Here is a 54,148-nt window from a genome sequence, read left to right as displayed (position 1 = left end):
CCCACTCCTCGGCGAGCTCGATGCCGGGCTCCAGGAGTTCAAGTCCCGTGAAGAAACTGGTGAATTCGCCGCGCGATCTGACCTGGGCCGTCGTTCCTCCCTTGCGGTAGACCTCGACGACCCGTTCCCACGCCTCGGGGTCGAAGTCACCTGTCGCGTGCGAGAGCGCCAAGTAGCTCCCGGGAGCCAGGGAGTTGAGCAGATCCCGCACAATGCCGTACGGGTCGTCCTCGTCCCCCACCAGGTGCAGGAGGGCCACCATGGAGAGGGCGACCGGCTGATCGAAGTCGAGGGTCTCCCGTGCCGCCGCCAGGATCTTCCCCGGTTCCTGCACGTCCGCCTGGATGTAGGCGGTGCGGCCCTGGCGGTCGCTGTGCAGGAGTGCCTCCGCGTGCCGGAGGACGATCGGGTCGTTGTCGGCGTACACCACACGCGCGGTGGGGGTGATGGCCTGGACGATCTGGTGAAGGTTCGGCGCGGTCGGGATTCCGGTGCCGATGTCGAGGAACTGGCGGATGCCGCGGCGTGCCAGCAGACGGGCGGCACGATGCATGAAATCCCGGTTGGTCCGGGCCATTTCCTTGACCGCGGGGAAGAAGGAGATGACCTGCTCGGCAGCCTCCCAGTCGACTGGGTAGTTGTCCTTGCCGTCCAGGAAGTAGTCGTACATGCGCGCCGACTGGGGCTTGCTGGTGTCGATGCCGTCCGCGCCGGTTCCTGCGTCTGTCACTTCGGTCCTCCGCCGCTACGGGCGTGATCGTAGGAGTTGATCCTGGTGTGGCCCGGCACCGCTGCCCGGGGGACGGGTGTCAGGCGATGAGAAAGTCCGCCCGTCCCTCCTTGGCACCGCCGACGAACTCGGCGACGACCGACGAGTCGCAGATGAGGGCGGGACCGTCGGGGTCCATCGACTGTCTGACGGCCACGATGCCGCCGCCGAGCTTCTTGATCTCGACGCAGCCTCCGTCGCCGCCGGCGCTCCGGGGCATGAACCACCCCTGGGTTCCCAGCTCTTCGGCGGCGTTCACGGCGTGCTTCATCGTTCCGGCTCCTTGCGGACGTCCACCAGGGACTCCCTGGCACGTCGTATGGGGGGTGCGGGACCAGGAGACCTCTGGGCAGAGCGGGACGGCGCGGACACAAGCCACAGGCGATAAGCGGTTGTTCGGCCGACCGCCCGCCGCGGCCGAGGCAGCCCTACGGCCGACACCGACCGGCGAACGGTCGGAACAGACCCCGCCGCGCTCATGTCTCACGCCTCATCGACCCCCTGGACGCGGAGCAGTCTGCCATGTCCCTCCCCCTCACGGACAGGTCTGCCGGCCCCCGTGCCACCGCGCGCCCCCGCCCGAACACCCTGTGAGGCAGTGCGAGTTCACTGTGACTGCACGCTTCTCGCAAGCGGCTTCCGCTGCGCCCCCGTCGCTGTCACCACTCGTCGGCACAGGACAGCTCGGCCGGAGATCACTTGTGGCTGCCCGATGTCGTGGCAATGAACCAGCCCGTCGGAGGAAGCGAGACCACGCCCGTCACGGAGTCGACGGGGGCGTCACCCGCGACAGGGGTCCACGCGGCGGCCGGAATGCCGGCGGTGGCCGGAGAAGGGCCGAAGTTGAGGGCGACCCCGAGGGTGGAGCGGCCGTCCGGCGCGGCCAGGGTGTAGCTGAGGGCGGTGCTGTCGAGCGTGTGGATCGCGGTCCGGGCCCGCACCAGCCAGGGGTGACGGCGGCGCACACCCACCAGGGTCTGGTGCAGCCGCTGCACGGCCAGCCCACCCCATCGTGACGCGACGACGCGCTCAGGTCGCGGCTCGGGCGCTCACCGTACGCCGGGCGATCGGGCGGCGCCCGGCCCCTCCCGCCGCCGCGGAAACGGCCCCGCCAGAGCAGTTCAGGACACCCGGAACGGCTGCTCCCAGCCGCCGGTCAGTCCCGGCCGCCCTCGACACAATCGACAGCCAACTCGGCATTCTCAGCGCGTTGTTCGGTCCGCAGCCGGCCCTCGCGACCGACGCGACGGTGACCGCCCCAAGCTGACGGGGCACGTGCAGCGGCGGCCGAAGAGGGCACGACCGGCGCCGTACGGGACGGCCGAGGCCGTGGATCCGGTGATCCGGTGATCCGGTGATCCGGTCTACCTTGGCCCGCATGGACGTGCCGAGACCGAGTTACCGCTATGTCGGGCCCAGTGAACTCAGGGGCCTTGTCCGGACGGGCGGAGAGGGCGCGCGCATTCGTTCGGCGGCGGACTTCACCCGGTGGGTGGCCGCCCGTGGTGTCGACGAACGCGCCGAGCCCTTCACCTTCGTAGTCGACACCGAAGGCGTACTGCGACTGGCGCCGCGCCGCAGCGAGCACGTGGTGTGCGCGGGCGGAGAAGCGGTTCTCAGCGCCGGAGAGGTGAGCTTCCGCGAGGAGAGCGGGCAGTGGGTGGTGGACGAGGTCAGCAACCAGTCGACCGGCTACTGCCCGGACGTCGACTCGTGGCCGGCCGTCGCGGGAGCCCTGGCCCGAGCCGGGTTCGAGCGCCCGCGCGGGTTCACCCACCAGGTGGTGTTCCGGCGCTGCGAAGCGTGCGGGCAGGTCAATGTCGTGCGCGAGGACGACTTCGTCTGCGTGTTCTGCGACGAAGCCCTGCCCTCCGGATGGAACATCGATCAAGAAGGCTGCCAGGTCGTCACCGCGACCGATGACTTTCGTCGCTCCCGGCGGTCTGCTTCGTCAGGGTGAGTCGGAAGGAGGCGAGGGCGAGCATGTTTGTCTTGGTTCCCGGGGCCGGGGGTGCGGCCTGGTACTGGCATCGTGTGGTGTCCGAGCTGCGTGCGAGGGGGCACGAGGCGGTCGCCGTCGATCTGCCCGGCGCCGACAAGTCCGCGGGGCTGCCCGAGTACACCGACGCCGTGGTCGGGGCGATCGGCGATCGCACCGATACGGTGCTGGTCGCGCAGTCGCTGGGCGGTTTCACGGCGCCGATGGTGTGCACCCGGGTTCCGGTCGGACTGCTGGTGCTCGTCAACGCGATGGTGCCGCTTCCGGGTGAGACGCCCGGGCAGTGGTGGGTCAGCACCGGATCGGAGCCGGCTCGCCTCGCCGCCGCCGAAGCCGGCGGATACGGCCCCGAATTCGACCTGGACACCTACTTCCTGCACGATGTCCCGGCCGAGATCGCGGCCGCCGGGGCGGGCCATGAACGGCCGGAGGCCGACATCGCCTTCAACCAGCCCTGCGACATCGAGCGATGGCCCGACACCACCACAAGGGTGCTCGCCGCGACCGGGGACCGGTTCTTCCCCTTTGACTTCCAGCGCCGAGTGGCCCGCGACCGTCTCGGCATCGAGGCCGAACCCATCCCCGGCGGCCACCTGGCCGCGCTGTCCCAACCGTCCGCTCTCGTCGACCAGTTGCTCGGCCGGCTGCCGTGAGTCGCCGCTCAGGTACGAGGCCCGGCGGCGGGGGTCCGCGACAAGGAGCCCCGCTGATGCTTGCCTCCCCGCGGGAGGCGGGCGAAAGAAACGTATCCCTCGGGCGTAAAGCTCGTTGAAGTGGTCAGCGCGCAAACGCCCCCGACGGATGCGCGACACGTGAGGGCCCGAATCCCTGCCCGGTCTCGGGCCCTCACCCCCCTCCCCCGTGGGCTGGGGCGTCCGCCCTGAACCAGAGGCCTGGAGTCCCCCGGCGGGACGTGCCATGATCCAGATCCATGAAGTCGTCGACGCCCTCCATGGTCCTGGCCGCCGCCCGCAACAACGCCGAGTGGTGCGCGGCGATGAGCCGATCACACGGTGTGGAGGGCGAGTTCGGGGAGCAGGCGTGGGCCGCCCCGGCCCGTACGCCTTTGTATTACCCGGACTCCGTGACCTTGGTGCCCGGCGCCGACCCGGCCGCGCTGTCGGCCCGGATCGACACCACCGCACCCGGCGCTTCGGTCAAGGACAGCTTCGCCGACCTCGACCTGACGGACGCCGGTTTCCGGGTTCTGTTCGACGCGCAGTGGATCCACCGTCCGGCGACAGAGCCCGCCGGGACCCCGGATCTTGCCTGGGCCGTGGCAGGCGACCCGGACGCTTTGCGCGATTGGGCGCTGGCCTGGGACGAAGGGAACGGCGCCGCGGATCTGTTCCGCCCCGGACTGCTCGACGATCCGGCCACCTTCGTGCTCGCCGGGCGCTCCGCCGACGGACGGGTGGCCGCGGGAGCGGTGGCGAGCCGCAGCGGCCAAGTGGTCGGAGTCTCCAACGTCTTCGCACACGATGGTGGGCCGGACGCGGCCTGGCCGGATGTGCTGAACGCGGTCCACTCGCTGTTTCCCGCCCTGCCCGTCGTCGGGTACGAGCATGGTGACGACCTGGCCGCCGCCATGCGGCACGGCTTCGAACCGATCGGCCCGCTGAGGATCTGGACCCACGCGGGGCGGAACTGATTCGAGCCGCCCCCCACCGTCAAACCCCTAGGAGGCCTTGCTCTCGAGCCGCTGTGCCGCCCGCTCCCCGCGTCGCTCCACGGGCTCGACTCCCCAGGCCGCGCCGAGGCCGGTCGGCGGCATGTCGACATAGATAGATTCGTACGAACCCGCCGGGACGATGTAGGTCTCGTGCCAGATCCCCACGCCGCCCTTGCTGCCCCGCACCCGGCGGTTGAACGCCGCCCACGCGGGACGATGCTCACCGGCCTGGTCCGAGGCGTAGGCCAGCAGCTTCTCGCGCGACTCCCAGTACTGCGCGATGGTGAACACACGCGGGCCGCCGAGCAGCCCTTGGTAGCCCAGAAACCCGCTGTCACTGTTCTGCGAAAGCTCCTTGAGCATGCGCGGCATCGCCGTCAGGGTCGGCAGCCAATGCCGGACGGCCCGCCAGCGGTTGATCCTCATGCCGATGAGGAAGACGACTACGTCGCCCTCCGCGGCGGCCGTGACCCGGCGTCCGGATGTCGGTGCATTACCCATGAGATTCCCCGTTCCCGTGTTGGATAGTGACACGATCCATGCTTGGATAGTGCCACTGTCCGAGGGAAGGTGCAAGAGCGTGCGACTGGCGGAGCTGAGTGAGCGCAGCGGTGTGTCCACCGCCACGATCAAGTACTACCTGCGCGAAGGACTTCTCCAGCCCGGACGCCGGATCTCCGCCACCCAGGCCGAGTACGGCGAGGACCACGTGCGACGGCTGCGCCTGGTACGGGCGCTGATCCAGATCGGCGGGGTCTCGGTGGCCGACGCACGCGAGGTGATCGCCGCCGCGGAGGACGAGTCGCTCGACCACCATCTGCGCCTGGGCGCGGCCACCCGGGCGCTGCCTTGCGCCGAGAAGCCCGCCGAGGACGATCCGGCGGTGGCGACCGCCCGGCGCTCGGTGGAGGAGCTGCTGAAGCGACTCGGCTGGTCCTGCGACCCCGAGGTGGACATGCTCAACCCCGCCCACCGGCGGCTCATCGACTCGGTCGCCGCGCTGGTCCGACTCGGCTACCCCTGCGACACCGAGCAGTTGCTGCCGTACGGGCGGCTGGCCGCGCAACTGGCGGTCACCGACCTGGACCTGGTCGAGGAGCAGCCGACTCCGACCGAGCAGATCGAGGCGGCCGTCGCACTCACGGTGCTGTACGAACCGGTGCTGCTGAGCCTGCGGCGGATGGCCCACGCGGAGGAATCGGCCCGGCGGTTCTGAGGCGCCCCGCCCGGGCGCGAGCCCCCCGCCGGTCCACACCACGCTCGCCCGTATCGCCGCGCGAGAATCTGTCAGCGGGTGCGGGCCGACCGGCCGGGGCTCGCGCGCTCTCGACGCGAGAACACCGCCGGGACCCGGCCGGCCCCTGCCTGTGGGCTCGGTCCGCCGGGTCCCGGTGGCTGTGGCACAGCTGTACGTCGTTCACGGCGCGTCGCGGCCCGGGCGTCGTCAGCCCTGGTACGCGCACCGCGTCGACGGCGGCCGAACCGCGGTCAGTTCAGCTTGCGGCACAGCAGCGCGGCCGGGCCCTGACTGGCGCCGAAGCGGGTCGTGAAGGCGATTCCGGCGGCGTACTCGTCGTCGGCGCATTGGCCCTTGTAGTCACCGTTCGCGAAGTCGCCTCCGGACGCTCCGGCGGGCCGGTTGTCGGACCGGTCGAACCAGACGGTTCGACCGGCGCCGGCGAGCGAGGTGCCGGCCGGAACGCACAGCGCAGCAGACGTCCGGCCACCACGACGGCTGTAGCCGATGAGGAAGTTCCCCGAGGGACACTGCAACTTGGTGTATCCGGAGGCCCAGTCGCCGCCCGCGGGAACATAGCGGTCGTCGGTGACGACCGTCTGGCCGGCGGCCGCGGAGCGGAGGTCGCCGGTCGAGACGTCGGTGCACAGTGCGCGAACGCCACTGTGACCGAGTCCGATCAGCCGCTCACCGTCGGGACAAGTGGCCTTGGACGCACCCGAGTTCCAGTCGCCGCCCGCGCGCACCCGCAACGACTGCACATAGTCGCCATGATCGGTGGCGAGCATCTGCCAGCCGGGGACGGCGGGGACGGATCCGGTGCGGGTCGAGGCCGTCATGAGGCGGTTCCACGCGGTGCCGCGCCAGTCGGACTGGTCGAGGATTCCGTACCGGTTGCCCGAGGTGTCGTAGCGCAGCAGGGACCAGTCGTCGTGACCCTCCCAGCCGACGAGCGGCCAGTAGGCGAAGTCGACGTCGTGGTCGGCGAAGTAGTCGGTGATGTTGCCGAACCAGGTCCGGGCCGCCGCACCCGTCTCGCCGGCACCGATGCCGAACTCGCTGATCCACACGGGAGCGGTGAAGTGCTGGTTCGCTTCCGAGGAGACGAAGAAAGCCTGGTCGTTGAGGACTTGATAGAGCTGGTCGCGGGTGAGGTCCTGGTAGCGGGCGTCGTGTGTCTCTCCGATTCCGGTCGCTCCGCTGTGGTTGGGGCCCGTGTATCCGTAGAAATGGGCGGAGTACACCAGCTTGTGAGCGGCGACGAGGGTGTGCGACAGGTTGCGCGCGGGGGTCAGGGTGGGGCGCCCGTGCGGCAGTCCGTCGACCGGCAGACCGGTCCAGTTGATCCCCTCGATGACGATGAGGAGGTTGGGATTGGCCTCGGAGAGAATGCGGTCCGCAGCGAGTTGGGCGGCCGCGTACCAGTCGTGGGCGTCGCCCAGGCCCCAGTTGGGGTCGTCCAGTACGTCACGGCGTACCTCGTTGTAGAGGTCGGCGCCGACCACTCGTGGATCACCGGCGTAACGGCGTGCCATGAAGACCCAGTCGTCGGCCCACTGCTGAGTGGACTGACTACTGTTCCAGCGCTCGTTGCCGTCGACACCGCAGCACCAACGCGAGCTGTTCGTATGGTTGTTGAGGATGACGGCGAACCCGCTCCCGGTGAGGGCGGAGACCACGGCGTCGTAGACCTGAAGGGGCGTTCTGCCGCGCAGCCCCGGGTTGGCCGTGACGGCGACATCCGGCACCGGGGCCGTCGAATGGATCATCGCGTTGGAGAAGGGCAGCCGGATGCTGTTGATGCCCAGCCGGTGGAAGTCGTCGAGAAGTTGGGGCAGCGACGCACGGTCGAGGCCGAGTGGGATGCCGTAGGAGTCCTGGCCCGCGTGGTGGTTGGCCGGGTCGTCGATGCTGCCGCTGCCCGTCCAGGAGCCTTGCGCACCGTCCCAGTTGGCCGACTTCAGCCGGAATCGTTTTCCGTCGGCGTCCACGATGTACCGGCCGCGGGTGGACAGCGGCGGTTGCCACGCCTCGGCCGCCGGAGCTGCGGCGGAGGCCTCCCGCGCGCCGTCCGCGGGTTGCGAGGTGGCGGCGACCGCTCCGGGAGCCGTCGCCAGCAGCAGAAGCGCCGCTGCCGCTAATGTCAGGTACTTGCCAAATCTGAGGGTAGGCATCGGACCTCTGTGAGGGGTGTCGGTACGCGGACGTGAGTGTCTGTGCCCACCGGCACCCAAGGAGCGGCGCCGGCCGCCGTGTTCCGGCGTGCGGAAGCGAGTCGGGCCCACGTCCGGGCCGGTTGCCTCCGGTCTGCGGAAGCCCGGGTGCCGCCGCCACGGACGGGTCACGCTGTCGTGCTCTGAACGGAGTGGACTGGCGCTCATGACCGGTACGACGTACGGCGGCCACGCCACGGGCGCCTCACCCTTCCCGCCGACCACAGGTATGGACCTGAGAGTAGCGGGAAGGCCGACCCCGGGCGATGGTTCCGGTCAGTCGTGACGCTCGGCACAACGACACTCCCCGCACACCGTGACACAGCCCGCCGGCCAAGAACGGCGACACCTCTCACCGACGCCTCTCACCGACACGGCCCAACGGCTCGGCCCGGTCCGGTCCGGTCCGGACGACACCCGCCCACGGACCCGACCCACCGGCCCAACCCATCGGCCCGGCCCAGAGGTCCGGCCCAACGATTCGGCGTGTCCGGACCGGCCGCCTGTCAGGCGGTGGCCGGCCACCGCGCCGGTTCGGCGGACAGGAGGACCGGCGTCACCGAAACGGGCACCCTCAACCGTCATGTCCTGGGCGGCGCGCAGCAGATGGCCGAGGAACACGCGATGCGCCGTCGGCTCGGGCTCGGCACCCCGCAGCACCTGACCGAAGCCGTCACCGCCGCCCAAGGCCGGCCATGAACCATCCCGCGAATGAAAGGATGGTTCATGGCTCGGCCGGTTCCGGTCGGGAGGCTCAGCCGGATCGGCGGGTCAGCGGACCCGGATGAACAGCACGTCGTACCCGCTGTTCGTGCTGCGGGACTTGACGTAGACACCGTCCGAACCACCGTTGGGGTTGCCGGTGTTGCCCTCGACGGTGGTGAAGCCGGAGCCGCCGCTCATCGTTCTCACGATGCCTATGTGCTCATGCCCGCCGGTGTAGTCGTTGCCCCCGTTCCAGTCGAAGGCCACGATGTCGCCCGGCTGCGGGTCGGTGGTCACCGAGAGGTGGTAGTTGCCCGCCCTCGCCTGCTTGACCCAGCCCGAGACGTAGGTGTTGCGGTAGGAGCTGGCCCCGGTCTGCTTTGCCACCCAGCTCACGAAGGTCGCGCACCAGGCGTAGTTGCCGGTGGACAGCGACAGGCCCACGGCCGATCCGTAGCTGTTCGCCCGAGCGCTGCCCTCGACCGTGCCGACCTCGGCCGCGGCCACATCGAGGATCTTGCCGTATCCGCCGCCGGGCGTGGGCGAGGACGGCGGGGTGACCGCGCCGTACAGAGCGGCCTTGGTGTTCGGACCCACCTGGCCGTCGACCGACAGGCCCTTCTCGGCCTGGAAGTCCCGTACCGCGCTGTCGGTCAACGGTCCGAAGTCGCCGTCGACGGCGAGATCGGCGCCGTGGTGGTTGAGCAGGCTCTGGAGTTCGGTGACGCAGCCGCTGCGCTGGCCCTTCACGATGTTGCTCGGGCACGAGCCGGAGTTCAGGTTGATCGGTGCCGGTGCGCCGCTGCCGCCGCCCGTGCTGATGTTCGAGTACAGGGCGGCCTTGGTGTTCGGGCCGACTTGACCGTCGGCGGAAAGGCCCGCCGCGGACTGGAACGACTTCACGGCCGTCAGGGTCTGGGGCCCGAACTGGCCGTCGACGTCGAGGTGTTGGCCCTTGCCGTTGAGCAGGGCCTGAAGCGTCGCGACGCAACCGCCGCTCTGCCCCTCCACGATGTTCGACGGGCAGGACGTGGACCGCAGGTCCAGGGCGGTGGACGGGGACTCGTCGGTGTTGTAGAGCTCCCGCTTGGTGTTCGTGCCGACCTGGCCGTCGGCCGAAAGGCCGTGCGTGGACTGGAAGTCACGGACCGCGCTGCCCGTCGCCGGGCCGAAGTCGCCGTCCACGTCGACCGAGTAGCCGAAGTGACGCAGCAGCCGCTGGAGTTCGGTGACGCAACCCCCCTTGTCGCCCTGGACGATGTTCGCCGGGCACGACGAGGAGTTGAGATTGACCGGCGACGGGGCCGAACCGCCGGTCGCGTACAGCTTGGCCTTGGTCTGGGGGCCCACCAGTCCGTCCACGGCGATCGCGGTGGAGGACTGGTACTCGCGCACCGCGTAGCGCGTGTTCGCTCCGAAGTTGCCGTCCACCACCAGACCGGCGCCGTGGGCGTTGAGCAGGTTCTGCAACTCGGTGACACAGCCGCTCACCTGGCCCTGCTGGATCACGCCGGGACAGGACGCGGAGGTCAGCCTGATCGCCGCGGGCGCCGCCGACGCGGGACCCGCGCCGAGCAGGATGCCCGCCGAGAGGAGCGCCGTCGTGGCCGCGAACACGCCGGTTCTGGCTCTCCAGTCGGATCTCGCTCTCATGGTGCCCCGATACCTGCTGGGCGCTTTGTCGTTGTCACCACGAAATGAACTCGGTCTCATGACTGCGGAACGCCTCCTACGCTGGATATGCGATTGCTGTCGGAGATCGTCCGAGCGGAAACCGCACACTGCCGTTATGTGTCGTTCGTGGAAGGTGTCGCCCGCCCCGCAAACGCATATCTCAGGCCCTTAGCCGGTAAATAGCGGTGAAATTGGCATTTTGGCCAGGTGGACACGATCGCAGGTCAACGCCCGTGCATGGCAACGGAGTTGAGGTGTCGTCGAAAGTCATGATCGGGCTGTTCATTCCGCGCCCGACGGTGACAGTTCACGCCTGTACGCACAATGTCAGATGACACAACTGGCTTGATTGAACCGCTGCCCGAGGCCGGAAAAAACGCATGTGTGACAGCCTCTGAATGTTTGGTCTTTTCCGGCGGCCTGTCTCATTGAGGCGATTCCGGCCTCATTCTGCGCGCGCCGACCGAAAGGTCAGGATCGCGGCGTGGGAGACATTCAGGGCATCCGGACAGAGGGCAAGGCCAACGGGCAAGGCCGGCGGACGAAGGGCGATCGCGCCCGGGCACTCGGTGCGGCCCGGTTGTTTCTGGGCGCGAAACAGCAAACCGGCTCCCGCCGTCCACCTCTACGAGAGGGCCGGGATCGCCAGGATCACCCGCGACCGTCTCCCGGTCGCCGACTGTCACGCCCGGGCCGAGAGTCACATGGAACCGAAGTGACGTCCCGGCGCCGAACGCGGAAACCGCCCTGCCGTGGGCGAAGGTGCGAGAAGATCAGCTCGCCCTGTGCGCGACAACCGCGACGTCCTGCGTGCGTTCGTGTTCCACTCGGGCCGTTTCCAGCAGGTGCAGCCAGGAAGTGACCGTCGGCCGACGGCGCAGCAGAGCACGGCGCTCGCGCTCGGTCATGCCTCCCCAGACGCCGTGCTCGATGCGCTGGTCCAGCGCGTAGGCCAGGCACTCCGTGAGCACGGGACACCCGATGCACAGCATTTTGGCCCGGTTCTGTGCCGCGCCCTCGACGAACAGGTCGTCAGGATCGGCCGTGCGGCACAATCCCCGATCGCTCCAGTCGGTGCTCGTCATCTCGTGATGCCGTCCTCTCCCCTGGCCCCCGCCTGCGAGTTGCCCGCCTGCCCTGAGCAACAGGCATATGACACTACGCCTTTCGAGGACCGCAACTCTATCTGCCGTACGGCACCACACCTTCGAGTGACCGCAGCTTGCCTCCCGCGCGCGGCGGCGCTATGGAGGGGTCTCGACGGTTCAGGGTCCGAAGCAGCGCCTCCGGAGCACGGTACGGCCGTCCCTTCCCCATCCTCGCGCTGGAAAGCAGGAGCCATGTCGCGGAACAAGCAGACCGTCGAGACCTATCTGGACGGCTTCCGGAAGAACGATCACGCACAGATCCTCAGCTGCCTCACCGATGACATCGAGTGGACGGTCTTCGGCGCCTTCCACCTCACCGGCAAGGAGGCGTACGACGCCGCCATCGAGGGCCCCGGCTTCGTCGCGCCTCCCCAGCTGGACGTCGTACGCATGGTCGAGGAGGACGACGTGGTCATGGCCGAACTCACGGGGACGGTGACGCGGGACACCGGAGAGCCGATGCGCATGTCGATGGCGGAGGTGTTCCGCATGCGTGACGGGAAGATCTGCGAACGCCGCGCGTGGGTGATCGAGCTCAAGCGGAACGACTGTCTCTGACCTACCGGGACGCTACGGCGTCGGAGGGCCGGTTCAGGGGCGTACGGAGCGGAGTGTCGTGGCCGCCTTGTAGGTGCGCAGCACGGGCGCCGTCTCGATCCGCGTGACGGCGTCCCAGGCCACCCGCCGCGTCAGATAGTGGTGCAGGGCCTCCGCGTCGCGGCACAGGGCGTGGGCGACAAGGTTGGTCGGGCCGGTCGTCGCCGCCACCACCGCGAGTTCGTCATGGCCGGCCAGCGCTGTCGCCACCGTGTCCAGGTGTGCGGGGGCCACCTGCATCCAGAGCAGTGCGGACACCGTCACGCCCAGCAGTACCGGATCGATGTCGATGTCGAAGAACAGCGCCCCGCTCGCCCGCAGTTCGGCCAGCCGGCGGGCCACGGTGGACGCGGTGGTGCCGGTGACACCGGCCAGTTCCGCGTAGCCGAGGCGCGCGTCCTCGCGCAGCGCGGACAGCAGTCGGCGGTCCGCGTCCGTGAGAAGGCGGGCGGTGGCGTCGGCGGGATGCGCGGTGTCCTGCGTGTCCGCGGCGGGGGACCCGGCGCGCAGCCGCGCCTCCTGGTCCGCGTCCAGGGCGTCGATCCGGCCGCGCCACGCCGTCGGACCGCCCAGATACGTGTGCAGCAGGTAGTGCGCGGACACGGCGGTGATCCCGGCGGTGCGGGGGATGTCCCGCAGCAGCAGCGCGTGCGCGTCCGGACCGGCGGGCTCGGTGTGGATGATCGCGACGATCTCCGTTCCCCCGGAGGTCAGCCGCACCCATGAGGTGTCGGGGCGCCGGGCGAGCGCCACCGCGATGTCGTGCGCGCTGCGGGTCGCCGCGGTCAGCCGTACGAACCACTGGTGCGTGCCGGAGCTTCGTGGTGTGGGCAGGGCGACGACGCGCAGCCCCGCCTGCGCGTACAGCCGGCGGTAGCGGCGGGCCACTGTCTGTGTCGAGGAGCCGAGGACATCGGCGACGAGGGTGAACGGCGCCCGCGCGTCCACATGCAGGGCGTGGATCAGGCCTCGGTCCAACTCATCCAGTACGAGCACGCTCGTCAAATTAGCCGACCTTCATGGAAGAAATCATCGAAGTCGGCTGAGGAAATGGAAGTGGTGGGAGCCCCGGCGGCACGGTGGTCATCGGCCGCCTGCCGGCGGCACGGTGGCTCCGGCCGCGTGCCCCGCGGCTGCCCCGCCGTCCGGCGGCACGGCGGCCACCGTCGAACCTGTGCCGTCCCTGGGGGGAGACCCATGTCCCGTACCACCGAGCCCACCGAGCCCACCGCCGGCCGCGGCCGGGCCCTCACCGGAGCCCCGCCGGACTCCCGCCGCCGTGGGCTCGCCCTCGCCGCGGTGCTGACCGCCGAGGCGATGAACCTTCTCGACGCCACGATCGTCCAGGTCGCCGGACCGGTCATCCACACCGACCTCGGGGGTTCGCGGGCGGCGATCCCGTGGTTCAGCGCCGCCTACACCCTCACGTTCGCCCTCGGCCTGCTGACCGGCGCCCGGCTCGGTGACATCGCGGGCCGCAGGCGGGTCTTCCGCGTCGGCGTCGTCGTCTTCGCCGCCGCCTCCCTGGCCTGCGCCCTCGCTCCGGGCGCCGCGACCCTCATCGCGCTCCGCGCAGTTCAGGGTGCGGCTGCGGCCGCGATCATCCCGCAGACGTTCGGGCTGATCCGCGCGATGTACGAGGGCGGCGAACTCACCCGGGCTCTCGGCATGATCGGTCCCGTCATGGGCCTGTCCGCCGTCCTCGGCCCGGTTCTCGGCGGCGTCCTGACCCATGCCGATGTCTTCGGGTCCTCCTGGCGCGCGGTCTTCCTCGTCAATCTTCCGCCGGCCGCCGCGGTCCTGGCCGCGTCCGTGTTCCTGACCGAGGACCGCGCGCCGACACGGCCCCGCCTCGATCCGGCCGGCACCGTCCTCGCTATGCTCGGCACCGCGCTCGTCGTGGGCCCCCTGGCCGCCGGGAACCCCGGACCCGCCCGCTGGGCCGCAGCCGCCTCGGGAGCCGTGGTTCTGGTCGTGTTCGTCGTCCATCAGCGCCGCGCCGGCCGCCGCGGCCGGGCCCCGCTGATCGAGCCCGCTCTGCTGCGCGGCCGGGCGTTCCCCGCCGCCCTCGCCACCTCGACCCTGTTCTTCGCCGTCATGAACGGCGTCATGATCACCGTGGTGCTGCACCTGGAACTCGGCCTCCACGACGGCCCGCTCACCGCGGGACTCACCCTGCTGCCCTGGTCCGTGGGCCTCGCGGCCGGTTCGTGGGCCGCCGGCTCGCATCTGGTCACGCGATACGGGACGCGCGTCATGCACGCCGGCATCGGCGGCCTCGCGGTCGGCCTGGTCGCCGCCGTCCTCGCGTACCGCGGCGCGGACCCGGGCACGTATCCGCACGCGCTGCCCGCCGCTCTCGCCGTCGCCGGGCTGGGCACCGGTCTGTTCACCCCGCCGTTCTTCAGCACGGCACTGAGCGGTGCCGGCCCGCAGGAGACCGGTTCGGCCGCGGGTCTCCTCAACGCCGTGCAGCAGCTCGGCGGCACTCTCGGGGTCGCGGTCGTCGGCGGCATCTATCTGGACGCGGCCGACGACGCGCGCACGGCGGCCCAGCACGCGCTGGGGGCCGCCGCGGTCGCCCTGGCAGCTGCGGCGGTGGCGGCCAGGGTCATGACCAAGCGCCGCGCCACCCCCTGAGGGCCGGCTGCCACCACCCGCTGACGACCGGCTGCCGCCAGCCGCCGGACCGCGAACGGCCGGGCAGCCCCCTCACTCCCAGTCTCCGCCCGTAGCCCCGGCGGGAGGAGCGGCCGGGCAGCCCCTTCACGACCGGAGCTATGGCCAAGCCTCACCCGTGCCCCCGGCGGGAGGGGGCACCGGTCCGCACCGCCCATCACCCGCAACCCGCACAAGCTCCTGGTGACCGGGCTCGCCGGCCCGGACCCGACACGGGTCCCAAGGCCCGCGCGGACACGTGGCTCAGCCCGCGGCCGGCTCGGGCCGCGGGACGCCAGTGCCCGCTCAGGCCTGCGCGCGCCTCGGCAGTCGCCAGTTCGGGCGTACGAAGTGGCAGGTGTAGCCGTCGGGGTAGCGCTGGAGGTAGTCCTGGTGCTCCGGCTCCGCCTCCCAGAACGGACCGGCCGGCGCGACCTCGGTCACGACCTTCCCCGGCCACAGCCCGGAGGCGTCGACATCGGCGATGGTGTCCTCGGCGACCCGCTTCTGCTCGTCGTCGACGTAGAAGATGGCGGAGCGGTAGCTGAGCCCGATGTCGTTGCCCTGCCGGTTCTTCGTCGACGGATCGTGGATCTGGAAGAAGTACTCCAGGATCGTCCGGTAGTCGGTCTTCGCGGGATCGAACGTGATCTCGATCGCCTCGGCGTGTGTTCCATGGTTGCGGTACGTCGCATTGGCCACGTCTCCGCCGCTGTAGCCCACCCGCGTGTCCAGAACACCCGGGAACGTCCTGATCAGATCCTGTACACCCCAGAAGCAGCCACCGGCCAGCAGCGCCTTCTCCTCGTTCCGGCTCATCGCACGCACCCCTTCTTCCTAGTCCTCACCGGACTCGCGCCGGCGCCTTCTCGGGCGCCGCCCGCTGTCCGTTCGCCCCGCCCACACAACGACGTGGCACCTCATTGGACAAGGCCCGAGGGGGCGGTCGAAATTCCCGGTCGGACACCTTGGACGTGACAAAGATCGGGACGCCTCAAAGCCGCCGGACACGGGCTTCCGCGCGAGATCGATAACGATCCTGCAAGTTTCAATCAACATCGCCTTGAGAATTTGCTATCGCTACCAGGAAACGTGCTCAATGTCCTTCGTATGTCAGCAGTGAAGCGTTAGGGAGCGGATGAACGGCACGATCGACGGCTTCAGCTATGGGCTGGTCACACCGGTGGCCGCCTACGTCATGGCCTGTGTGGGCTCGGCGTTGGGGCTGCGCTGTGTGGTGCGCACTGTGCACCATGAGCCCGGGTGGAGGCTGGGCTGGCTCGCGCTGGGTGCCAGCGCCCTGGGCTGCGGAATCTGGACGATGCACTTCATCGCCATGACAGGCTTCTCCGTCGCGGAGACACCCATCACCTACGACGTCCCGCTGACCGTGCTCAGTCTTGTCGTGGCGATCGTGGTGGTCTCTGCGGGCGTCTTCATCGTCGGGCACCGCGGTGCCACGCGAGCCGCGCTCACGGTGGGCGGCGCCATCACCGGTCTCGGTGTCGCGATGATGCACTACCTCGGCATGTTCGCGATGCAGCTCAACGGGGAGCTCCGCTACAACGTGTTCACCGTGGCCCTGTCCTTGATCGTCGCCCTGGTCGCGGCGACCGCCGCGCTGTGGGCCGCCGTCTCCGTGAAGGGCTTCGTCCGCACGCTCGGCGCCAGCCTCGTCATGGGCCTGGCCGTCACCGGCATGCACTACACGGGCATGGCCGCCGTGAGCGTCCACCTCCACAACACCATCGGGTCGGCCGTCGCCGGCCAGGAGGGCAGCTCGCTTCTGCTGCCGATGCTCCTCGGCCCGATCATCTTCCTCATCCTCGCCGCGGCCGTCGTCATGTTCGACCCGGTTCTGATGCTCGGCGACGGCAACTGGGACAAGCCGGCCAAGAGCCGTTCCAGGAGCCGTTCCAAGGTCGTCGCACGCGGAAACGCCATGCCGGTGCAGGTGCCCGGTATCCAGGACGCCCCGGCGCCCATGGCGTACAACGCGCGACAGGCCAACCAGTGGTCGTCGGCATCGCCCCAGTGGCCCGCCGACGAGCACGGCGGCCAGTACAGCGACGCGGGCGCCGGTGACTCCTACGGAACGCGGCACGAGGCGGAGTAGGCCTCGCCCCTGCCCGTAGACGGCCCGGCCGACGCGATCACCCTCGCGCTCGTGCCGGGCCGTCGCCGTACCGGGCGGAAGGCTTCGGCACGGGCCGTCCGAACACGCCGGGCAGGGCCGACGCCGTACCCGATGCACGCGCTCGCACGGGGCGCAGCCGTACCGGATCCGCGCGGTCACACGGGCCGCAGCCGTACCCGATCCCCGCGGTCGCAGGGGCCGGGACGCGCTTCGCACCCCTGAGGACGATCTTGTGACTAGGGTGCCGGGCATGACTTCCATAGCCGTGCGCGGTACGACGCTCCACTACGACGACACCGGCTCCCCGGCCGGGCTGCCGGTCCTGCTCATCCACGGGCACCCCTTCAACCGGACCCTGTGGGCCCCCCAGACCGAGGCGCTCGTCGCGGCCGGACACCGGGTCATCACCCCGGACCTGCGCGGGTACGGCGACAGCGCGGTGGAGGACGGCCCGGTTCTCCTCTCCGACTTCGCCGACGACCTCGTCGCGCTCCTGGACCACCTGGACATCGACCGGGCCGTGGTGGGCGGGGTCTCGATGGGCGGACAGATCGCCATGGAGATGCAACGCGGCCACACCCGCCGGGTCCGCGCGCTCGTCCTGTCGGACACCTCCGCGCCGGCCGAGACGGAGGAGGGCAAGGCCTTCCGCAACCGGCTGGCCGACCGTCTTCTGGCGGAGGGGATGAACGGCTACGCGGACGAGGTCATCGGCAAGATGCTCGCCGGCTACAACGTCACCGCGATGCCGGATGTCGCGGAGCACGTCCTCGGCATGATGCGCGCCACCGATCCCCGTGGTGCGGCGGCGGCCCTGCGCGGCCGGGCCGAGCGCCTCGACTACCGGGACACTCTGGCCGCCGTGCAGTCCCCCGTGCTGATCGTCGTCGGCGCGGATGATGCCTACACCCCGGTCGCCGACGCCGAGGCCATCCACGCGCTCGTCCCGCACGCGGTCCTGACCGTCATCGACGGCGCCGGTCACCTCCCCGGTGCCGAACAGCCCGGACGGTTCAACGCCGCTCTCCTCGGCTTCCTGGCCACCCAGGTGATCACCGGGACCTGAGCGCTCCGCCTGATCGGCCGGACGGGCACGAACCCCGCGCAAGGAGCCCGGTGGGTGCTACGACGGTGTCCGGGTCGGCACTTCGAACCACATGGTCTTGCCGGTGGGCGTGCACGTGCTGCCCCAGCTCTCGGCGAGCAGGTCGAGCAGTTCGGTGCCGCGACCGTCCTCCGCGTCGGCGTCGGCCTCGCGGCGGACGGGGCAGACGGTCTCCGTGTCCTCGACCTCGCACACCAGGCGATCGTCGCGCAGGCACAGGTTGAGCCGAAGGGGGCCGCGGGTATGGCACAGGGCGTTGGTGACCAGTTCACTGACCAGGAGCTCCGCCGTCTCGGCCAGCTCCTCCAGGTCCCACTCGTCCAGTTGCGCGGTCACCAGGCGGCGGGCCCGGCGTGCCGAGGTCAGCTCCCGCGACAGGGGCCAGGAGGCCTCCCAGGGGGTGACACGGGCGCGGGGCGCGTCGAACGGGCGGATGGGTTGCAGTACACGCGACCAGAGAGCCCGGTTCCGGGCGAGCCACGAGGTGGGTGCAGCCTCCACGAATGCCTCGTCCTCCTGATCACATCTCGCGGCGTCCCCGCCCCCCGATTCCACGGGCCGGCGGTAGAACCGGGCGAAGCGCCCCCGGCGAGGTGTCGCCAGGAGGTCTATGGCCCCCGGGGCCATGGGAATCAGTCCCTTCTGCGCTGCCGGCGACCACACCGCCCGAGCGGCACGGACCCGTCGGAGACCGGTCCGGACATGTGTCAGGTCACGCGTTCACGTAACGCCCGTCACGATAACAAATATGCATGTAGCGCTCGCTACGGTAAATATTCTTTCGAAGAGTACCAAGCGGGACATATGGAATGTGTCGGGTGTCACTCGCCCGCGCCTGGACCGCGCCGCGACCACACCCAGCCCCTGGGAGCCTTCATGGCACGACCGTCCGACCAGGCGAAACGACGTGAACTGACCGACCGGGTCCGCGCGTACCTGGTGCGCCACGGCCTAGCGGGACTCTCCCTGCGCCCGCTCGCCCGGGCCCTCGGGACAAGCGACCGCATGCTCCTGTACTACTTCGGGAGCAAGGAGAACATGGTCGCCGAGGCGCTCGCCCTGGACGAGAGGCGACCGCTCTTGCGGGCCCGGGACACACTCCACGCCGCGGACTCTCCCCGGGACCCGGCGGGAATCCGCCGCTTCATGGAGCGGACCTGGCAGCAGTTCGGCGCACCCGACCTGCGCCGCGCGCTCCCTCTCTATCTCGAGATCATGGCCGCCGGTCTGATCGACCCCGACCGGTACGGACCCGTCCTGCGTGACGTGCTGGACGAGTGGACGGACCTGCTCTCCTCCGCCTTCCGTGATCTCGGCATGCCGGAGGCCCGAGCCCGTACGGAGGCCACCCTCCTGGTCGACGCGACCTTCGGCCTGGTCGTCGCCTCCCTGGCCGAGGGCGGCCGGGAACGGGCGGACACGGCCTTCCGCGTACTCCTCGACCGCCTCGAACCCGGCTGGCACGTCACCTGAGGCGAGTGCGGCCGAGAGGTCCGTCCGGCGCGGCTGTGACCGGCGGTTCTCCGACGAGGGCGTGGGCGAGGACGAGAGATCCGGGCGTCACAGCTTCGCCCCGAAGTCCTGTGTCCACCAGGGGCCGCCCGACCCCTTGTGCACACCCACCCCGATGTTCTTGAACGAACAGTTGAGAATGTTCGCGCGGTGCCCGGGGCTGTTCATCCAGGAGTCCATCACGGACTGTGGGGTCTGCTGCCCCATGGCGATGTTCTCGCCGTACGTGGACCAGCGGTAGCCCGCGGCGGTGATGCGCTTACCGGGGTCGACGCCGTCGGGGTTGGTGTGGTCGAAGAAGTCACGCGCGGCCATGTCGTCGGAGTGGGCCTGGGCGGCATCCTCCAGCTGCGGATCCTCCGTGACAGGACCGCAGCCCGCTGCCGCCCGTTCCTTGTTCACCAGCGCGACCACCTGCGCCACGGTGGTCGTCGGGGCCGACTGGGCCTGGGCCACGCCCGACGCCCGCCGGGCCGGCGCGGCCGAGGACGCGGTGGCCGACCTCGTCGGGGTTACGGGACGGGCTGCCCTGGAGTCCTTCGCCTTCGGCTTCTTCGACGCGGAAACCGACGGTGAAGGCGAGGCCGATGCCGAGGCGGTGTCCGTCGCGGCGGCGGAGGCGCCGGAGGCGTCCGGCGCCGAGAGGTCGATGACGGGGTCGCCCGCGGTACGCGACGGGCCCGCGTCGTCGGTTCGCGATCCGGGTCCGAGGTCGAAGTACCAGAGGCCGCCGCCCGCCACACAGACCGCCACGAGGGCGCCCAGGGCCCGGCGCCTCACACGCCGGCGCCTGCGCGCCTCACCGCGCGAGGCCGCTCTCCCGCGTGACGCCCGGTGCCCGGCCTCCGCCTGGCCCGCCTCCCCCTGGCCCGAGGCGGACTGGGTCCGCGAGGCCGAGCCCGTGGCGGCCATCCCGCCCGAAGCGTGCCGCAGCGCCACGGTCAGCGCCGGCGAAACGGCGACCAGGGCCAGGCCGGCGAGGAGTCCCTCCGCGGGCATCAGTCCGCTCCACAGACCGGAACAGCGGACGCAGTCGCGGGCGTGCCGGGCGATCCGCTTGCGCCAGAGCGCCGAGGGCCGGCCGTCCCAGGAGCCGAGGACACCTCGCAGTTCCTCGCAGGCCGGGCGTGCGGCGAGAGCCCGTACGACCACCCGGGCCGTTTCCAGCTGCGCCTTCATCCGCTGCACCTGGACCGCCGTGTGCTGCGGCGACAGCTCGAGCGCCGCGGCCACCTCGGTCCTGGTCAACTCACCGGCGCACTCCAGCCACCACAGGGAAAGCACACCCCGGTCCTCGGGTTCGAGCCACCGGGTCGCCAGCGCGGTCTCCCGGCGCTGGCCGGACAGTTGGAGCCGCACCATGGTCAGGTCCACGAAGTCGGCGCCCGGATCCGCGAGATCCTCCGCCTCCTCCACCCCGTCCGGGGCGAGACCGCGGTCCCTCCAGTGCGCGCGCACCTGGTTCATCGCGATCGCCACGAGCCAGGAGCGGAAACTCTCCGGCTCACGCAGGCCGTCCAGCGCGTCCAGGGCACGGAGCATGGTGTTCTGCACTACGTCGTCCACGTCGACGGAGCCGTTCAGCGCCCGTCCGACGATGTTGTAGACCAAGGGGAGACAGGCGCTCACCAGGGCGTCCTGAGCCGCCGGGTCGCCCGCCCGGGCGGCAGTCACCAGCGCCACCGGCTCCACCGGGTTCTGTCTCCTCATAAAACTTCCCTGTCCTCGACTACGAACGATGCTGCCGTTGCCTGGGAGACGGCCCACGGAAGCTCGAATAACAGTTCTTCGGAGACTCGTTGCGGAGATGCTTGCCACACCGGGGCGCCGACCGCAAGGAAGAAGGTCACATCGGCGCTGGTAAAATGGGCGGCACGCTTCGAAGTCACCGGGGCCCGTGCCGAGTGGTACGGGCCCCGGGGCCGTTCCGGGCGTCAGACTGAGGAAGGTTCCCCATGAACGCGAAGCCGCCGGCCCCTGGACTCTCCGACGCCGGCGGGCAGCAGCCGGCACCGGGGGGCGACGTCCCGGCACCACCGTCCGGATCCGGTACCGGCCTGCCTCCCGTCGCCTCGTTCGACGCCCTCGGCCTGCCGACGGAACTGCTGGCCAAGATGACCGGGCTCGGAGTGACGGAGCCCTTCCCGATCCAGGCCGCGACGCTGCCGAACGCGCTGGCCGGGCACGACGTCCTCGGCCGGGCGCGGACCGGCTCCGGCAAGACGCTGGCCTTCGGACTGGCCATGCTCGCCCGGACCGCGGGCCGCCGCGCGGAGGCGAAGCGGCCGCTGGCGCTGGTCCTGGTGCCGACCCGGGAACTCGCGCAGCAGGTGAGCGACGCGCTGGAGCCGTACGCGCGGACCTTGAACGTACGACTGGGGACCGTGGTCGGCGGTCTGTCGATCAACAAGCAGCAGGCACTGCTGCGGACCGGCGTCGAGGTGCTCATCGCGACGCCGGGGCGGCTGACCGACCTGGTGTCACGCCGGGACTGCTTCCTCAACCAGGTGCGGATCACCGTGCTGGACGAGGCGGACCAGATGTGCGACCTGGGCTTCCTGCCGCAGGTCTCGGAGCTCATGGAACAGGTGCGCGCCGACGGACAGCGGCTGCTGTTCTCGGCCACGCTCGACCGCAACGTCGACGAACTCGTCCGGAACCACCTCCACGACCCGGTTCTCGCGTCGGTCGACCGGGTGGCGGGCTCGGTGACCACGATGGAGCACCATGTGCTGAACATCCACGGCGCCGACAAGTACGCGACGGCGACCGAGATCGCGGCCAGGGACGGCCGGGTGCTGATGTTCCTCGACACCAAGGCGGGCGTGGACCAGTTCACCCGGCACCTGCGGGCCGGGGGCATCCGCGCCTCCGCCCTGCACAGCGGGAAGTCCCAGCCGCAGCGCACGCACACACTCGCCCAGTTCAAGAACGGTGAGATCAACGTGCTGGTGGCCACCAACGTCGCCGCCCGGGGCATTCACATCGACGCGCTCGACCTCGTCGTCAACGTCGACCCGCCGGCTGACGCCAAGGACTACCTGCACCGCGGCGGACGCACGGCGCGTGCCGGGGAGTCCGGGAAGGTGGTCACCCTGGTCACCCCCGACCAGCGGCGCGATGTGAACCGACTGATGTCCGACGCCGGTATCCGTCCGACCGTCACACAGGTGCGCTCGGGCGAGGCGGCCCTGTCCGCGATCACCGGGGCCAAGCGCCCGCCGATCGCGCCGAAGTCGAGCACCGGCAACGCGCCCTTCCGCGGCATGGGCACGCGTCCCGGACGCGCCGCCAAGGAGACGCGCAAGACAGCGGACGCCCGCAAGGCGGCGGAAGCCCGCGCGGCTGCCCGGGTACGCAAGGGCCGCTGAGGTCACGGAAGCCGGGCGGATCCGGGACGTCCTGCCCCGGACCCGCCCGTCCGTTGACGCCGGGAGACCGTGGACTGCCTGCCGTGGGTCACGGGGTGACCGCGCCTTCCCGGCGCTGGATGCCTCGCCCGGGTGCTGCGCGGGCGCGTGGCTCGCCCCGAGTGCGGCTTCGGGTGCTTCGCCCCGCGGGCTTTCCGGGCTCGGGTGCCTCGCCACAGGTGCTGCACGGTCTCGAATGTCTTGCCCAGGGTGCCGGCCCTCGGGTGCTTCGCCCCCCGGGCTGTCCGATCTCGGGTGCCGCGTCGCGCGCACTGTTCGGCCTCCGATGCCTCGCCGCGGGCGCTGCACGCTCTCGAATGCCGGGCCCCGCGGGCTGTCCGGCCTCAGGTGCCGCACATCAGGCGCCATCCGGGCGCGGCACACACCCTGCGGGCGTGCCGCGCGAGGAGGCTCAGCTCACCGCCGGCTTCACGAGCGCGCCGATCCTCGCCTCGGCCTCGGCCGTCAGCTCGGTCAGTGCGAACGCGGTGGGCCACATCGTGCCGTCGTCCAGCTGCGCCTGGTCGCTGAACCCGAGCGTCGCGTAACGGGCCTTGAACTTCTCCGCGCTCTGGAAGAAGCAGACGACCTTGCCGTCGAGTGCGTAGGCGGGCATGCCGTACCAGAGCTTCGGCGCCAGGCCCGGAGCAGAGGCTCTGACCACGGCATGGACGCGCTCGGCCATGATCCGGTCGGAGTCCCCCATCTCGGCGATCTTCGCGAGTACGTCCCGCTCCGCCTCGGCCGCCTTGTCCGCGCGCGAGCCGCGGCGGGCCTCCTCCTTCAGTTCCTTGGCGTGGTCCTTCATCGCGGCCCGCTCCTCGGCGGTGAATCCCTCGTGCTTGCCGCTTTCCGTGCTGCTCATGGCAAAGCTCCCCTTGAGGTTGCGTCGTCCGCGATCCGGGGCACGCGGACGGCGACACGCCACCCGGACCACCATCGGCACGTACCGTGCCGATGACCCCGAATATTCCGCGCGTCCCCGGCGTTGTCAACGGCACGGCACGTGCCGATAGGATGATCCTCATGACCGAACCGCCCGCCGGGCCCCGTCGCCGCGGCGCCGCGCGGACCGAGGAGCTGTTGCAGGCGACACTCGACCTGGCCGCGGAGGTCGGGTACGCGGGTCTGAGCATCGAGGCCGTCGGACGCCGGGCCGGGGTCGGGAAGCACACGATCTACCGCCGCTGGCCCTCAAAGGCGGCGCTGCTGCTAGACGCCCTCAGCCGGGTGTGGACCAGCGACCTGGACTACCGCGACACGGGGAACGTCCGCGAGGATCTGCGTGAGCAGTTCCTGCGGTCCGGCGCGGCCCTCTCCAGTCCGCCGATCGGCCCCGTCTACCGCGCGGTCATCGCCGAGGCGCAGGGCGATCCCGCGCTACGGGCGACCCTGCACGAACGCTTCCTGGCCACCGTCGAGCAGCGCACCCTCGACCGGATCACCCGCGCCCAGCGCACGGGCGAACTGACCGCGGAGGCGAACCTGGAGTTCGCCGCCGAGGTGCTGTGCGGCGCGCTGTACTACCGCAGCCTGCTGTCGACCCGCCCCATCGACTCCGACGCGGTCGACGGACTGGTGGGCATGTTCATGGCCGCCTACGGACCACCGGCTGAGGACCGCCACCCCTGACTACGGAGCCCCGGGCAGCCCGACCGTGACAAGGAGACCGCCTTCGGGGCGGGCGACCAGTTCGAGGGTCCCGTCGTGGGCGCGGACGACGGCTGCCACGATGGCCAGGCCGAGACCGACGCCGGCGTGCTCGTCGGTGCGCACGCGTTCCGTTCCCCGCTGGAAGGGTTCGGTGAGGGTCGGCACCAGTTCCGCCGGGAGCCGGACGCCCGTGTTCTCGACCCGCAGCACGCTCGTGTCGCCCCGCGTCTCCGTGTGGACCGTCACGGTGCCACCGCCGGGGAGGTTGTGGACGACGGCGTTCTGGACGAGGTTCGTCGCCATCCGCAGCAGGAGCTCCGCGGAGCCACTGGTAAGGGCCGCTTCGCCGGTGACGTCGAGCGTGATCCCGCGCTGTTCGGCGAAGGGGAGCAGGCCTTCGGCGGCCTCCTCGGCGACGAGGGAGAGGTCGACGCTCGCGCGGGGGAAGTCTCCGCGGTCGCTGCGGCTGAGCAGCAGCAGTGCCTCGGTCAGGTCGATCGCCCGCGCGTTGACGGTGTGCAGTCGCTCGATCAGTTCGCCGCGGTCCCCCGTGGGGTCCTTACGGGCGACGTCCAGGAGTGTCCGCGAGATGGCCAGCGGGGTGCGCAGTTCGTGGGAGGCGTTCACGGCGAACCGCTGCTGCTCGGCGACGTGGGACTCGAGTTGTCCGAGCATCGAGTCGAAGGCGTCGGAGAGTTCACGGAATTCGTCCCGGCGGCCCTTCATCCGGATGCGGTGGGACAGCGAGCCGCTCCCGGCCGTCCTTACGGCGTCCGTGATCCGCGTGAGGGGCGAGAGCATCCGGCCGGCGAGGATCCACCCGCCGAGCAGGCCGAACACCAGGAGGAAGGCGAGCGCGACGGCCGCGGCGGGGGCGAAGCCGCGCAGGAGGTCGGCACGGCTGGGTCCGACGATGATCACGGCGCCGTACGTCTTCTGGATGGCTCGGGGGTCGTTGGTCGGCAGCCAGCGCAGCACGAACACCCACATCACGGCCAGCAGGAGGGTGCCGGCGACGAGGAGGAATCCGGCGTAACTGAGGGTGAGCTTCAGCCGGGCGCTGCGCCCTGGGCGTCTATTCATGGGTGCCGTCGGAGTGGGAGGCGTCCGTGCCGGTGTCGATCCGGTAGCCGACGCCGGGGACCGTGGCGATGATCCAGGGTTCGCCGAGCCGTTTGCGCAGTGCGGAGACGGTGATGCGGACGGCGTTGGTGAAGGGGTTGGCGTTCTCGTCCCAGGCCCGTTGGAGCAGCTCTTCGGCGCTGATGACACCGCCGTCGGCGGCGACGAGCACTTCCAGTACGGCGAACTGCTTCCGGGTGAGCGCGACGTGCCGTCCGTCGCGGAAGACCTCCCGGCGGAAGGGGTCGAACCGCAGGCCCGCGATCTCACGGACCGGCGGCCGGACGTACGCGCGTCTGCGGTCGAGCGCCCTCAACCGCATGACGAGCTCCCGCAGTTCGAACGGTTTGGTGAGGTAGTCGTCGGCGCCGAGCGCGAACCCGGAGGCCTTGTCGTCGATCCGGTCGGCGGCGGTGAGCATGAGGATCGGGATGCCGCTGCCGGAGGCGACGATGCGCCGGGCGACCTCGTCGCCGGAGGGGCCGGGGATGTCACGGTCGAGGATCGCGAGGTCGTAGGAGTTGACGCCGAGCAGTTCCAGGGCGGAGTCGCCGTCGCCCGCGATGTCTGCGGCGATCGCCTCCAGCCGCAGACCGTCACGGACGGCCTCGGCCAGGTAGGGCTCGTCCTCCACGATCAGTACGCGCATGTCCGAAGCCTAAGCAGCGCACCGTATCGTCGGCGTATCGCGACCACGTCGCGTCCGGGAGACATGCTCAGCCCACCGGTGCCGGCACCGGACCGGGCCGGTCGGACGGGGTTTCCGCCCTGGTGCGCCACCAGCGGCGCGACGCCAGCCCCGCGAGCAGGGCACCCGTCGCGTTGACCAGTACGTCGTCCACGGAGGACACCCGGTCCAGCCACAGCACGTACTGGGCGACCTCGACCAGGACCGAGCAGCCCGCCCCGAGGGCGAGGATCCTCGGCACGGACGCCGCCCAGGCCAACCGCATCGGGGCGAAGAACCCCAGCGCCGCGAAGACCAGCAGGTTGCCGATGATGCCGCCCGCCCCCATCGTGACCAGGTCCCGCAGCGGTACCAGGCTGACCCGGCGGGGAGCGACGCCGGGCGCGAGACCCGGCATCATGGTCAGCCACAGGAACGGCACCGTCCCGTGGACCATGCCCACCTCGGCCAGCGACTTGCGCCACGCCCATGCCGAGCCGGCACCGGCGGCATGCCGCCGGGCCGCGAGAGCCCACGCCACCAGAACGGCGAGCGGCACCGCGACGAGCGTCATGAGCACCACGCCGTTGAACGTGTCATAGCAGCCGTGCCACGACCCGGCCATGCATCTCGGTGCGGACATCATGAGCGGCCGCCTGATGACGAACAGGGCGCTCGCGACGCCGAGGACACCCAGGCCAAGGAGCACGATCCGAAGGATGCGGCGGAGTGCCGACGGGGACACGTTGTGGCTCATGCTCCCAGTGAAGGGGGTCGCGGGTTGCGGGAGCGTATGCGATTTTCGATACGCCTGCGATATGCGAAGTCCCCGGCGTACCCCTTCCTGAGTCCTGGCATCGGGGAACCGGCACGAGCCGGGACGGAGACGGTCCGGAAACCCTCAGTAGTCCCGGCCACACCTCCGTGTGTGCGCCCCGGGTGACCGCCTGTTCGCCGCGGTCCCGAAAATCGAGGGTCGTGGCTGTCCATCGGCTCCTAGGATCAGCCCGTGATCGCTGACCTGCAATGTGTGGTGCTGGACTGTTCGGAGCCCGCTGAACTCGCCGATTTCTACCAGGCGTTGCTCGGTGGAGCTGTCAACGAGGAGGATCGGCGATGGGCCCTGGGCGACGGCTGGGCGACCTTGCACACGCCGTCCGGACTCGTCCTGGCCTTCCAACGGGTAGCCGAGTACACGCCGCCGCGGTGGCCCGACTCGGACCGGCCTCAGCAGTTCCATCTCGACCTCGGTGTCGCGGACCTGGACCGGGCCCAGGAACAGGTGCTGGCCTCGGGGGCGAAGTTGCTGGACCTGGGTTCCGGCGAACGGAGTTGGCGCGTCTATGCCGATCCGGCAGGACATCCGTTCTGCCTGGTGCGGCACTGAACGCAGGGATTCGGCTCCGCTCACGCCCGCGCACCGGCGTCAGCGGAGCCGAATCCTAGAGCGCCACCAACCGCCCGCCGCGGCCGCGCAGTCGGACCGAGGCGACGGAACCGCAGACCAGCGCCACGACGAGGAGCGTGCCGCAGGACTCCGCCGCGGTGTACGCGTCCCCGGCGAGAGCGGCGCGCACTCCGTGGGCGGCCCAGTAGCCGGGCGAGGCCGGGGCCACGGCCGCGACCCAGGCCGGCAGGGCGGCGAGCGGGACCAGCGCGCCCCCGACACTGCTCAGCAGCATGCCCCCGAGGTCGTAGGCGGCGGAGAGCGCGCCCAGACTTCGGACCAGCACGCCGAGCAGGGTGCCGAGTGCGAGCAGCGTGCAGCTCCAGCTGAGCAGAACGCCCAGCAGGAGGAACGGGTGCGGGACCCGCAGCCCGAAGGCGCACACGGCGAAGCCCACGATGAGCAACTGCTGGGCGAGCAGGGCCGCGAAGGCCGGGAGTGCCTTGCCCATGAGCAATTCGGCAGGATGCAGGGCGGTTCCGCGCAGCCGGTCCCAGGTGCGGCCCAGCCGTTCGGTCAGGATCGAGCCGCCGCAGATGCTGAGGGCGAGCAGCGAGAAGGTGACCAGCGTGCCGACGACGGCCTGTTCCGTGCCCGCGCTCTCGCCCTGCCCGGCCGTGTAGAGCAGCCGCAGGAGCGTGAGGAAGGCGAGCGGCAGGATCATCCGGCTGAGCACCGGACCGGGTTCGCGTGCCATCAGCAGTACGTTGTGACGTATCAGCACCCAGAGGCGGGCGGCGGACTCACGCGGCATCTCGGACCTCCGTCCTCGTCGCGGCGGTCGTGGGTTCCGCGGCCTCCATGGAGCGGTAGAGGTCGTCCAGTCCGGGGCGGCGTACGTCGACGGACACGGGTGTACGGCCGGACGCGAGCAGCGCCGCCAGATCGGCACCCGGATCCATGGTCGGCCGGCGCAGCTCGGGCTCGTCCGGGTCCGCGAAGGTGACCCGGAGCTCGCCGGGCAGATGGCGGGTGAGCTGCTCCTGGGTGCCGCGCGCGATGATGCGGCCGGCCCGGGCGAGTGCCAGTGTGGCGCCGAGATCGACGAGTTCGGGCAGGTAGTGGGTCGTGTAGACGACGGCCGCGCCCGCTTCGGCCCGGGCCCTGACTGCGCTCAGCAGGGCCGAGCGGGTTTCGGGATCGGCTCCGGCGGTGGGCTCGTCCAGCAGCAGGAGCGGCGGCGATCCGACCATGGCGGTGGCCGCCTGGACGCGGCGGCGCTGGCCTCCGGACAGGGCGGCCACGGGCCGGTCCGCGACGGCTGTCAGGCGCAGCTCGTCCAGGACCCGGGCGATCTCCGTGTCCCCGCGCCGGCCACGGAATCCGGCGAGTCCGGCGAACAGCCGCAGGTTCTCCCGGGCGGTGGCGCTGCCGTACAGGGCGAGTTCCTGCGGGGCCACGCCGAGGAAGCGCCGCGCGGCCCGGCCGTCCCGCAGCGCGTCGAGCCCCGCGACGGTGATCCGGCCCGCGTCGGGACGTACGAGACCGGCGACGATCTCGACGAACGTCGTCTTGCCCGCGCCGTTGTGGCCGATCAGGCCCACGATCTCCCCGGCCGGGACCGTCAGGTCGAACCCGTCGAGGGCGCCGCGCGGTCCGTAGCGCTTCACCAGTCCCTCTGCGATCAGCATGCATCCTCCACGACGCCTCCTCGGTGTTTGCGCCGCGCATGTCTACGGCGTATACGTCTACACCGTATACACCCGTCGCGCATACGTCTACGCCGTACACGTCTACGCTGTACACCCATGAGTGGCAGACGGGAAGAAATCCTGGACGCGGCACTGGGCATCGCCGACGTGCAAGGCGTCGACGCGGTCTCGATGCGCGCGGTGGCGGATCGCGTCGGTGTGACACCGATGGCGCTGTACCGGCACGTCAAGGACAAGGCGGCGCTGCTGGACGGCATGGTCGGGCGGCTGCTCGCCGGGCTGCTGCCGCCGGAACCGGCGGATGATCACACCTGGGAGGAACGGCTCGACGCCCTCGCGCACGCCTGCCGGAAGGTCACCCAGCAACACCCCTGGGCGGCGTACCTGCTCTTCTCGCGGCCGGCGGTCACCCCGGACGGCCTGCGGGCGGTGGACATCATCTACACCGCGCTCATCGAGGCCGGGGTTCCCGAAACCGAGGTGCCGCGGCTGGAACGCCTGATCAGCACCTTCGTCATCGGATTCGCCGCGTCCGAGGCCTCGGGCCGCTTCGCCCCCGGCGACAGCGACCCACGCGGGCGTCGCGGTCTCCTCCCGGACAGCGAACTCCCCGGCCACCGCGCGCTCGGGCCATGGCTAGACCTGCCGCTCGACCTCACCGCCGAGTTCGAGGCCGATCTCGCCGACATCCGCCGTATGGTCAGGGCCGCCGCCGGGCTGCCACGGACTCCGCTCGATCGGTGAGTCCCCGAAACCCGCTCAGTCCGTGAGGCCCAGCGCCCCCGCCGCCTGGATCGCCAGCCAGACCTCGGCCAACGCCGCCGTCGACGTCAGATCACGGTCGGCGAGCGCGCCGAAGCGGCGCAGCCGGTAGGCCAGGGTGTTGGGGTGGATGTGCAGCGCGGCGGCCGCCGTCTCGGTGCGGCGGTCGCGCTCCATCCAGGTGCGGGCGGAGACCAGGAGCTGCGAGTCATGGCTCTCGTCGTACCGCAGCACGCCGCCGAGCACATGCTCGACCAGTGCCGTCAGGACGGCGGGATCGTCCGGCAGCCACCGGCCAGCCCCGTCGTCGCCGTAGTGGACGACGGCACGGCCCGACTCGGCTGCCTTGGACACCGCCCACAGGGCCTCGCGCTGGGCGACCTTCAGCGCAGCTCCCGGCAGGAAGGGGCGGCTGGCGCCGGCCGCCACGGCGGGCAGCTCGCCGAGGGCCGCGGCCAGTTCCGGCGCCCCGAGGACATAGCGGTCCTCGCCCCGGGTGAGCAGCAGATGAGGCCGGTCCTCCAGGCAGCGCAGCAGCACGTCGTCGGTGATGCGGCGCACGATGAGCAGTACGGTGTCGCCCTCGATCGCGTGCCGGGCGAGCCGGCGGCGGGCCGCCTCCGGGTCGAGCACCTCCTGCAACAGTTCGGCGAACGTCTCCGCGCCCTCGCGGCGCAGGGTCTCGCGTTCGTTGCGCACCATCGCCAGGCGCAGCGCCGCGACGGTGGCGATGTGCTGGACGACGGCGAGCCCCGCGGGCCGGGCGCCCTCACGCTCGTACGCGACGAGGAAGCCGGCCGGGCCGCCGGGCGCGGGGACCGGGATGACGAATCCGCCGGGGATCGTGGGCGGGGCGTCGACGGACGCAGGCAGGACGGCCGGGTCCGGCACGGGCACTCCGGGCAGGAGGGGGCGCCCCTGGGGCGTGCAGAGGAAGACGTCGTAGCCCGACAGACCTTCGAGGCGGCGCAGGAGTGTCGGAGTGTCGAGATTCTCGGTGACCAGCCAGCGCAGCGCGCCGAAGACCTGGAGCTGCGCGCCGAGCCGGTGCCGCGCCTCCTCCTGCGCCGAGGCCGCGACCTCCTGGGCGACCGCGATGAAGGGAACGGCGAGCGGCACTTCGAGGACCGGGAAGCCCCGCTCCTCCGCGGCCCGGAAGAACGTGTCGTGCAACGGCGGCATGTGCAGCTGCGCCGAGAGCGCGAGACCGGACGCCCCGGCGTCGTCCAGCCGTTCCAGATAGGCGCGCTGTTCCGCCGCGCCGCGGGGGATCGCCAGGCCCGCGGTCATGATCAGCTCGGCGCCCAGAAGCCAGGGCGTCGGGTCGACGAGCTCGCTCGCGTGCGCCCAGGAGACCGACCGGTCCAGACCGCCGCCGCCGGCCTTCAGCGAGAGCTGGAGTGCCGGGGAGGAGAGCAGGTCCTGGATGGTGAGTTTGTTGCTGGCCACAAAAGACATCGTACGCATCTGTGATCGACACCATTGTCGCAGGTCACCGGGGGCCGCACACTGTGGGAGCCAACATTTGAATGGTGAATAAACGTAGATTGGAGGGGCCGTGACGACCTCGGTCACCGAAATCGAGACATACGGAGTCGAGCGCATCCCGGACCAGGACCGGACGGCCCGTCCGATCGACCTGTTCCGGCTCGCCTTCGGCGGCGCCAACACCTTCGCGACCTGCGTGCTCGGCGCCTTCCCGATCCTCTTCGGGCTCTCCTTCTGGCAGGGGCTCGCGGCGACCGTCCTCGGCCTGGTCGCGGGTGCGCTGCTGCTGGCCCCGATGGCGCTGTTCGGCCCCGCCAACGGCACGAACAACGCCGTCTCCTCCTCCGCGCACCTGGGCGTGCACGGCAGGGTCGTCGGCTCCTTCCTCTCCCTGCTCACCGCGATCGCGTTCTTCTCGATCTCGGTGTGGTCCTCGGGAGACGCGCTCGTCGGCGGCGCGCACCGGCTGGTCCACGTCCCCGAGTCGGACGTCACGTACGGCATCGCTTACGCGGTCTTCGCCGGGCTCGTGCTCGTCGTCTGCGTCTACGGCTTCCGGTTCATGCTGCTGGTCAACAAGATCGCGGTGATGGCGGCCTCGGCCCTCTTCGTGCTCGGCGCCTTCGCCTTCGCCGGCGACTTCGACCCCGGTTACGCGGGCGCCTTCGCCTCGACGCACGACGCGCTGTTCTGGCCGTCGTTCATCGGTGCCGCGCTGATCGTGCTCTCCAACCCGGTCTCCTTCGGCGCGTTCCTCGGTGACTGGTCCCGCTACATCCCCGCGAACACCCCGCGCCGCCGGGTGATGGGCGCCGCCTTCCTCGCCCAGATCGCCACGCTGCTGCCGTTCCTGTTCGGCCTGGCCACCGCGTCGATCATCGCCTCGAAGGCCGCGAAGTACGTCGACCCGGCCGCCCCGAACTACGTCGGCGGACTGCTGGCGATCTCCCCGGGCTGGTACTTCCTGCCGCTCTGCCTGATCGCCCTGATCGGCGGCCTGTCCACCGGCACGACGTCCCTCTACGGCACGGGCCTGGACTTCTCCAGCGTCTTCCCGCGCTTCAACCGCGTCCAGGCCACCTTCTTCATCGGCGTCCTGTCCATCGCGTTCATCTTCATCGGCCGCTTCGCGCTGAACCTCACGCAGTCCATCTCCACCTTCGCCACGCTGATCATCACCTGCACCGCGCCGTGGATGGTCGTCATGGCGCTCGGCTTCGTCACCCGGCGCGGCTGGTACGACGCGGAGGACCTCCAGGTCTTCAACCGGCGTCAGCGCGGTGGCCGCTACTGGTTCGCACACGGCTGGAACTGGCGCGGCATGGGCACCTGGCTCGTCAGCGCCGTCGTGGCCCTGCTGTTCACCAACCTGCCGGGCCAGTTCGTCGGCCCGCTGGGCAACCTGGCAGGCGGCGCGGACATCTCGCTGCCGGTCGGCCTCGCCCTCGCGGTCGTGCTCTACTTCGCCGCTCTCACCCTGTTCCCCGAGCCGCGCGCCGTGTTCGGGCCGGACGGACCCCGCTTCGTTCCGACCTCCGACGCCGAGATCACGCCGATCACCGGTGGCACCGAGGAGAAGACCGCCGAGCCCGCCGCGGCCGTCTGACCCACCACCGCCACCCCACCGACTGGGCGCCCGGCCCTGACCGCCGGGCGCCCCTGATCAGGAGCCGCGCATGAGCACCACCACCGTCCAGGAGATCCGGACCGCCGCGGACGCGCTCGTCGCCGCCTTCGCCGAGGGCCGCCTCGCCGACTACTTCGGCGCCTTCGCCCCGGAGGCGACGTTCGTCTTCCACACCACGCCGCAGCGTCTCGGCTCCACGGCCGAGTACCGCGCCCTGTGGCAGCAGTGGGTGGAGCAGGACGGATTCCGCATCCTCGGCTGCGTCTCCTCGGCACCTCTCGTCCAGCCCTTCGGCGACACGGCCGTCTTCAGCCACGACGTGGAGACCCGGGTCGCCACCAACGCCGGCGAGGAGACGGTGCACGAGCGGGAGACCATCGTCTTCGCCCGCTCCGAGGACGGCGCCTGGCTCGCCGTCCACGAGCACCTGTCCCCCCGTACCGCCGCCTGACATCGCCGCCTGACCAGGAGAGACGTTCCATGAGCAGCACGTTCCGCAACTACATCGACGGCGCGTTCGCGGATGCCGCCGACGGCCGGACGCTCGACGTGGTGGACCCCGCCACGGGTGACGTCTACGCGACCTCCCCGCTGTCGGGGGCGGCCGATGTCGACGCGGCGATGGAGGCCGCGGCCTCGGCGTTCCCCGTCTGGCGCGACGCGACCCCGTCCGTGCGGCAGCGCGCGCTGCTGAAGATCGCCGACGCGATGGAGGCACGCGCCGAGGATCTGGTCGCCGCGGAGAGCCGTGACACCGGCAAGCCGCTGCACCTCACCCTCAGCGAGGAACTCGGCCCCGCGATCGACCAGGTCCGCTTCTTCGCGGGCGCGGCCAGGATGCTGGAGGGCCGCTCGGCCGGCGAGTACATGGAGGGCATGACCTCGATCGTCCGCCGCGAGCCGGTCGGCGTGTGCGCGCAGGTCGCGCCGTGGAACTACCCGCTGCTGATGGCGGTGTGGAAGTTCGCCCCGGCCCTCGCGGCGGGCAACGCGGTCGTCCTCAAGCCCTCGGACACCACCCCGGCCTCCACGGTGCTGATCGCGGAGATCATCGGCGGTGTCCTGGAGGAGCTGGGCCTGCCCAGGGGGATCTTCAACGTGGTCTGCGGCGACCGCGAGACCGGCCGGCTGATGGTGGAGCACCCGACCCCGGCGATGGCCTCCATCACCGGCTCGGTGCGCGCCGGCATCCAGGTCGCCCAGAGCGCGGCCAAGGACGTCAAGCGGGTCCACCTGGAGCTGGGCGGTAAGGCCCCGGCCGTGGTCTTCGAGGACGCCGACCTGACGAAGGCGGTCGAGGACCTGGTGGTCGGCGGCTTCTTCAACGCCGGTCAGGACTGCACGGCCGCGACCCGTGTCCTGGTCCACGAGTCGGTCCACGACGAGTTCGTCGCCGCCCTCGCCAAGGCCGCGACCGACACGAGGACCGGGCAGCCGGACGACGAGGATGTGCTCTACGGGCCGCTCAACAACGCCAACCAGCTCGCCCAGGTCAGCGGCTTCATCGACCGCCTGCCCGAGCACGCGCGGATCGAGGCCGGCGGCCACCGGGTCGGAGACAGGGGCTACTTCTACGCCCCGACCGTCGTCTCCGGCCTGAGGCAGGACGACGAGATCATCCAGAACGAGGTCTTCGGCCCGGTCATGACCGTCCAGTCCTTCACGGACGAGGACCAGGCCGTCGCGTACGCCAACGGCGTCGACTACGCACTCGCCTCCTCGGTGTGGACCAAGGACCACGCGCGGGCGATGCGGATGTCGAAGAGGCTCGACTTCGGCTGCGTATGGCTCAACACCCACATGGCGCTCGTCGCCGAGATGCCGCACGGCGGGTTCAAGCAGTCCGGCTACGGCAAGGACCTCTCCGCGTACGGCTTCGAGGACTACACCCGGATCAAGCACGTCATGACGTCGCTCTGATCGGACGTGACTCTGATCAGTCGTGACGCTGATCGGTCGTCGATCTGATCAGTCGTCTCCATGACCGAGGGGGTGAGCCCGGCACCATGCCGGGCTCACCCCCTCCGTCATGACCGGCGCGCTGTCAGCCGTGCGAGACGTTCAGGCCGTAGAAGGCGACCCTCGCCCCCTTCGTGGTGCTCTCGGAGGACGACTGGTTGTACGAGCCGGCCTTGAAGTACTGCTTGTAGGGGAAGAACGACGACGGGATCGCGTAGTGCGTGGTGCTGCCGTTGACAGTCAGGTCGACGGTGTTCCCTCCGGAGACGGCGATCGCGTAGGTCCACGTCTTGCCGACCGCCACATGCCCGACCGTGTGGGTCGTCTGCCCGCCGGACGGCGAGTTCTCGGTGCCGACGACGATGTCACCGCTCGCGCGGTAGTACAGCTCCACGAGCGGTTTGGTGGACGATCCGCCGGAGCCGAGGTGGATCTGGCCGACGCACACGTTCGAGGTGACCGACACGACCCGCAACGTCGCGCTCAGCCGGTGGCTGCCGCTCAGTGACCAGTCCGCCGCGCTGCCGCTCCGGTTCATCTCCCGCAGTTCGGAGCGGGCGTAGGAGGAGTTGGGCGTCGTGACGCCCTTCTCGGGCGCCCAGAACGTCATCGCGCCGTCACGGGTGTCGGTGTAGAAGTACGCGTCCTGGTAGCCGTTCGCCCCTTGCAGCCGGGCGGAGGATATGGTGGTGGGCGAGCCGGGTGAGCCCACGGGCTCCTGGAGCTGCCAGACCGACAGGTCGAAGTTGCCGCCGGGCGCGACCCCCGGATCGGCGGCACCGGCGCTGGAGGTCCCCAGAACGGTGGCCGCGACGACAAGGCCCGCGACGGTGGCCGTCGTCAGGAGCCGAGGAGCGGCAAGTCCGTTACAGCGGGCTGGAGTTCGCTTACGTGGTCGCTTGCTCATCATGATGGTCACGGCCTTTCGTCTGGTCGTGTGGAGCAGACGGTGGGGGAAGGCGAGGTTCACGTTTATGAACATTGAGTTCAACCGTGAACTTCATGTGCCGTGACGCTAAAGGTCTGCACCAGCTCCGTCAAGAGGCCGTGTGCTCAAGGCAGTTGAGGACCGCGGCCAGGAACTCCGGGGAGTGCCGCCGCGTGTGCCCGTGCGGCCGACGAGCCCGAGCAGGAACCCGGCCGGAATGCTGATCAACCCCGGTGTCTGGAGCGGGAACCAGCGGAAGTCGTGACCGGGGAAGACCGCGAACGGGGTCCCCGACACCGCGGGCGATCCCGCGAGCAGCAGCACGATGACCGGCAGGGTCCCGTAGACGGTCCAGCGCACGCCGGTGGCCGAGTGGCCGGGCAGGAAGAGCGCGTACAGAAGGACCGGGGCGAGCACGGAGGCCGCGACGGCGAACGACAGGGAGATCAGCGTCAGCCGTCCGCGGTCCCCGAGGCCGGCCGACACGAGGACGGCGACCGCCCCGACCAGGACGATGCCCAGCCGCGCCCGGCGGATCTCCCCCGAGGGCGAGGCGCTTCCGTGGGCGGGCCGCCCGCCGAAGTCGCGGGCGAGACTGGAGGCGGCCGCCAGCGTGATGCCCGCGACGGCCGCGAGGGTGGTCGCGAAGACGGCGCAGGCGACGATCGCGAACAGCATGCTGTGCCGGGCACCCCCGGCGACCGGGTCGAGCGCACCCGTCACCATCAGCAGGGCGGTCGCTCCCCCAGGGTCCGCGGCCCGCACGGGACCCCGGCCCATCAGGGCACAGGCACCCAGCCCGGCCACCACGACCCCCGCGCACACGAGGGCCACTGGCCCCACCGCCCAGCCGACGGCACGCCGCGCGGTACGGGCCTCCCGTACCGGGTGCAGCCTCATGGTGATGTGCGGCAGACAGGCGGCGCCGACCAGGAGGGTGCTCGCGAAGCCGATCAGGTCGAGGCGCCCGGCGAGGGAGCGACCGAAGTGGAGTCCGGGGCGCGTGTAGCCGGCGCCCGCGCCGGAACGCTCCCGGGCGGCGCCGAAGAGGGCCGTCGGCGACCATCCGTACCGGGCGAGGACGGCCCCGGAGAGCAGCAGCATGGCGGTGAGCGCCACACCGACCTTCAGGATCTGTACGTACCCGACGCCTCGCATCCCGCCGAAGGCGGCGTAGCAGACCATCAGGGCTCCTCCGGCGACGGTGCATCCGGTGAGCGCGCCGTCCGGGAGCCCGAACATGGCCGTCATGATGCGTCCCACGGTGGACAGTTGCACCAGGAGCAGCGGAGCGAGGACGACGAGGGAGGCGACGCCGAGGGCCCGGCGCACGGAGGGGGTGCCGAGGCGGTCGGCGAGGAAGTCTCCCAGGGTGAACACCCCTTTCCTGCGCAGGGGTTCACCCAGGATCCGCATCACCAGATACAGCGAGACGACGGTGGCGCAGGCGAAGAGGATGCCGTCCGCCCCGTCGAGGGCGACCGCGCCGGTGGTGCTGAGCAGGGTGGCCGCGGAGATGTAGTCACCGGCGATGGCCAGTCCGCCCCCGACCGGTCCGAAGGCCGCGCCGCCGCCCGCGTAGAAGTGCTCGGGGTCGTCCAGGTCGGCCGCCGCCAGACCGCACAGCAGCAGGGACACGGCGACGAAGCCGAGGAAGACCACGACGGCGAGCGACTCTCCGTTCACCGGCAGCGGGGACGAGGAGGCGAGGGACACGGGAGACACCGGGGACGCGGGCGATGCGGGAGACATGCCGGGCATGGCATCAGCCGGGTGGAGGCGCGTACAGGGAATGGCGCCCGTGGGAGGCGGGGGCACAGTGTTCACGTGATGGGGTTGTGCGGCGGCACATCGAATCGAGCGGACGGTTCGCGTTGACCCATTGGAATGATTCACCGGCGCGGTGGGGTGAACGACGGGAGGGTGGGCCCCGCATGACCGGTCGCCGGTCCCTCGCGGTCACTAGCGTGGGTGCCTGTGTCGATGAGCTATGCCTTTGTGAACCTGAAACCCGGAGTGGGCAAGACGACGAGCGCGGTGTGGTTGGCTCACGCGCTGCACGAGTCGGGCTTCTCACCGCTGCTGGTGGACAGCGACCCCGCTTCCTCGGCGCTGCGATGGAGCGAGCTGGCCGGAGGTTTCCCCTTCCCCGTGTTCTCGCTCCCGGTGGGCGACGTGCACCGGCGCGTCAACGACTTCCTCGGCGACCGGCAGGCCGTGGTGTTCGACGCCCCTCAGATGGAGGACCACGCCCACATCGCCCGGAGCATCATGCGGTACGCGAGCGAGTGGATCGTGCCGGTGACCCCGTCCCCGATCGAACTGGACCGCATGGCGCCCATCGGCCGCGAGATGGGCGACGTACAGTCCCTGCGGTCCCGGCCGGCCCGCTCCGCCGTACTGCTGAACCGTACGAACCGTCCGGACGCCACACGCACCGGGCCCGACGCCGACGCGCGCGACGCGCTCACGGAACGCGGCTTCGACGTGCTGTCCACCCACATTCCCCGGCTCGACCTGTACTCCCAGTCGTTCGGCAGCCCTGTCACGGTCAAGGGATCGGCGTACATGGATCTCGCGGACGAGCTCATCAAGCGTCAGGACACGAAGTGAACCAGCGCAAGGACACCTACCGGGCCGCCCTGCAACGGGTACCGGATGTCGAGCCACCCCGTCACACCGAGGTCGCGCGCCTGGACATGCGGTACGTCCGGGTGACGATCGAGCTGGACCCCGCGCTGCGGCGGGAAGTGACCCGGTGGGCGGGACCACCCGTGTCCGCGCTCCTGCGCGTCGGCGCCGCCGCGCTGCGGCCCCTGACGCGCACCACGTAAGCGTTCGTCCGGGGCACCACGTAAAGCACTCATCCAGGCACCACGTAGGCGTTCGCCCGGGCACCCCGTAGGCGTTCGTCCGCGCAGGCCTCAGTCGTTCGCCCGGGCAGGCCACGGGTGATGCCGCTCGCACCGCGGGGCGCCGACGGTGCCGGGGCGAGGGCTCAGGTCTCCATCGGGTGGCCGCCGTCGCCCTCGACGACGACCCGGTCGACGCCCGGTTCGTCCCCCCGCTCGACCATCGTCAGGTCGATCTCCCCATCACCGGTGGTGTCGAACTGGTAGAGATCGGCCATGCCGTCACCCGTGGTGTCGGTCATCCAGACGTCGGTCTTTCCGTCGCCGTTGGTATCGGCGCTGAGGACGACATGGTGCTCCTCGCCCAGGGTCTCGATCACTTCGTCCGTTCCCTCGTTCGTCTCCATGACGGCCGGTTGCCCCGGCCGACAGGTCCAAAACAACGGGTCGTTCCGGCCTGGAGGTGCCGGGGGACGGTCAGGCCAGGGAGCGGGTGAGCAGACGGTTGCACCGCCACCGGGCGAAGGCACAAGCGCGACGGCTCCGCCGGAGAATGAACGCGGGCGGGGCGCCCGCCGGGGTGGTCCCGTTTCCCGGCCGCGATCCCGGGACAGTGCGCAGCCAGGCCCGGCCATCGGCGTCTCGGAGGTAAGGCAGGATGGGTGTCATGACCGAGATCCGCACCCCCCGCCTCCTCCTCCGCCGCTGGTACGACGACGACCTCGCCCCCATGGCGGACATCAACGCGGACCCCGACGTCATGCGCTGGGTCGACGACGGTTCGGTCCGCGATCTGGACGACACGGCCGAGGCGATCGAGCAGTGGGAGGACGAATGGGACGAGGAGGGCTTCGGTCTGTTCGCCGTCGAACTGCTGGCCTCGGGTGAACTGGCAGGATTCGTGGGCCTGTCCGTGCCCGACTACCTGCCCCAGACACTCGGCGCCGTGGCGATCAGCTGGCGGTTCGGTTCACAGTTCTGGGGCCAGGGCTACGCGTCCGAAGCCGCCCACGCCACACTGGAGTTCGCCCTCCAGGACCGCGGCCTCGACCGTGTCATCAGCATCAACCGCATCGGCGACACAGCCTCGGAGAACGTCATCCGCAAGCTCGGCATGAAGCCGGAGAGCGAGGCGACGCACCCGCAGTACGGCTTCCTCTTGAGCATCCACGCCATCGATCTCACCGAGTTCCAGGCGTGAGCCCTCTCCCGCACGCGTGAGCCCCTTCGGTGAGGCTTCGGCGCGCAGGCTTCGCCCCGCCCAATTCGCTGGGCCGGCTTCGGTGGGCCTCGTTCCGCAGGCTTCGGCCCGCCCTATCCGGGGGGCGGCGGCTCCGGTTGGCCTCGGCCGGCCCGCTCGCGTCGAGCCTCAGCCGGACTCCGGTGCGCCGGCCGTGCCCTCCGCGCCCGCCACTCGGACGGGCACGGTACGGCGAAGGGTTTCGGCCACCGCCGTGTTCGCGACCACGACGATCGCCATGACCGCGGCGGCGACGGGATGCCCCACTCCGTACACGGCCGCCACGCCGCCGCCCAGCACCACCGCCTTGACGACAAGCACGACGGGCAACCCCGGCCGCAGCCGCGCCTTCGGTGCCGCGAACAGCGACCAGAGCACGACGGCCAACAGAGGCGCCCCCACGCCGAGCAGGACATGGAGCAACTGGCTGCGGCTGGTGGTGAATCCCCACCAGCCAAGACTGGCCAGCGCCACGATCTCCACCACGAACGCCAGGAGTTCGTTGGCCGCGAACCACGGCCGCTCGGCGAACAGGGCTGTGCCGGGGTCCGTAGACATGGAGTCCTCTCGGTGTGCCAGGACGCCCAGCATGACAGGGCGGCCCCCCGGACGGACCCGTTCAGCAAACCCGTGGCCAGAGCCTCCCCGAAGGTCGGCGAGCAACGCTCTCGGACTCCAGATCCAGGGAACACAGCCTCGCCGCTTGGCTGTTGAGAGCGATGGCGCGGCCGACGCGCGGCCGTGCTCCAGGGTGTCGCTGCCCAGGATCTGTCCAAGATCCGTCCACGGGTCCGATCGAGGAAGAGCGGTGATGGCGCGATGAAGGCCGTGCGGTTCCACGAATACGGCGGGATCGATGTGCTCCGGGTGGAAGAGGTGGAGCGCCCGGTGCCCGGCCCCGGGGAGGTACTGGTCGAGGTCCGCGCGGCTGGAATCCAGCCCGGCGAGACGATGATCCGCGAGGGTGCGCGGCACGGACGCTGGCCGGCGACGTTCCCTTCCGGGCAGGGCAGCGATCTGGCCGGTGTCGTGGTGGAGGCGGGTCCGCAGGTGCGCGGCTTCGCGGTGGGCGACGAGGTCCTGGGCTTCACTCACAGCCGGGCGAGTCACGCCGAGTTCGTCGTGGCCGAGGACGTGAAGCTGGCCGCACGTCCGGAGGGTCTCGCCTGGGAGGTGGCCGGGTCGCTGTACGTCGCCGGTACGACCGCGTACGCGACCGTGTTCGCGGTGGACCCCGGACCGGCCGACACGGTCGTGGTCTCCGGTGCAGCGGGCGGCGTGGGGTCGCTCGCCGTGCAGCTCGCACGGCGGCGCGGGGCCACGGTGATCGGGCTGGCGAGCGAGCGGAACCACGCCTGGCTGAAAGACCACGGGGTCGTCCCGATCGGCTACGGCGAGGGCGTGGCCGAGCGGATCCGGGAGGCTTCCGGCGGACAGGTCGACGCGTTCATCGACACGTTCGGCGAGGGTTACGTGGACCTGGCCGTGGAGTTGGGCGTGCGGCCCGAGCGGATCAACACGATCCGCGACTGGGAGGCGGCGGCCAGGGTCGGCGCACGTACGTATGGAGAAGGCGCGGCGGCATGCGCGGTGGTGGTCGGCGAACTGGCCCGGCTCGCCGCGCGCGGGGAGTTGGAGGTGCCGATCGCGCGTACGTACCCGCTGGAGCAGGTGCGGGACGCGTTCCGGGAACTGGAACTGCGCCAGACCCACGGCAAGATCGCGCTCCGGCCCTGACCCGACTGTCGGGAGCGGCCCACGGGTGTACGGCGCCGGTCCATCACCCGTGTACAGGGCCCGGGCGCCGGTCCACCACCCCGCGCACAGGGCCCTGTTCGGGGAGCCGTATCGCGCTTCGACTCGGCGGGAGGTGAACTACCGCCCTTCGGGGGCGACTTGGATTCGTACGGGACTCGATGTCACGCGTCGGCGGCCACTGCCCGCAGAGCGGCCAACGACTCCCGGATGAACTGGGCCAGTCCCTTCTCTTCGGTCCGGTCGACCCAGCGTCGGAACGCGAACTTGAACACGGCGATCCCGACCTCCGCGGCAAGGCTCGCGGAGGCTTCGTCGACGCCACGCAGTCGCAGTGCGTCCGAGAGCGCCGTGGACAGGGAGACGAGTTTGATCAGCTCGCGTTCCTGTAGCTCGGTGTTGGCATCGATGACGGACTGCCGCTGCCGGGCGTGCTCCTGGCGTGCCTCGAGGACGGTCGCGGCGGCTTCGAGGGCGACCGCCACGGCGTCGAGCGGGGTGGCCGATTCGGGAGCCTCGGCTACGGCGTTCGCGAGCACGTCCCTGAGCTCGCTCGAACCCGCGAACAGCACCTCGCGCTTGTCCGCGTAGTGGCGGAAGAACGTCCGCTCCGTCAGCCCCGCCCGTTCGGCGATCTCCGCGACCGAGGTGCGGTCGAAGCCTCGCTCGACGTAGAGCTCCAGTGCCGCCCGTGCGAGGCGGCCGCGCGCGTCCGGCTGCCATCGACCCATGTCCGGCATCGTACTCGATGGCAGTCACTGACATCGGGGCGCTGCGGCGCCTGTGCGACCTCCTTGCGGTTGCCCCACGGCTTCCCTGCGGCTTCTCCGCGGGCTCCGCCATGACTCCCCCGCGACTCCCCTGCGACTCCCTCACGGCTTCCCTGAGGTTCGATGACAGTCACTGACATCAAGTGCTACGTTTGATGACAGTCACTGACATCGCTGGGTGACCCCGCGCCCTCCTGGCGCGAAGGGGATCACCCGGACTGGAGGCTTTCTCATGCGTGTTTTCGTCACCGGGGCATCCGGATGGATCGGCTCCGCACTCGTCCCCGAACTCATCGGCGCGGGACACCAGGTCGTCGGGCTCGCCCGCTCGGACGCCTCGGCCGCGGCCCTGAAGAAGGCCGGCGCCGACACGGTGTCCGGCACCCTCGACGACCTCGACGTCCTGCGCGAGACGGCCGAGGCGTCGGACGGCGTGATCCACCTCGCGTTCAAGCACGAGCTCGCCTTCTCCGGCGGTTTCCAGGACGCCGCCGACGCGGACCGAATCGCCGTCGAGGCATTCGGCGACTCGCTCGCGGGTTCCGGAAAGCCGTTCGTCATCGCGTCGGGCCTGATCGGCGTGGCTCCGGGACGCGTGAGCACCGAAGCGGACGGACTGACGCCGGACGGTGCGTCCGCGCATCTGCCGGGTGGCCCGCGGACCCGGATGGGCACCGCCCACGTGACCCTCGCCCTCGCCGACCGGAACATCCGCTCGTCCGTCGTACGACTTCCCCCGACCGTGCACGGCGACGGCGACAACGGATTCATGCCGGCTCTGATCGGCATCGCCCGTGCCAACGGTGTCGCCGGTTACGTCGGCGACGGCACCCAGCGCTGGCCGGCCGCACACCGCGACGACGCCGCCCGCATCTTCCGCCTCGCCCTGGAGAACGCTCCGGCGGGATCGGTCCTCCACGCGAGCGCCGAGGAGGGCGTACCGCTCCGTTCTGTCGCCGAGGTCATCGGCCGCCACCTCGGTGTGCCGACCCGCTCCGTCCCCGCCGAGGAGGCTGCCGAGCACTTCAGCTGGCTGTCGGGATTCATCGGCCTGGACAGCCCGGCCTCCAGCGAGCGGACCCGCGAGCTGCTGGGCTGGAATCCGACCGGGCCGGGCCTGATCGAGGACCTCGACAAGGGCCACTACTTCCGGGCGAGCGGGGAGTAGGCACCGATCGCGCGAGAGCCTCCGGGGCGGGCGCCGCCTGTCCGCCAGATGCCGCCCTGGCACTCCTCGGCGCTGCCATTGCGGCAAAACCAGGGCACATTGGCAGATATGCCCCTTTCGTTGCATCACATCGTCATCGACGCGCACGACCTCCCCTCGCTGGCCCGGTTCTGGGCCGAGGTACTGGGCTGGCGGATCCTCTCCGAACGGGAGCGGGAGGTCGTGATCGGGCCGGACGAGACGGCGCCGGTGGGCATCTGCTTCATGCCGGTGACGGGCGACAAGGCCGTCAAGAACCGCCTGCACCTGGACCTGACCGCTACGGCCGAGGACCGGGAGGCAGAGATCGAGCGCGTCCTCGCCCTCGGCGCCCGCAGGGCGGAAGTGGGGCAGAGCGGCCAGGAGTCGTGGATCGTACTGGCCGATCCGGAGGGCAACGAGTTCTGCGTGGTACGCCCGAAGGCGACCCTCGTCGGCTAGGCGGGGCAGTTCGTCGGCGGGGCAGTTCGTCGGCGGGGGCGCGCACGGGATGACGACCAGCGGTCACGGGGTGACGACCAGAGGTGGAGGGGACGGAGGCCGGTCGTTGCGCGCCAGGCCCCGCTTCCCGGACTCGATGCCCGTCCCGGCGTCAACCGCTTTGCCGGGCCTGGGAGTTTCCATCCGATGGTGTCCCACACCGTCCCGAGCTGTCCCGGGACGACGTGGGACGGCGCGGGACGGCGCGGGACGCCCCACGGCGATCGAACGGCCTCGTACGCTCACCACCGAGGCGATCACCGGGCACCGGACAACGGCGGAACCGTGTCTCCGGTGCCGAGCCACCGGCTCCGTCTCACCGACCGTTCAGACCACGTGCGTCGACCCACAGGGGGAATTCCCATGCGCATCAACACGGCCCGCATAGCCAAGGTTCTCGGAACCGCGGCGCTCGTACCGGCGCTGGCGCTGACCATGACGACGACGACGGCGCACGCCGACGGTGACGTGCACTGGGTTCACCGCGACTCGGGCAAGGCCCTGACGGTGAACTGGGCCCACGACCACCCGGACGACGTCACCCTCACCTGGGAATCGGACGTGTGGACGCAGTGGCACGACGTGCACCAGAGCGACGGCAGCTGGCTCGAGAAGAGCTCGGCGGACACGGGCTACTGTCTGACGGCCTACACCGACCACGACGCCTACATGGAGCCGTGCAGCGGCAACAACTGGCAGCGGTGGGACGAGATCGGTGTCGGCGGCGGCAACTGGAAGCTCCGCAACCGGCAGACCCAAGAGTGCCTCGACGGCAACGGCAGCTCCGTCTACATGCACGAGTGCAACGACGGCAACAAGTACCAGCTCTGGTACTGAGCACCAAAGCCAGACCGGGAGCCACTCCAAATAGGTTTGCCGGAGCGGTAGTTGCTCGCGGTCTCGCCGTACCGAACGGCGAGGCCGCGCCGTTCCGCGAGCTTGTCGAGGCGACATGCGCCTCTGTCGCTCCACCTCAGGATGGGTTGGGATGCCCACCGTATTTCGATCACCTGCCTCGACCGACTGTTAGCGTGCACGGATGGAAGATCTGGGACTCGACACGTGGCCGCCCGAGCCGATCAGGACCGAGCGGCTCGTGCTGCGAGGGCCGGAGGCGCGGGACCGTTCGGTGTTCGTCGACCTGCTCGCCTCACCGGAGGTGAACACCTACCTCGGTGGCCCCCGTCCGCGCGACGAGCTTGAGCGCGAGATACCCGAGGTGCCCGAGCGGTGGCCCGGAAGTCTCGTCGTCGATCTCGACGGGGCGATGATCGGCCATGTTCTGCTCAGGCGAGCAGCCGGTGACCGGCGGCCGACTGCCGCGGGGAAGGCCGAGCTCGGCTACCTGTTCCTGCCGCGGGTGTGGGGATGCGGGTACGCCGCCGAGGCCTGCGCGGCGGCACTCGACTGGTTCGACGGCGTCCTTCCCGGTGAGCCGGTGGTGCTCGCCACCCAGACCGCCAACGTCGGCTCGATGCGCCTCGCGGCGAAGCTGGGGTTCACCGAGTTGGAGCGGTTCGAGGCCTGGGGCGCCGAACAGTGGCTCGGCCTGCGGTCTCCTGTCACGCCGCCCGGTTGAGTCAGCGACGGAACAGAAGGTCCTGAGGCAGAGGACAGGAATCAGTTCGCATTCGCCGTGGCTCTGAAGTGCTGCCGCGACCGACACCATTCGGCCGAGTCACGGGAACTCCTTGCCGTGTCATCAGCGGGGCCTTTAGCCTTCCGGCGTCATGCGCATACGAACCGCTGCCGGTGCCGCAGTTCTCGTCGCAACCCTCGCCGCCTGCGCCAGTAACCCACCTGCACCCGCACCTGATTCCGCCGAGCCGGTCGAAGTGACCCAGTACGGAACCGAGATGAGCCACGGTCACCTCGTGTTCTCCGCCAAGTACACGATTCACAACACCAGTCGCTCGCCCATCACCTACAAAATCGCGTTCAAATTCGACGGAGACGGCAACGCCGGCTTCGATCCGAAGTGGGTCACCCGGACCGTCGGCTCCCAGAAGACCTACTCCGAAAGCACGTCCGTCCCCTGGGAAGGGGATGCGGCGTCGACCGGGGTAAAAGTCATCCAAGTGGAACAGATTCCCCTCTGACGCAGTCGGCCCGGCCGCCTGCTCAGGCGTCGGCCACAGCGGGTTCCGCGGACCGTTCCGTGCCCTGTCGGCGAGGCGCCTGTCGTCCTGCGAGGCGGCAGCCGAGGCATTCAGTGTGACCGTCCCGGGCGGTGAGGTCGCGGACGCGCCAGTCCCACTGGGCGGCCGGGCGAGGGCCGCTCGGCTTGCCCCAGCCGAGCAGGTGAAGCACCCACGTGGTCAGCAATGCCAGGGCCAGCATTGCCGCTCCCGCAAGCGCGAGGAGCCCTGATGCCGTGACGACCGCCAAGCCGCACAGCCCGAATCCCAGCGTTGCGATCCCGGCGCCGCTCCAGCCGGCGACAGTGTGGCCAAGGTCGTGGTCGTCGTCACCGTGGATGAACATGATCTCGCTCCTTGAGAGCTGTGAAGATGGTGGGGCTGACTCGTCGCGAGATCCCTTATCTCGCGAGCTAATTATCTTAGATACTAAGAGGACTCGTGAGTGATCACAAGGCGCGCCCGGCCGCGACGGCGGACCAGGCCCTCTACGCCATGGACCGGATGATTGCCACCGCCCAGTTCGGGCAGCAGGACATCGCCCGCCGGATGGGCCTGAACGTCACGGACCTCACCTGCCTGGGCTTCCTCATGGAGGCGTCCATGGCGGGCGAGTCACTGGTCGCGGGCGATCTCGCGGAGCGGGCGAGGCTGACCACTGGGGCGGTCACGGGCGTACTGAACCGCTTGGAGAAGGCCGGTTACACCCGGCGCACGGCGGACCCGGGCGACCGCCGACGGGTGTACGTGGTCATGGAGGAGACCGCTCAACAGCGCATTCTCGAGATCTACGGCCCCGTCTATCAGCGACTGGCGTCCCTCTTCGCCGACTACGGACCGGACGAGATCGCCGTCCTGGCGGACTGGTTCACCCGGGCCCGCACCATGTTCGACGAGGCGTTGCACGAGATCCGGGAGGGAGCGTCGGCGTCACCGCAGGCCGACTGAACTCCCTCGCGTCGAGGGTGAAGCCCCGGCCTCCCCGGATCAAGGGGTCCTCAACAGGCCCCGCGCACAGCAAAGCGGGCCCACGCTCCCGCGCGAGGGCCCGCCATCAACGCCTGGGTCAGGATCCACCGACGGACTCGACGACGTTCGCGGCGCTTGCCGCCTCGTCCTGTGCCATGCGGAGGAAGCGCTGAACCGTCTGGATCGGCATGTCGAGCCCCTCGGACGCCTCCTGAATGCCGCCGAACACCTGCACCGCCTCGGCGACAGCCACGGCCACCTCGACCTCGGCCTTGCGGACCTTGGCCTCGGCCTTGTCGACGGTGTCCACCACCGCCAGCTGACGGCGCTGCTTCTTCTCCTCGTCACGGTCGACGCTGTCGGCACACCCGACGAGATTGCCAGTCGCGCGCTCACCGCGCTGCGACAGCATCAGGTATCCACCTGATATGACAGAGCGTCACCAGCGCACGGCAGCACGACCACCTTCACGAAATGCGTGCCCGAACCTTTGTGTAGGCCCACTCAGACGGTCTGAAGTAGCCCCGCCCGGAGATCGATTGAGGTGGTGTCACGGTTTCGAATGACCCCGGCAGTTGGTGCGAGCCGGCACCACCGGTGTCGTCCGGTGGCATGATCGCGGCATGACTGCAGTGCTGCCGCGGACGATCCGGGCCGTGGACACCGACCAATTCCTCCTGCTTGAGGAGGAAGCGGCGCGGTTGGGCTTCAGTCAGCGGCTGCCGGCCGATTGGCTGCGGGAGCACATTCAGGCGGCGGCGGTGCACTATGTGTTCCCAGTGCTTCTCCGAGCCAGTCTTGCTCGGTCTCGCTGCGCTAGCAATTCGCGTGCGGGTGAAGCGGTAACGACCGACTCATTTACTCCAGGTTAGGTTCAGGCGAAAATATGAGGTCGGCGGAATCGCAGTGGGCGGCGCCAGGGACCACTTTCTGCGCTCAGTAGACGAAGAAGTGCGGGGCCGGCTGTTACAAGGCCGGTGGCCCGTGTGCGGCATTCACCCACATGGCGGAACCGCTGGACGTGTCGGCAAGCGCACCCATCGTTCCTACCTAAAAGTGGCATTGAGGATCCGACAAAGTGGATCCCCACTCCAGGTACCAACGAAAGAGGAAGTATGCCCGGCAAGGCCAGCATCGTGTTTGCCCACGGCTTGTGGGCAGATGGATCGTGCTTCGCAAAGCTGATCCCCGCACTCCAGGCCGAGGGCCGCGAAGTCTTCGTCTCGCAGCACGGCCTCGACTCGCTTGAGAGCGACGTCGCCTGCGTCACCCGCGCCATCAACCACGTGCCCGGCCCGGTCGTCCTCGTGGGCCACTCCTACGGCGGCACGCTGATCACCAAGGCGGGCGTGCACGACCGGGTAGGCGCTTTGGTGTACATCTGTGCGCTCGCCCCGGACGACGACGAGACCTCGGCACAGCACCTCGCCGCGTTTACCAGCTCGCCGATTTTCGAGCACCTCGAGGTCGCCGACAATCGCATCTACCTCAAGGAGTCGGGCATCGGCCATTTCTGCGGCGACCTGTCGCCAGAGGAACAGAAAGTCGTGCTGGCCACCGCTAACCCGCCGGTCTCGGACCTCTTCGAACAGCACGTACCCGGCAACGCCTGGCGACAGAAGCCGAGCTGGTTCATCGTGGGCACTCAGGACCGCACGGTGCAGCCGGACCGGGAGCGCGCCTCCGCCGAACGGATGAAGGCCACGACCGTCAGCCTCGACAGCAGCCACGTTCCGATGCTCTCTCAGCCCAACGCTGTCCTCGACGTGATCCGCAACGCTGCGAAGAGCCTGGAGTAGGGCCTTGAGAAAGCCCCGCCGAGCGGTTCTCGCTGTCGGCGTACGACCTAGCTAGCGCGTGTCTTTGGTGGGTTGGCCAGTTGATCGGATGTGTCTGTCCAGTTGGTGATCACTGATCGTTTTCAGAGTGGCCACCGGTCGGGTGACGGGGTGGCCTCCCGCAACGCACGAGGCTCCTGTGCCGTTGAGAGAGGTGTTCGACGTCTCAACTCATCAGCGCAGGAGCCTCGTTGGTTCCCTATCCTGCCGCACTCGACCTCCCGCATGCCCTGGTCGAGTGGGTAACCATGCTCATCGTCACCCGTGAGGGTGACCGCCGCTGCAACCTTCCGCCTCACCAGCGTGCTCTCGTCGGCCCGGTCTACCTTCGCCGGCACGACACGCTCGCGCAGGTCGCCGCCAGTTTCGGCATATCCGTCGGCACTGCCTACGCCTACGTCACCGCCGTCGTCGGCCATCCGTCCCGCCGGGCGCCCGGGCTGCTGCGGGTCCTGCGGGAGACGGATCCCGATCACATCCTGCTCGACGGAACGCTCGCCGAGTACGACCGGGTCGGTGACAGCCGGGCTGACTTCTTCCAGAAGCACCGCCGTCACGGCGTGAACGTGCAGCTCGTTGCCGACCCTGTGGGCAAGCTGCTGTGGATCTCGCCAGCACTGCCCGGCCGCACGCACGACCTGACCGCGGCCCGTAACCCACGCATCATCCGGAGCTGCGAACGCCAGGGTGTGCCCGTCCTCGCCGACCGCGCCTACATCGGGGCCGGCTCCTGGGTGACCACGCCGATCAGACGTCTTCCGCACCAGGACGTCACCGCGACCCAACGGACCATCAACCGGGCCCTGTAAGCGGCACGAGCGCCGGTCGAACGAAGCGTCGCGAGACTGAAGTCCTGGCGCGTCTTCCGCAGGGCCGCTGCAGCCCCAACCGCATGACGGTCATCGCCGCTGCCGTCCTCACCCTGGGGCGGCAACACTGAAAACGCTCCTTACCTTTGTTGGCGGGTTGATTCCGGTTCTTCGTACGATCGGGAGACCCGGGGGCCTGGGTGTGGCTGAAAGCGCGCTCATGCCGTACGTGTGGCTTTGACTGATAGGCCGCCCAGTGCCCCGCGACGACACGGCCACTCATTGGGATGAGCGAACAGATCGCTTCGTAAGGACACGTCGGCGTGGTCGTCTGCAGGGACCAGTCAACCGATCGACGAGGGAGGCTCGGGTGCCCGAGCTCTGGGCGGGGACGGATGCCGGCAAGGCCGCGCATCACTGCACGGTGATCGACACGGATGGGACGAAGGTGCTCTCTCGCCGGGTGCCCAACAACGAGCCCGAGCTCCTGGAGCTGATAGGCGACGTCCTGGCACTGGCTGAGGACAGCCCCGTCACGTGGGCCGTTGATCTGAACGCTGGCGGGGGTGCTCTGCTGATCGCCCTCCTGACCAGCCGTGGTCAGCGGCTGCTCTACATCCCTGGCCGAACTGTCCACCACGCCTCCCGTGGCTACCGTGGAGACGGCAAGACCGACGCGAAGGACGCCTACGTCATCGCCGACCAGGCACGGATGCGCCGGGACCTGCAGGCTCTGCAGGAGTGGGACGAGATCGCGGTGGACCTGAAGATCCTCACCGCCCGCCGCTATGACCTCGCCGCCGACCGCACCCGCGCCATCAACCGGATGCGGGCACAGCTGCTTGAGTACTTCCCAGCCCTGGAACGGACCTTCGACTACGCCGCGTCCAAAGCTGCACTCACCCTGCTGACCGGCTACCAGACTCCGGCCGGCCTGCGCCGGGTCGGCCCGAGCCGGCTCGCGACTTGGCTGAAGAACCGCAAGGTCCGAGGCGCCCAGGCGGTGGCCGATGCGGCGGTCGCTGCGGCGCAGGCTCAGCACACCACCGTGGCCGGGGAGAGGACAGCCGCCGCCATGGTGAACACCCTGGCCCGGTCAGTCATGGCTCTGGACGTAGAGATCGCCGCCGTGGATGCAAGTATCAACGCCCGTTTCCGAGAGCACCGGGATGCCGAGGTGATCCTCAGCTTGCCTGGCATGGGCCCTTTGCTGGGGGCGGAGTTCATCGCCTGCACCGGCGGTGACATGGACGCCTTCGGCAGCTCGGGGCGACTTGCCGGGGTCGCCGGCCTCGCGCCGGTCCCGCGGGATTCAGGTCGTATCAGCGGCAACATGCGCCGGCCGCACCGCTACCACCGCCGGCTTCTACGGGTCTTTTACCTATCCGCTCAGATCGCCGCCCGCTTCTGCCTCACCTCGAAGGCGTTCTACGACCGCAAGCGGGCCGAGGGCAAGAGCCACAAGCAAGCAATCCTCGCCCTCGCCCGCCGACGGCTCGACGTCCTATGGGCACTCATACGTGATCAGCGAACCTTCGAGGCTCAGCCTCCTCAGCGGGGTCTCGCCGCGGCCTGAGCCCGTGGCACGTCTCAGGGTGTGAAGAGCGGCTCGTATGGGTGGCCCTCCGGCGTGAAGATCAGAACGAAGTCTTCTCCCAGCTGGGTGGCTACCTCTCGCAAGCGGGCCAGAGCCTCTGCCTGGTCCGGGAGGCCGAGGCCGAGGCCGAGGCCAAGGGCTGCGGCGGCGCGGTCTCTCCGGGCCACGAGGTCCGGCATGTCCTCCAGATACTCGGCCTCAAGCTCGCGACTCTCCTCGTCCGTGAATGCCTGGCAGCCGCGCCACCACGGGACGACCAGCAGCAGCCGCACCAGCTCGGGCAGGCCGATGGCAACCAGAGCCGCACCTCCTTCGGAGCCGGCATAGAGGATGGGACGTTCCTCGCCGCCTTCACCGCAGAAGAAGTACGTGCCGCCTGCACCATCGCCGGCGAACCCCTCGAGCGCGGCGCCTGAGGCGAGGTGCACTTCCTCGACATGGTCGCCTCGGTCCAGGTCGAAGTCACCCGGCCAAGCGAGAAAACGGGCAGCTTCTTCCTGCTCACGGACGGCAGCGATCAACGATTCCATGAACCGCAGCCTATGGCTCGCTGCTTGACAACCATCATTGGGAATCAGTCACTTGATCCACCGAGTGGATCACACCGGGCCGGCCACTACGCGCCCGGTTTCCGGTACCCCGAGCGGTTGTACTGCTTCCACTTGCTCTGAGTCATCATCCGCGAGCCCTGCAACAGATCCTGCACGACTTCCTCCCAGCCCGGGTCGTCCGTCGGCTCGTAGCCGGCGCGGACGTACTCGACGAAGGTCCACCAATTCTCGGGGTTCGGCGTGCCGCCCCCCAACGCCCGGTCGTGGTTGGTCTGCAGGTCGGAGGGCAGGGTCGGACCGGGGATCCGGTGGCCCAACACCAAGTGGTCCTCCTTGCGCAACGCGGCCAGACGCTCCGGGACGTCGCCCGTGCTGAAGCTGTTCGGATGGAGCTGCAATGCTGGTCTGCGTATTCGGAGGAGTTCCGCCTCAGGATGCGGGCCGAGCCCAATGGTGTCGTTGAAAACCCAGCGCAACCTCTCGCAGATCGCCTCGCTGAGGTACTTGGCGAACCAGTAGGCGTCGCCTTCGTAGTACTGCCAGTTGATGCCGATCAGCACCGCATCGGTGTCGTACACCAGCCAGAAATCGAGGCTTTCGATGTCGTGGCTCTCTGACTTGCGGAGGTAGCAGGCGCGGAGCCGGCTGAGCGGCAGGTGCTCGACCCGTCTGCGGCGCCAGGGCATCCAACGCCGGGTGATGGTCAACGACCGGCCGTCGAATGCGAAGGTCCACCCCGAGTACCGCATGACCATCGCATCAGACATCTGTCCACTTTACCGACTTCACCTGAGCAGCCGTTGTCCTTTCGGATGTGACTGGCGAGTTTCCGCTGGTCAGGCTGTTTCAGCGTGGCCACTGATCGGGTGACGCCGGCGGTGTGCGCAACGCACGAGGCTCCGGTGCCGTTGGGGAGGTGTTCGAAGTCTCAACCCACAGGCACAGGAGCCGCGTTGGTTCCGTATTCTGCCGCACTCGACCTGCCTCACGCCCTGGTCGAGTGGGTGACCATGCTGATCGTCACCCGGGAGGGTGACCGCCGCTGCAAGCTCCCGCCGCACCAGCGTGCCCTCTCGGTCTGGTGTACCTGCGCCGGCACGACACCCTCGCCCAGCTCGCTGCCGGCTTCGGCATTTCTGTCGGCACCGCCCACGCCTACACGGCAACCGTCGTCGACCTGCTCGCCGACCGCGCCCCGGGTCCGCTGCGCGTCCTGCGCGAGTCCGACCCGGAGTACGTCCTGCTCGACGGCACCCTGGCGGAGTGCGACCGGTCGGCGACAGCCGGGCCGACTTCTCTCACAAGCACCGTCGGCACGACGTGAACGTGCGGGTCGTGACCGACCCGGTCGGGCAGCTGCTGTGGATCTCGCCAGCACTGCCTGGCCGCGTGCACGATCTCACCGCGGCCCGCGCCCACCGGATCATCCGGATCTGTGAACGGCAGGGCATCCCGGTCCTCGCCGACCGTGCCTACATGGGAGCCGGCCCGTGGGTGACGACAGCCCTCAGGCGCCCGCCGGACCGTGACCTCACACCCACCCAACAAAGTGTCAACCGCGCGCTGTCCGCGGCCCGGGCCCCGGTCGAGCGCGGCATCGCACGACTGAAGTCATGGCGCATCTTCCGCAGATCCCGGTGCAGTCCGAATCGAATGACGTCAATCGCCGCCGCAGTCCTCACCCTGGAGCGGCAACGCTGAAAGAGCTCCCTACGCTTTCCTGCGGGATGGGGTGAGCCCTTCGTATGGTTGACCCGCCCAGGGGCGCCGGGTGTGGTTCAAAAGGCTCTGCCGCTTGTGG

56 protein-coding genes and 2 pseudogenes (1 of these 58 cut by a window edge) are annotated in these 54,148 nt (G+C 70.0%); 31 read left to right on the top strand and 27 right to left on the bottom strand.

The features are described from left to right. The 3 genes from ABZV42_RS29975 to ABZV42_RS29965 form a co-directional block, all read right to left on the bottom strand. Positions 1-730: the 5' portion of an SAM-dependent methyltransferase gene (locus tag ABZV42_RS29975; protein ID WP_355984587.1), read on the bottom strand. Its footprint begins 74 nt before the window's first position; the window shows 730 of its 804 coding nt (coding positions 1-730); the start codon lies at positions 728-730; its stop codon lies beyond the left edge, outside the window. 79 nt (positions 731-809) lie between these two features. Beyond that, on the bottom strand, positions 810-1,040 hold the full coding sequence (locus ABZV42_RS29970) for a DUF397 domain-containing protein (protein WP_355984586.1): 231 nt from the start codon (positions 1,038-1,040) through the stop codon (positions 810-812). 424 nt (positions 1,041-1,464) lie between these two features. Further along, positions 1,465-1,764: a DUF3459 domain-containing protein gene (locus tag ABZV42_RS29965; RefSeq protein ID WP_356054485.1), complete on the bottom strand. Its 300-nt coding sequence runs from the start codon at positions 1,762-1,764 to the stop codon at positions 1,465-1,467. A 383-nt stretch (positions 1,765-2,147) separates the two neighbouring features. On the opposite strand from ABZV42_RS29965, the gene ABZV42_RS29960 reads away from it, so the two are divergent. The 3 genes from ABZV42_RS29960 to ABZV42_RS29950 all read left to right on the top strand — a co-directional run bounded on the left by ABZV42_RS29960 (position 2,148) and on the right by ABZV42_RS29950 (position 4,419). Continuing rightward, the gene (locus ABZV42_RS29960; protein ID WP_356054483.1) at positions 2,148-2,729 is read left to right on the top strand and encodes a hypothetical protein; all 582 of its coding nucleotides are present in this window, start codon (positions 2,148-2,150) and stop codon (positions 2,727-2,729) included. 23 nt (positions 2,730-2,752) lie between these two features. Then, complete coding sequence (locus ABZV42_RS29955; protein WP_356054481.1) at positions 2,753-3,421, top strand: alpha/beta hydrolase; 669 nt, start codon at positions 2,753-2,755, stop codon at positions 3,419-3,421. Between the two features lie 278 nt (positions 3,422-3,699). Further along, positions 3,700-4,419, top strand: a complete 720-nt coding sequence (locus tag ABZV42_RS29950; protein ID WP_355984582.1) for a hypothetical protein — start codon at positions 3,700-3,702, stop codon at positions 4,417-4,419. Positions 4,420-4,446: 27 nt separating this feature from the next. On the opposite strand, the gene ABZV42_RS29945 is transcribed toward ABZV42_RS29950, so the two are convergent. Next, the gene (locus tag ABZV42_RS29945; RefSeq protein WP_355984581.1) at positions 4,447-4,941 is read right to left on the bottom strand and encodes a DUF4188 domain-containing protein; all 495 of its coding nucleotides are present in this window, start codon (positions 4,939-4,941) and stop codon (positions 4,447-4,449) included. 79 nt (positions 4,942-5,020) lie between these two features. Here ABZV42_RS29945 and ABZV42_RS29940 point away from each other — a divergent pair, with 79 nt between their 5' ends. Continuing rightward, positions 5,021-5,656, top strand: a complete 636-nt coding sequence (locus ABZV42_RS29940) for a MerR family transcriptional regulator (RefSeq protein ID WP_355984580.1) — start codon at positions 5,021-5,023, stop codon at positions 5,654-5,656. Between the two features lie 272 nt (positions 5,657-5,928). Here the strand turns inward: ABZV42_RS29940 and ABZV42_RS29935 are convergent, their stop codons facing one another. After that, positions 5,929-7,851, bottom strand: coding sequence for a cellulase family glycosylhydrolase (locus tag ABZV42_RS29935; protein ID WP_356054478.1), 1,923 nt, complete (start codon positions 7,849-7,851; stop codon positions 5,929-5,931). Between the two features lie 525 nt (positions 7,852-8,376). On the opposite strand from ABZV42_RS29935, the gene ABZV42_RS29930 reads away from it, so the two are divergent. After that, on the top strand, positions 8,377-8,589 hold the full coding sequence (locus ABZV42_RS29930; RefSeq protein ID WP_356054476.1) for a hypothetical protein: 213 nt from the start codon (positions 8,377-8,379) through the stop codon (positions 8,587-8,589). 72 nt (positions 8,590-8,661) lie between these two features. Here the strand turns inward: ABZV42_RS29930 and ABZV42_RS29925 are convergent, their stop codons facing one another. Continuing rightward, a complete protein-coding gene (locus ABZV42_RS29925) occupies positions 8,662-10,248 on the bottom strand; it encodes a peptidoglycan-binding protein (RefSeq protein WP_355984577.1) in 1,587 nt (528 codons plus the stop codon). A 794-nt stretch (positions 10,249-11,042) separates the two neighbouring features. Then, positions 11,043-11,354: a WhiB family transcriptional regulator gene (locus ABZV42_RS29920; protein ID WP_355984576.1), complete on the bottom strand. Its 312-nt coding sequence runs from the start codon at positions 11,352-11,354 to the stop codon at positions 11,043-11,045. Positions 11,355-11,609: 255 nt separating this feature from the next. On the opposite strand from ABZV42_RS29920, the gene ABZV42_RS29915 reads away from it, so the two are divergent. Further along, positions 11,610-11,975 carry a nuclear transport factor 2 family protein gene (locus tag ABZV42_RS29915; RefSeq protein ID WP_355984575.1) on the top strand — a complete coding sequence of 122 codons (366 nt, stop codon included), beginning with the start codon at positions 11,610-11,612 and terminating at the stop codon, positions 11,973-11,975. Between the two features lie 33 nt (positions 11,976-12,008). Here ABZV42_RS29915 and ABZV42_RS29910 read toward each other — a convergent pair whose 3' ends face one another. Next, complete coding sequence (locus tag ABZV42_RS29910; protein ID WP_355984574.1) at positions 12,009-13,010, bottom strand: AsnC family transcriptional regulator; 1,002 nt, start codon at positions 13,008-13,010, stop codon at positions 12,009-12,011. A 201-nt stretch (positions 13,011-13,211) separates the two neighbouring features. On the opposite strand from ABZV42_RS29910, the gene ABZV42_RS29905 reads away from it, so the two are divergent. Then, the gene (locus ABZV42_RS29905) at positions 13,212-14,654 is read left to right on the top strand and encodes an MFS transporter (RefSeq protein WP_356054474.1); all 1,443 of its coding nucleotides are present in this window, start codon (positions 13,212-13,214) and stop codon (positions 14,652-14,654) included. Positions 14,655-14,978: 324 nt separating this feature from the next. On the opposite strand, the gene msrA is transcribed toward ABZV42_RS29905, so the two are convergent. Continuing rightward, on the bottom strand, positions 14,979-15,491 hold the full coding sequence (gene msrA / locus ABZV42_RS29900; protein ID WP_355984572.1) for a peptide-methionine (S)-S-oxide reductase MsrA: 513 nt from the start codon (positions 15,489-15,491) through the stop codon (positions 14,979-14,981). A 319-nt stretch (positions 15,492-15,810) separates the two neighbouring features. On the opposite strand from msrA, the gene ABZV42_RS29895 reads away from it, so the two are divergent. Together ABZV42_RS29895 and ABZV42_RS29890 are read left to right on the top strand one after the other, a co-directional pair. Further along, positions 15,811-16,788, top strand: coding sequence for an MHYT domain-containing protein (locus ABZV42_RS29895; protein ID WP_355984571.1), 978 nt, complete (start codon positions 15,811-15,813; stop codon positions 16,786-16,788). A gap of 271 nt (positions 16,789-17,059) precedes the next feature. Next, positions 17,060-17,875: an alpha/beta fold hydrolase gene (locus ABZV42_RS29890; protein ID WP_355984570.1), complete on the top strand. Its 816-nt coding sequence runs from the start codon at positions 17,060-17,062 to the stop codon at positions 17,873-17,875. 57 nt (positions 17,876-17,932) lie between these two features. Here ABZV42_RS29890 and ABZV42_RS29885 read toward each other — a convergent pair whose 3' ends face one another. Beyond that, positions 17,933-18,541, bottom strand: a complete 609-nt coding sequence (locus tag ABZV42_RS29885) for an ATP-binding protein (RefSeq protein ID WP_356054471.1) — start codon at positions 18,539-18,541, stop codon at positions 17,933-17,935. 249 nt (positions 18,542-18,790) lie between these two features. Here ABZV42_RS29885 and ABZV42_RS29880 point away from each other — a divergent pair, with 249 nt between their 5' ends. Continuing rightward, on the top strand, positions 18,791-19,387 hold the full coding sequence (locus ABZV42_RS29880) for a TetR/AcrR family transcriptional regulator (protein ID WP_355984568.1): 597 nt from the start codon (positions 18,791-18,793) through the stop codon (positions 19,385-19,387). Between the two features lie 87 nt (positions 19,388-19,474). Here ABZV42_RS29880 and ABZV42_RS29875 read toward each other — a convergent pair whose 3' ends face one another. Beyond that, positions 19,475-21,136: a sigma-70 family RNA polymerase sigma factor gene (locus ABZV42_RS29875; RefSeq protein WP_356054468.1), complete on the bottom strand. Its 1,662-nt coding sequence runs from the start codon at positions 21,134-21,136 to the stop codon at positions 19,475-19,477. A 245-nt stretch (positions 21,137-21,381) separates the two neighbouring features. On the opposite strand from ABZV42_RS29875, the gene ABZV42_RS29870 reads away from it, so the two are divergent. Next, a complete protein-coding gene (locus ABZV42_RS29870) occupies positions 21,382-22,797 on the top strand; it encodes a DEAD/DEAH box helicase (RefSeq protein ID WP_355984566.1) in 1,416 nt (471 codons plus the stop codon). Positions 22,798-23,248: 451 nt separating this feature from the next. On the opposite strand, the gene ABZV42_RS29865 is transcribed toward ABZV42_RS29870, so the two are convergent. Continuing rightward, positions 23,249-23,701 (bottom strand): DUF1801 domain-containing protein, encoded by a 453-nt coding sequence (locus ABZV42_RS29865; protein ID WP_356054466.1) that lies wholly within the window; start codon positions 23,699-23,701, stop codon positions 23,249-23,251. 161 nt (positions 23,702-23,862) lie between these two features. Between ABZV42_RS29865 and ABZV42_RS29860 the strand changes: the two genes are divergently transcribed. Next, positions 23,863-24,468 (top strand): TetR/AcrR family transcriptional regulator, encoded by a 606-nt coding sequence (locus ABZV42_RS29860; protein WP_356054464.1) that lies wholly within the window; start codon positions 23,863-23,865, stop codon positions 24,466-24,468. On the opposite strand, the gene ABZV42_RS29855 is transcribed toward ABZV42_RS29860, so the two are convergent. The 3 genes from ABZV42_RS29855 to ABZV42_RS29845 all read right to left on the bottom strand — a co-directional run bounded on the left by ABZV42_RS29855 (position 24,469) and on the right by ABZV42_RS29845 (position 27,035). Continuing rightward, positions 24,469-25,572 carry a HAMP domain-containing sensor histidine kinase gene (locus ABZV42_RS29855; RefSeq protein WP_356054461.1) on the bottom strand — a complete coding sequence of 368 codons (1,104 nt, stop codon included), beginning with the start codon at positions 25,570-25,572 and terminating at the stop codon, positions 24,469-24,471. Continuing rightward, entirely contained in the window at positions 25,565-26,260 is a 696-nt protein-coding gene (locus tag ABZV42_RS29850; RefSeq protein WP_355984563.1) for a response regulator transcription factor, read from the bottom strand. The genes ABZV42_RS29855 and ABZV42_RS29850 overlap by 8 nt, the downstream gene beginning before the upstream one ends. A 67-nt stretch (positions 26,261-26,327) precedes the next feature. After that, entirely contained in the window at positions 26,328-27,035 is a 708-nt protein-coding gene (locus ABZV42_RS29845; protein WP_356054459.1) for a VanZ family protein, read from the bottom strand. 252 nt (positions 27,036-27,287) lie between these two features. Between ABZV42_RS29845 and ABZV42_RS29840 the strand changes: the two genes are divergently transcribed. Further along, complete coding sequence (locus ABZV42_RS29840; protein WP_355984561.1) at positions 27,288-27,665, top strand: VOC family protein; 378 nt, start codon at positions 27,288-27,290, stop codon at positions 27,663-27,665. Between the two features lie 55 nt (positions 27,666-27,720). Here ABZV42_RS29840 and ABZV42_RS29835 read toward each other — a convergent pair whose 3' ends face one another. Both ABZV42_RS29835 and ABZV42_RS29830 read right to left on the bottom strand, forming a co-directional pair. Then, positions 27,721-28,479, bottom strand: a complete 759-nt coding sequence (locus ABZV42_RS29835) for an ABC transporter permease (RefSeq protein ID WP_356054457.1) — start codon at positions 28,477-28,479, stop codon at positions 27,721-27,723. Continuing rightward, positions 28,469-29,356 (bottom strand): ABC transporter ATP-binding protein, encoded by an 888-nt coding sequence (locus ABZV42_RS29830; RefSeq protein ID WP_355984559.1) that lies wholly within the window; start codon positions 29,354-29,356, stop codon positions 28,469-28,471. Before ABZV42_RS29830 ends, ABZV42_RS29835 begins: the two co-directional genes overlap by 11 nt. A 117-nt stretch (positions 29,357-29,473) precedes the next feature. Here ABZV42_RS29830 and ABZV42_RS29825 point away from each other — a divergent pair, with 117 nt between their 5' ends. Beyond that, entirely contained in the window at positions 29,474-30,121 is a 648-nt protein-coding gene (locus ABZV42_RS29825) for a TetR/AcrR family transcriptional regulator (protein WP_356054455.1), read from the top strand. A 15-nt stretch (positions 30,122-30,136) separates the two neighbouring features. Here ABZV42_RS29825 and ABZV42_RS29820 read toward each other — a convergent pair whose 3' ends face one another. Beyond that, a complete protein-coding gene (locus tag ABZV42_RS29820; RefSeq protein WP_355984661.1) occupies positions 30,137-31,597 on the bottom strand; it encodes a PucR family transcriptional regulator ligand-binding domain-containing protein in 1,461 nt (486 codons plus the stop codon). A gap of 100 nt (positions 31,598-31,697) precedes the next feature. On the opposite strand from ABZV42_RS29820, the gene ABZV42_RS29815 reads away from it, so the two are divergent. The 3 genes from ABZV42_RS29815 to ABZV42_RS29805 all read left to right on the top strand — a co-directional run bounded on the left by ABZV42_RS29815 (position 31,698) and on the right by ABZV42_RS29805 (position 35,174). Beyond that, positions 31,698-33,233, top strand: a complete 1,536-nt coding sequence (locus ABZV42_RS29815) for a cytosine permease (RefSeq protein ID WP_355984557.1) — start codon at positions 31,698-31,700, stop codon at positions 33,231-33,233. 70 nt (positions 33,234-33,303) lie between these two features. Beyond that, the gene (locus ABZV42_RS29810) at positions 33,304-33,705 is read left to right on the top strand and encodes a nuclear transport factor 2 family protein (protein WP_356054452.1); all 402 of its coding nucleotides are present in this window, start codon (positions 33,304-33,306) and stop codon (positions 33,703-33,705) included. A 29-nt stretch (positions 33,706-33,734) separates the two neighbouring features. Further along, positions 33,735-35,174: a gamma-aminobutyraldehyde dehydrogenase gene (locus ABZV42_RS29805; RefSeq protein WP_356054450.1), complete on the top strand. Its 1,440-nt coding sequence runs from the start codon at positions 33,735-33,737 to the stop codon at positions 35,172-35,174. Between the two features lie 124 nt (positions 35,175-35,298). Here the strand turns inward: ABZV42_RS29805 and ABZV42_RS29800 are convergent, their stop codons facing one another. Both ABZV42_RS29800 and ABZV42_RS29795 read right to left on the bottom strand, forming a co-directional pair. Beyond that, positions 35,299-36,195: a polysaccharide lyase family 7 protein gene (locus ABZV42_RS29800; protein ID WP_356054448.1), complete on the bottom strand. Its 897-nt coding sequence runs from the start codon at positions 36,193-36,195 to the stop codon at positions 35,299-35,301. A gap of 33 nt (positions 36,196-36,228) precedes the next feature. Next, positions 36,229-37,893 carry a cation acetate symporter gene (locus ABZV42_RS29795; protein ID WP_356054446.1) on the bottom strand — a complete coding sequence of 555 codons (1,665 nt, stop codon included), beginning with the start codon at positions 37,891-37,893 and terminating at the stop codon, positions 36,229-36,231. Positions 37,894-38,124: 231 nt separating this feature from the next. On the opposite strand from ABZV42_RS29795, the gene ABZV42_RS29790 reads away from it, so the two are divergent. Together ABZV42_RS29790 and ABZV42_RS29785 are read left to right on the top strand one after the other, a co-directional pair. Beyond that, on the top strand, positions 38,125-38,754 hold the full coding sequence (locus ABZV42_RS29790; RefSeq protein WP_355989980.1) for a ParA family protein: 630 nt from the start codon (positions 38,125-38,127) through the stop codon (positions 38,752-38,754). Next, entirely contained in the window at positions 38,751-38,975 is a 225-nt protein-coding gene (locus ABZV42_RS29785) for a hypothetical protein (protein ID WP_355989982.1), read from the top strand. The genes ABZV42_RS29790 and ABZV42_RS29785 overlap by 4 nt, the downstream gene beginning before the upstream one ends. A 164-nt stretch (positions 38,976-39,139) precedes the next feature. On the opposite strand, the gene ABZV42_RS29780 is transcribed toward ABZV42_RS29785, so the two are convergent. Continuing rightward, the gene (locus ABZV42_RS29780) at positions 39,140-39,400 is read right to left on the bottom strand and encodes a hypothetical protein (RefSeq protein WP_356054444.1); all 261 of its coding nucleotides are present in this window, start codon (positions 39,398-39,400) and stop codon (positions 39,140-39,142) included. Between the two features lie 260 nt (positions 39,401-39,660). On the opposite strand from ABZV42_RS29780, the gene ABZV42_RS29775 reads away from it, so the two are divergent. Further along, entirely contained in the window at positions 39,661-40,194 is a 534-nt protein-coding gene (locus ABZV42_RS29775) for a GNAT family N-acetyltransferase (RefSeq protein ID WP_356054442.1), read from the top strand. Between the two features lie 168 nt (positions 40,195-40,362). Here ABZV42_RS29775 and ABZV42_RS29770 read toward each other — a convergent pair whose 3' ends face one another. Continuing rightward, the gene (locus ABZV42_RS29770) at positions 40,363-40,791 is read right to left on the bottom strand and encodes a YrdB family protein (protein WP_356054440.1); all 429 of its coding nucleotides are present in this window, start codon (positions 40,789-40,791) and stop codon (positions 40,363-40,365) included. A gap of 261 nt (positions 40,792-41,052) precedes the next feature. Here ABZV42_RS29770 and ABZV42_RS29765 point away from each other — a divergent pair, with 261 nt between their 5' ends. Further along, positions 41,053-41,970 carry an NADP-dependent oxidoreductase gene (locus ABZV42_RS29765; RefSeq protein ID WP_356054438.1) on the top strand — a complete coding sequence of 306 codons (918 nt, stop codon included), beginning with the start codon at positions 41,053-41,055 and terminating at the stop codon, positions 41,968-41,970. 182 nt (positions 41,971-42,152) lie between these two features. On the opposite strand, the gene ABZV42_RS29760 is transcribed toward ABZV42_RS29765, so the two are convergent. Then, the gene (locus ABZV42_RS29760) at positions 42,153-42,719 is read right to left on the bottom strand and encodes a TetR family transcriptional regulator (RefSeq protein WP_355990023.1); all 567 of its coding nucleotides are present in this window, start codon (positions 42,717-42,719) and stop codon (positions 42,153-42,155) included. A gap of 271 nt (positions 42,720-42,990) precedes the next feature. Between ABZV42_RS29760 and ABZV42_RS29755 the strand changes: the two genes are divergently transcribed. The 5 genes from ABZV42_RS29755 to ABZV42_RS29735 all read left to right on the top strand — a co-directional run bounded on the left by ABZV42_RS29755 (position 42,991) and on the right by ABZV42_RS29735 (position 46,544). Then, positions 42,991-43,926 carry an SDR family oxidoreductase gene (locus ABZV42_RS29755; RefSeq protein WP_355990025.1) on the top strand — a complete coding sequence of 312 codons (936 nt, stop codon included), beginning with the start codon at positions 42,991-42,993 and terminating at the stop codon, positions 43,924-43,926. A 108-nt stretch (positions 43,927-44,034) separates the two neighbouring features. Next, positions 44,035-44,406, top strand: coding sequence for a VOC family protein (locus ABZV42_RS29750; RefSeq protein WP_355990027.1), 372 nt, complete (start codon positions 44,035-44,037; stop codon positions 44,404-44,406). Positions 44,407-44,808: 402 nt separating this feature from the next. Beyond that, a complete protein-coding gene (locus ABZV42_RS29745; RefSeq protein WP_356054435.1) occupies positions 44,809-45,282 on the top strand; it encodes a ricin-type beta-trefoil lectin domain protein in 474 nt (157 codons plus the stop codon). A 202-nt stretch (positions 45,283-45,484) separates the two neighbouring features. Then, positions 45,485-46,024: a GNAT family N-acetyltransferase gene (locus ABZV42_RS29740; RefSeq protein ID WP_356054433.1), complete on the top strand. Its 540-nt coding sequence runs from the start codon at positions 45,485-45,487 to the stop codon at positions 46,022-46,024. 151 nt (positions 46,025-46,175) lie between these two features. Beyond that, on the top strand, positions 46,176-46,544 hold the full coding sequence (locus ABZV42_RS29735) for a hypothetical protein (RefSeq protein ID WP_356054431.1): 369 nt from the start codon (positions 46,176-46,178) through the stop codon (positions 46,542-46,544). 22 nt (positions 46,545-46,566) lie between these two features. Here ABZV42_RS29735 and ABZV42_RS29730 read toward each other — a convergent pair whose 3' ends face one another. After that, positions 46,567-46,929: an HGxxPAAW family protein gene (locus ABZV42_RS29730; RefSeq protein ID WP_356054429.1), complete on the bottom strand. Its 363-nt coding sequence runs from the start codon at positions 46,927-46,929 to the stop codon at positions 46,567-46,569. Positions 46,930-47,078: 149 nt separating this feature from the next. Here ABZV42_RS29730 and ABZV42_RS29725 point away from each other — a divergent pair, with 149 nt between their 5' ends. Then, the gene (locus ABZV42_RS29725; RefSeq protein WP_355990047.1) at positions 47,079-47,531 is read left to right on the top strand and encodes a MarR family transcriptional regulator; all 453 of its coding nucleotides are present in this window, start codon (positions 47,079-47,081) and stop codon (positions 47,529-47,531) included. Positions 47,532-47,649: 118 nt separating this feature from the next. Here the strand turns inward: ABZV42_RS29725 and ABZV42_RS29720 are convergent, their stop codons facing one another. Beyond that, positions 47,650-47,964 carry a hypothetical protein gene (locus tag ABZV42_RS29720; RefSeq protein ID WP_356054427.1) on the bottom strand — a complete coding sequence of 105 codons (315 nt, stop codon included), beginning with the start codon at positions 47,962-47,964 and terminating at the stop codon, positions 47,650-47,652. A 703-nt stretch (positions 47,965-48,667) separates the two neighbouring features. Here ABZV42_RS29720 and ABZV42_RS29715 point away from each other — a divergent pair. From ABZV42_RS29715 to ABZV42_RS29705, 3 genes and pseudogenes are all read left to right on the top strand, one after another. After that, a complete protein-coding gene (locus tag ABZV42_RS29715) occupies positions 48,668-49,351 on the top strand; it encodes an alpha/beta hydrolase (RefSeq protein WP_355990045.1) in 684 nt (227 codons plus the stop codon). A gap of 230 nt (positions 49,352-49,581) precedes the next feature. After that, a pseudogene (locus tag ABZV42_RS29710) lies at positions 49,582-50,330 on the top strand (transposase family protein). Between the two features lie 239 nt (positions 50,331-50,569). After that, entirely contained in the window at positions 50,570-51,775 is a 1,206-nt protein-coding gene (locus tag ABZV42_RS29705) for an IS110 family transposase (RefSeq protein WP_356054424.1), read from the top strand. 14 nt (positions 51,776-51,789) lie between these two features. On the opposite strand, the gene ABZV42_RS29700 is transcribed toward ABZV42_RS29705, so the two are convergent. Together ABZV42_RS29700 and ABZV42_RS29695 are read right to left on the bottom strand one after the other, a co-directional pair. Next, complete coding sequence (locus tag ABZV42_RS29700; protein ID WP_356054422.1) at positions 51,790-52,326, bottom strand: hypothetical protein; 537 nt, start codon at positions 52,324-52,326, stop codon at positions 51,790-51,792. An 86-nt stretch (positions 52,327-52,412) separates the two neighbouring features. Next, positions 52,413-53,114 (bottom strand): hypothetical protein, encoded by a 702-nt coding sequence (locus ABZV42_RS29695; protein WP_356054420.1) that lies wholly within the window; start codon positions 53,112-53,114, stop codon positions 52,413-52,415. A 186-nt stretch (positions 53,115-53,300) separates the two neighbouring features. Here ABZV42_RS29695 and ABZV42_RS29690 point away from each other — a divergent pair. After that, positions 53,301-54,048 (top strand): annotated as a pseudogene (locus tag ABZV42_RS29690) (transposase family protein). The last annotated feature ends 100 nt before the right edge of the window (positions 54,049-54,148 follow it).

The organism is Streptomyces sp. NPDC005281 (assembly GCF_040607495.1).
Classification (GTDB): Bacteria; Actinomycetota; Actinomycetes; order Streptomycetales; family Streptomycetaceae; genus Streptomyces.
Note: the sequence above shows the minus strand (reverse complement) of the source record. Positions and strands in the feature narration are given on the sequence as shown.

Bases quoted from the DNA above. Each gene is read 5' to 3' on its own strand.
- ABZV42_RS29970 (WP_355984586.1), bottom strand. From the start codon at position 1,040: ATGAAGCACGCCGTGAACGCCGCCGAAGAGCTGGGAACCCAGGGGTGG.
- ABZV42_RS29960 (WP_356054483.1), top strand. From the start codon at position 2,148: ATGGACGTGCCGAGACCGAGTTACCGCTATGTCGGGCCCAGTGAACTC.
- ABZV42_RS29955 (WP_356054481.1), top strand. From the start codon at position 2,753: ATGTTTGTCTTGGTTCCCGGGGCCGGGGGTGCGGCCTGGTACTGGCAT.
- ABZV42_RS29950 (WP_355984582.1), top strand. From the start codon at position 3,700: ATGAAGTCGTCGACGCCCTCCATGGTCCTGGCCGCCGCCCGCAACAAC.
- ABZV42_RS29945 (WP_355984581.1), bottom strand. From the start codon at position 4,941: ATGGGTAATGCACCGACATCCGGACGCCGGGTCACGGCCGCCGCGGAG.
- ABZV42_RS29935 (WP_356054478.1), bottom strand. From the start codon at position 7,851: ATGCCTACCCTCAGATTTGGCAAGTACCTGACATTAGCGGCAGCGGCG.
- ABZV42_RS29925 (WP_355984577.1), bottom strand. From the start codon at position 10,248: ATGAGAGCGAGATCCGACTGGAGAGCCAGAACCGGCGTGTTCGCGGCC.
- ABZV42_RS29920 (WP_355984576.1), bottom strand. From the start codon at position 11,354: ATGACGAGCACCGACTGGAGCGATCGGGGATTGTGCCGCACGGCCGAT.
- ABZV42_RS29915 (WP_355984575.1), top strand. From the start codon at position 11,610: ATGTCGCGGAACAAGCAGACCGTCGAGACCTATCTGGACGGCTTCCGG.
- ABZV42_RS29905 (WP_356054474.1), top strand. From the start codon at position 13,212: ATGTCCCGTACCACCGAGCCCACCGAGCCCACCGCCGGCCGCGGCCGG.
- msrA (WP_355984572.1), bottom strand. From the start codon at position 15,491: ATGAGCCGGAACGAGGAGAAGGCGCTGCTGGCCGGTGGCTGCTTCTGG.
- ABZV42_RS29895 (WP_355984571.1), top strand. From the start codon at position 15,811: ATGAACGGCACGATCGACGGCTTCAGCTATGGGCTGGTCACACCGGTG.
- ABZV42_RS29890 (WP_355984570.1), top strand. From the start codon at position 17,060: ATGACTTCCATAGCCGTGCGCGGTACGACGCTCCACTACGACGACACC.
- ABZV42_RS29885 (WP_356054471.1), bottom strand. From the start codon at position 18,541: ATGGCCCCGGGGGCCATAGACCTCCTGGCGACACCTCGCCGGGGGCGC.
- ABZV42_RS29880 (WP_355984568.1), top strand. From the start codon at position 18,791: ATGGCACGACCGTCCGACCAGGCGAAACGACGTGAACTGACCGACCGG.
- ABZV42_RS29875 (WP_356054468.1), bottom strand. From the start codon at position 21,136: ATGAGGAGACAGAACCCGGTGGAGCCGGTGGCGCTGGTGACTGCCGCC.
- ABZV42_RS29870 (WP_355984566.1), top strand. From the start codon at position 21,382: ATGAACGCGAAGCCGCCGGCCCCTGGACTCTCCGACGCCGGCGGGCAG.
- ABZV42_RS29865 (WP_356054466.1), bottom strand. From the start codon at position 23,701: ATGAGCAGCACGGAAAGCGGCAAGCACGAGGGATTCACCGCCGAGGAG.
- ABZV42_RS29860 (WP_356054464.1), top strand. From the start codon at position 23,863: ATGACCGAACCGCCCGCCGGGCCCCGTCGCCGCGGCGCCGCGCGGACC.
- ABZV42_RS29855 (WP_356054461.1), bottom strand. From the start codon at position 25,572: ATGAATAGACGCCCAGGGCGCAGCGCCCGGCTGAAGCTCACCCTCAGT.
- ABZV42_RS29850 (WP_355984563.1), bottom strand. From the start codon at position 26,260: ATGCGCGTACTGATCGTGGAGGACGAGCCCTACCTGGCCGAGGCCGTC.
- ABZV42_RS29845 (WP_356054459.1), bottom strand. From the start codon at position 27,035: ATGAGCCACAACGTGTCCCCGTCGGCACTCCGCCGCATCCTTCGGATC.
- ABZV42_RS29835 (WP_356054457.1), bottom strand. From the start codon at position 28,479: ATGCCGCGTGAGTCCGCCGCCCGCCTCTGGGTGCTGATACGTCACAAC.
- ABZV42_RS29830 (WP_355984559.1), bottom strand. From the start codon at position 29,356: ATGCTGATCGCAGAGGGACTGGTGAAGCGCTACGGACCGCGCGGCGCC.
- ABZV42_RS29825 (WP_356054455.1), top strand. From the start codon at position 29,474: ATGAGTGGCAGACGGGAAGAAATCCTGGACGCGGCACTGGGCATCGCC.
- ABZV42_RS29820 (WP_355984661.1), bottom strand. From the start codon at position 31,597: ATGTCTTTTGTGGCCAGCAACAAACTCACCATCCAGGACCTGCTCTCC.
- ABZV42_RS29810 (WP_356054452.1), top strand. From the start codon at position 33,304: ATGAGCACCACCACCGTCCAGGAGATCCGGACCGCCGCGGACGCGCTC.
- ABZV42_RS29805 (WP_356054450.1), top strand. From the start codon at position 33,735: ATGAGCAGCACGTTCCGCAACTACATCGACGGCGCGTTCGCGGATGCC.
- ABZV42_RS29800 (WP_356054448.1), bottom strand. From the start codon at position 36,195: ATGTTCATAAACGTGAACCTCGCCTTCCCCCACCGTCTGCTCCACACG.
- ABZV42_RS29795 (WP_356054446.1), bottom strand. From the start codon at position 37,893: ATGTCTCCCGCATCGCCCGCGTCCCCGGTGTCTCCCGTGTCCCTCGCC.
- ABZV42_RS29790 (WP_355989980.1), top strand. From the start codon at position 38,125: ATGAGCTATGCCTTTGTGAACCTGAAACCCGGAGTGGGCAAGACGACG.
- ABZV42_RS29780 (WP_356054444.1), bottom strand. From the start codon at position 39,400: ATGGAGACGAACGAGGGAACGGACGAAGTGATCGAGACCCTGGGCGAG.
- ABZV42_RS29775 (WP_356054442.1), top strand. From the start codon at position 39,661: ATGACCGAGATCCGCACCCCCCGCCTCCTCCTCCGCCGCTGGTACGAC.
- ABZV42_RS29770 (WP_356054440.1), bottom strand. From the start codon at position 40,791: ATGTCTACGGACCCCGGCACAGCCCTGTTCGCCGAGCGGCCGTGGTTC.
- ABZV42_RS29765 (WP_356054438.1), top strand. From the start codon at position 41,053: ATGAAGGCCGTGCGGTTCCACGAATACGGCGGGATCGATGTGCTCCGG.
- ABZV42_RS29760 (WP_355990023.1), bottom strand. From the start codon at position 42,719: ATGGGTCGATGGCAGCCGGACGCGCGCGGCCGCCTCGCACGGGCGGCA.
- ABZV42_RS29755 (WP_355990025.1), top strand. From the start codon at position 42,991: ATGCGTGTTTTCGTCACCGGGGCATCCGGATGGATCGGCTCCGCACTC.
- ABZV42_RS29750 (WP_355990027.1), top strand. From the start codon at position 44,035: ATGCCCCTTTCGTTGCATCACATCGTCATCGACGCGCACGACCTCCCC.
- ABZV42_RS29745 (WP_356054435.1), top strand. From the start codon at position 44,809: ATGCGCATCAACACGGCCCGCATAGCCAAGGTTCTCGGAACCGCGGCG.
- ABZV42_RS29740 (WP_356054433.1), top strand. From the start codon at position 45,485: ATGGAAGATCTGGGACTCGACACGTGGCCGCCCGAGCCGATCAGGACC.
- ABZV42_RS29735 (WP_356054431.1), top strand. From the start codon at position 46,176: ATGCGCATACGAACCGCTGCCGGTGCCGCAGTTCTCGTCGCAACCCTC.
- ABZV42_RS29730 (WP_356054429.1), bottom strand. From the start codon at position 46,929: ATGTTCATCCACGGTGACGACGACCACGACCTTGGCCACACTGTCGCC.
- ABZV42_RS29725 (WP_355990047.1), top strand. From the start codon at position 47,079: ATGGACCGGATGATTGCCACCGCCCAGTTCGGGCAGCAGGACATCGCC.
- ABZV42_RS29720 (WP_356054427.1), bottom strand. From the start codon at position 47,964: ATGCTGTCGCAGCGCGGTGAGCGCGCGACTGGCAATCTCGTCGGGTGT.
- ABZV42_RS29715 (WP_355990045.1), top strand. From the start codon at position 48,668: ATGCCCGGCAAGGCCAGCATCGTGTTTGCCCACGGCTTGTGGGCAGAT.
- ABZV42_RS29700 (WP_356054422.1), bottom strand. From the start codon at position 52,326: ATGGAATCGTTGATCGCTGCCGTCCGTGAGCAGGAAGAAGCTGCCCGT.
- ABZV42_RS29695 (WP_356054420.1), bottom strand. From the start codon at position 53,114: ATGTCTGATGCGATGGTCATGCGGTACTCGGGGTGGACCTTCGCATTC.